The sequence below is a fragment of the Sphingobium sp. TomTYG75 genome (assembly GCF_054771635.1).
Window position 1 is genome coordinate 2642945 of record NZ_BSRE01000001.1, and the last position, 55845, is coordinate 2698789.

The window sequence follows — 55845 nt, forward strand, 5'->3', positions numbered from 1 at the left end:
ACCGGCCCCTTGCCGCCAGTGAAACGCAGCGGCGAAACATTCTTCGCCGCGATCTCCACCAGCGGGACATCCTGGAACCAGCTGCCCTTGTTGCCCGGCTTCAGCCCGATCGCCTCGAACCGCCGCACCAAATAGGAAAGCGTCTTCTCCTCACCCGCAGTCCCCGGCGCCCGCCCTTCATAGGAGTCCGATGAAATTTCTTTCACCACCTCTTTCATGGTTTCGATCGACGGACTTACGTCCGACGGCCCAGCCGCCGCGGCACTGCCAGCAACTAAGGCCATCAGCGAAATTGAAATAAACGAACGCATCGCAACAGCCTTGAAAAGGGAAGGGCGCAGCATTTCTGCCAGTAGCCCTCACACGGTACAAGGCTTGTTGAACAAACAAAAAAGGCGGCCCCGAAGGACCGCCTTTCCGTACATTGTGACCCTGGCTGATCAGCGCGAATAGAATTCGACGACCAGATTGGGTTCCATCTTCACCGGGTAGGGCACTTCGTCCAGCGACGGGACGCGGACATAGGTGACCTTGGCCGCGCCATCGGGCGACACATAGTCAGGGATGTCGCGCTCGGGCAGGCTCTGTGCTTCCAGAACCAGCGCCATTTCCTGCGCCTTCTTGCCCAGGGTGATTTCGTCGCCCGGCTTAACCAGACGGCTTGCGATGTTGCACTTCACGCCGTTCACATAGACGTGACCGTGCGAAACCAGCTGACGCGCCGACCAGATGGTGGGCGTGAACTTGGCGCGATAAACTACTGCGTCCAAGCGGCGCTCCAGCAGACCGATCAGGTTCTGGCCGGTGTCACCCTTCATGCGAGCGGCTTCGGTGTAGTTTTTCTTGAACTGCTTTTCGGTGATGTCGCCGTAATAGCCCTTCAGCTTCTGCTTCGCCTTCAGCTGGATGCCATAGTCGGACATCTTGCCCTTGCGGCGCTGACCGTGCTGGCCGGGACCATATTCACGCTTGTTGACCGGGCTCTTCGGGCGACCCCAGATGTTCTCGCCCATGCGGCGGTCGAGTTTGTACTTCGCGCTGGAACGCTTCGACATGATAATTCCTTACAATCGCTAACAACGTTTGTTCACCCTCCTGATCCGAAAACCGGTTCCCACTTTTCGGGGAGCGTGAAAGTTATTCCCGGTCCTCGCCTGCTTGCCATACAAGGGGCAGGGCCGCCGCTTCACCGGGGTGCGGGGCCAATCACGAAGGCGCGCCTATGAAGAAGGCAAAGTGGCATGTCAACCCTCGACAGCTGCCCTCGGCGCGCCTAGTCAGCGTCGCCATGGACCCCGAAAACTACACCAGCATGGCGCAAGTCCGGACCGGCGTGGATGAAATCGACCGTCAGCTCGTTGCGCTGCTCGCTCGACGCTTCGCCCACATGCGCGCGGCCGCCCGCATCAAGCCGGAAAGAAGCGCCGTACGCGACGAAGCGCGTAAGGCGGAGGTGATCGACAATGTTCGCGCTGAAGCTGATCGTCTAGGCGTTCCCGCTGACATTATAGCTGCTTTGTGGGACCAGTTGGTTGAAGCTTCGATCGCCTATGAAATGAAGGAATTCGATCGCCTCAAGGCTTAGCGTGAACGCGGATTGCTCAAGGCGGAAAGTACGCCGCGCAGCGTCCGCACTTCCAGATGGTTCCAGCCGGGCTTCGTCAGCAGGTTCCGCAACGTCCGCTTGGTCGCGGGTGCCCGATCGGGCGGGAAGAAATAGCCCGCACCTTCCAGCAAAGTTTCGAACTGGTTTATCATCCCTTCCAGTTCCACTTGTGGCGCCGGTTCGCCAAGGTCGACGACCGTCGGCTGTTCCAACTGGGCCTGTTTCGACCATTCATAGGCGCACAGTATGACCGCCTGCGCCAGGTTCAATGATCCGAACTCAGGATTAATCGGCACCGTGAGGATCTTGCGCGCGAGCGCCACATCTTCCGTTTCAAGCCCTGATCGCTCCGGCCCGAAAACATAGGCCGCCCTTCCCGTAGCCTCGTGAATTTCTCGAGCAGCTCCTTCCGGCGTCACGACTGGCTTGGTCACGCCTCGCTTGCGCACCGTCGTCGCATAAACGTGCGAGCAATCCGCGACGGCATCGGCAAGGCTTTCAAAAACCTCAGCCTTGTCGAGCACGACATCGGCTCCCGCCGCCGACGGGCCAGCATCAGGATTGGGCCACCCATCGCGCGGGCTGACCAGTCGCATCTCGGTAAGCCCGAAGTTCAGCATGGCCCGCGCGGCCTTACCAATATTCTCGCCGAGTTGCGGGCGCACGAGGACGATGACGGGGCGGGGGGCTGAAGGCTCTGACATTATCCCGTTTGCTCTGAAAAGTGGCCGAGCTTATTGCAGCTCGTTATCGAAGGTTTTTGCGAAGTGACGAATGGGCGGCTGGGGTAGCCGCCCTCACTCACTCCCAACCTCTTTCACCGAGCCCGCGAAATCCTCGAAGTCCTGAGCATCGGTGAAGTCCTTATACACGCTGGCGAAGCGAATATAGGCAACACTGTCGAGCCGTTTGAGGCCTTCCATCACCATCTCGCCGATCGCGCGCGCAGGCACTTCGCCGTCACCGCTGGTTTCCAGTTGCCGTTGGATGCCGGAGATCAGTTTTTCCAGCCTGCTCGGATCGATTTGTCGCTTGCGACAAGCGATGTCGATGGAGCGCGCCAGCTTGTCGCGGTCGAACGCTTCCTTACGTCCCTCGCTCTTCACCACCCAGATGTCGCGCAGCTGGATGCGCTCGAACGTGGTGAAGCGCGCGCCACAGGCTTCGCACTGCCGTCTGCGGCGAATGGCGGCGCCATCTTCGGTGGGGCGGCTGTCTTTTACCTGACTGTCGTCGTGAGCACAGAAGGGGCAACGCATTCAGTAATAAGCTCCGTTCGTTCGGATGAGTCGAGACACGAGATGGCACAGCCGCCGCGCCTCGACCACCCCTGACAGAACGAAGCTATCAGCCTTCGTAGATCGGGAAGCGGGCGCAGAGTGCCGAAACGCGTTCCCGGACATTGGCTTCGACCGCCGCGTCGCCATGCTCGCCATGATCCCGCAGACCTTCCAGGACATCGGCGATCATGTCGCCAATCGCCTCGAACTCAGCCACACCAAAGCCGCGTGTCGTACCGGCGGGCGAGCCCACGCGGATGCCGCTGGTCTTGGTCGGGGGCAAGGGGTCACCCGGGACGCCATTCTTGTTGCAGGTGATGAAGCTGCGCTCCAGCGCCTCGTCGGCATCCTTGCCGGAGATGCCGTAGGGACGCAGGTCGATCAGCGCCAGATGCGTGTCCGTACCGCCCGAAACGACGGCAAGGCCGCGCTGTTCCAGCTTGCCGGCCAGCGCTTTGGCATTGGTGACGATCGCCTGTGCATAGGTCTTGAACTCAGGCCGCAGTGCTTCGCCGAAAGCGACCGCCTTGGCGGCGATGACATGCATCAGCGGGCCGCCCTGAAGGCCGGGGAACACTGCCGAATTGATCTTCTTCGCAATGGCTTCGTCATTGGTCAGGATCATGCCGCCCCGTGGCCCGCGAAGGGTCTTGTGGGTGGTGGTGGTCACGACATCGGCGAAACCGAAAGGCGTCGGGTGCGCGCCACCGGCAACGAGGCCTGCAAAGTGCGCCATATCGACCATCAGCAACGCGCCCACCTTGTCCGCGATCGCACGGAACCGAGCGAAATCGAGGTGACGGGGATAAGCCGATCCGCCCGCGATGATGAGCGTCGGCTTCGCTTCGATCGCCTGCGCTTCCAGAGCGTCATAGTCGATGACGTGCGTATCCTCGCGCACGCCGTACTGCACGGCGTTATACCATTTGCCCGAAAGCGCGGGCTTTGCACCATGCGTCAGGTGGCCGCCAGCGTCGAGCGACAGGCCCATGATGGTATCGCCCGGCTTGGTCAGCGCCAGCATCACCGCGCCATTCGCCTGCGCGCCCGAATGGGGCTGCACATTGACGAAACCGCAGTTGAAGATCTGCTTCGCCCGGTCGATCGCCAGCTGCTCGACCTCATCCGAAGGCGCGCAACCCTGATAGTAACGCTTGCCCGGATAGCCCTCGGCATATTTGTTGGTGAAGACGCTGCCTTGAGCCTCCAGCACCGCTTTCGAGACGATATTCTCCGATGCGATCAGCTCGATCTGGTTCTGCTCGCGCTTCAGTTCCTTGGTGACGCCGGCGAAGACTGCCGGATCGGCATCGGCCAGGCTGCGCGTGAAATAGCCTTCCGCGCGGATATCGGAAAGGTCGGGCTGGGCGAGGGTGGCGGTGCTCATAGGGCTGGCTCCTTAAAGCGCGGGCTGAGAGAGTTTTTCGACACGGCCATAATGGCGGCCACCGCCGAATTCGGTGGAAAGAAAGGCGGTGACGCAGGCCTTGGCCATGTCTACCCCGGTCAGGCGCGCGCCTAAGGCAAGGACATTTGCGTCATTATGTTCGCGGGATAGTGCCGCCGACAATGGTTCCGACACCAGCGCACAGCGGCACGCCGGATTCCGGTTTACCGCGATGGAAATACCGATGCCAGAGCCACACAGCGCTATACCGCGCTCTGCCGCGCCGGATGCGACGGCGCTGGCGAGCTTATAGCCAAAATCGGGGTAATCGACGCGGTCGGCTGTCGCTGGGCCGAGGTCATTAACCTCATGACCTTCATCACGCAGCCAATCGGCGAGCTCGGCTTTCAGATCAACGGCGGCATGATCGGAAGCTAGGGCGATTTTCACGGCGAAATTGTCCTGTCACACAAAGGGTGATTCGTATCCCGCGCCTCTTAGGGGCAGAGGCAGCCAATTGCCACAGTCCAGCTGGCCGCTTATGGCCTGCTTCATGGCATCGACAATATTATCCATTCTCATGCTCGCGGGACTGTTTCTCACGGGCGGCGGCATCTACGCGATCGTGAAAAAGGGCGATCGCAAGCGTGGCGTCCTGATGATCATAGCCGGACTGGTCATGTTCGCCAATGTAGCGATTTCCGCTATCCCCGGCCCCGATGTACCGATGCTGGAACGCCACCGCGACTGATCCTAGGCGCGCAGCGCCATCGCCGCCAGAAGATCGGTTTGCGTCACCATTCCACGCAGCTGTCCCGCGCCATCCACGACGATGGCTTCGTGCGTCAGTCCGCTCGTCAGCGGCCTTAGCAACTGCGAGACTGGCGTATGTTCCGACACGAGCAGCGGTTCCGACGCAATGTCGCGGGCCGTCTCACCTGCCCGCGAAAGGTCGAGCGGACCGACCAGACCTTGAACGCGCCCAGCGTCATCCAGCACCGGCAGCGACAATAGACGCCGGGCATGCAGCAGTTCGGCCGCTTCGGCCACGGACTGGCTTTCACGAATGGACAGGATGTCGCGCGACATGATCTCGCCGCACGTCAGCGTGGCATGGCTGCGTTCGGCCGCGCGTACCTCCGCATCATGCAGCACGACCTGCAAATCGGCGGCGTTAACGTCCAGGACATCGCCATAGGCCTGCAACGCTTCCTCGACATCCTGTTCGGACGGCGGCGTTCGCAGCAAGGGCGCCGGATCGTTCGTCCCATGTGCGCTCGGAGATTTGGGCGCGACATGAGGATAGCTGTGCCCCGCGATCCGGTGAAAGATGATTGCCACCGCCACCAGCAGCGCAGTGTTCAGCCCCACCGGGATAAAAGCGAACATATAGCTCGGCGCACCGTTGGCAGCGCCCAGCACGGCCGAAAGTGCAACCGCGCCGCCCGGTGGATGGAGGCAGCGCAGCAGGGACATGCCCCCAATGGCGCAACCTACCGCCAGAGCAGCAGCTATCGTAGGATCAGGGATTAGTCGCGCGACGGTAATCCCGACCAGCGCCGATACGACATTGCCGCCAAAGACGGACCATGGCTGCGCAAGCGGGCTTGCAGGCACAGCGAACAACAGTACCGCCGAAGCGCCCATCGGGGCGACCAGCAACGGATGTGCTATGCCGTTCCCCAGCATCAGGCCGCAAAGCAATCCCGTGATCGCGATGCCGCCGATGGCGCCGCTCGCCGCTTTCAGCCGGTCGAAGAAACCTGGCCCGGGCGGCGCAGGTATGAAGGCGCTGTAATAGCGGCTCCATATCAGGCGAACGTCGTTGTTCTTCTCGTCACTCATGGCCCGCTGCCGCTAGTCGCGGCGACCGCGCAGGCCAAGATATATTTTCTTGATGGTTGATTTGGCCGGAAACAAAGAAGGGCCGCGTTGCGAGCGGCCCCTCTTCAGCAACTCAGCGGATCGGCGAGTCAGGCGACAGGCGCATGTCGAGATAATTGTCGACCGACTTCATCAGCTGATCCAGCTCATGTTCGAAAAAGTGGTTCGCGCCACGGATTTCGTCATGATGGATGGTGATGCCCTTCTGGGTGCGCAGCTTGTCGACCAGCTTCTGCACCGCGTTGGCCGTCACGACCTCATCCGCTGTTCCCTGCACAATGATGCCGGAAGCAGGGCAGGGAGCGAGGAAGGAGAAGTCATACATGTTTGCGGGCGGCGCGACCGAGATGAAGCCGCGTATTTCCGGACGGCGCATCAGCAGCTGCATGCCGATCCATGCGCCGAACGAGAAGCCTGCGATCCAGGTGGTCTGCGCCTCGGGGTGGAAGCTCTGTACCCAGTCCAACGCCGCGGCGGCATCGCTTAGCTCGCCGATGCCATTGTCGAAAGTGCCCTGGCTGCGGCCCACGCCCCGGAAGTTGAAACGCAACACGGCAAAGCCGCGCTTCACAAAGGTCTTGTAGAGCGCCTGCGTGATGCGGTCGTTCATCGTGCCGCCGCCTTGCGGATGGGGATGCAGGATCATCGCGACTGGCGCGCGGGGGCGAGGCGGAGGGCTGAAACGGCCTTCGAGGCGGCCTTCGGGTCCGGGGAAAATAACGTCGGGCATGGCACCTGTTATGGTTCTGGCCGCCACCCGGAGAAAGGAGGCCGGCGGTTGAATGCGGGCGCGCGAAAGCCAATGCTGGCGTTGCGCGGCAGACCGCCTATATAGAAGGCGCCGCCATTTCCGCAATCAATGAGTAACATCGCCTCGTGGCCCTTGATCGCCTTTATCTGGACCACGCCGCGACAACCCCCATGCTGCCGCAGGCGAAAGCTGCCATGCGGGAGGCAATGGACCTGTGGGCAAACCCATCCAGCCCGCATGCTGAGGGACGGGCGGCCCGTGCTGCGCTGGAGGATGCCCGATCGCGTATCGCCACTGCCTTGGGATGGAAGGGGCATGTCCTGTTCACATCAGGCGCGAGCGAGGCGATCGTCATCGGCCTGACGCGAGCGAAGGCCGCCCATATTTTCACATCTCCGGTAGAACATGATTCGGTTCTACGCGTGACGCCCGAGGCCGAACGGCTGAAAGTCACGGAAGAAGGCACTGTTTCGCTCGCTTCAACGGCGCTCGGCCTCGGTACGCTCGTCGCCATCCAGCATGTGAATAATGAAACCGGCGTCATCCAGCCGCTCGAAACATTGGATCGTCAAGGATCGATCCTCTTTGCCGACTGCGCCCAAAGCGCGGGCAAGCTCCCCCTGCCTGACGCGGACATTATCGCAATCAGCGCCCATAAATTCGGAGGGCCGCCCGGTGTAGGCGCGCTTCTCATCCGGGATTTGGGGCTACTGCAACCCAGCGGTGGTCAGGAGCAGGGCTACCGGCCCGGTACTGAAAACCTCCCCGGCGTTCTTGCCATGGCGGCTGCTCTGGAAGATCGCCCGGACTGGTTGCCGGAAGTTGCGCGACTGCGGGAGCGACTGGACCAAGCCATCGAGGAAAGGGGCGGTGAAATCGTCGCGCGTGCGGCGCTGCGAAGTCCGGCGATCGCTAGCTACCGCATGCCGGGCGTTTCGGCCCGCGCACAACTGATACAGTTCGACCTCGCCGGGATATCCGTCTCGGCGGGCAGCGCATGCTCATCCGGTTCGCTCAAGACCAGCCATGTCTTGCACGCCATGGGCTGGGACGAGGTTGCGGCGGGGGAAGTCATACGGGTCAGCTTCGGCCCTTCGACCAGCGACGCCGACATTGATCGCTTCCTGGATCAATGGACAAGGATGGCGAGCAGGCGGCCATGACCATCTATCTGGACTATCAGGCCACGACGCCGCTCGCGCCCGAGGCCTTTGACGTCATGGTCCCACTTCTGCGTGACCAGTTCGCCAACCCCCACAGCGCTCATCGTTTGGGGAGAGCCGCTGCGGCGCAAGTCGAGCTGGCGCGCGAAGAAGTCATCAGGCTCTTGCCACAAGGAGGGCGGCTGATCTTCACTTCGGGCGCGACCGAAGCGCTGAATCTAGCGATTCTCGGCGCTCCCGATGGTGACATCGTGACGCTGGCGACCGAACATGCGGCCGTTCTTGATACGGTGTCCGCGCTCGGAACCAGGGGGCGACGTGTCACGATCCTGCCAGTCGGCACCGACGGCCTTGTCGATCTGGACGCAGCGGAAGCCGCGATCAAACCCGGCGTGGGGCTCGTCGCTGCCATGCTGGTGAACAATGAAATCGGCGTCATTCAGCCGATCGACAAACTCGCAGATTTTGCTCACCGCGCAGGGGCGCTGTTCCTCTGTGATGCGGTGCAAGGCTATGGCCGCGTCCCGATCCCCGACAGCTGTGACATGATCGCCATAAGCGCCCACAAGATCTATGGGCCAAAGGGCGTGGGCGCCCTCTGGATACGGGACGAGGTGAAGTTGGAGCCCGTCATGTACGGCGGCGGGCAAGAGGCGGGCCTGCGATCAGGCACGCTATCGCCTGCCTTGTGCGCCGGTTTCGGCGTCGCAGCCCGGCTCATGCGGGAGAGGGCGGAGCAGGAGCACGCCCATGTAGAGGCGCTATGGCAACAGGCGCGCGAACTGTTTGACACATGGACCCTCAACGGCGGCGTGGACGCGCGCTACCACGGCAATCTCAATCTTCGCCGCGACGGGATCGATGGCGCCCGGCTGTTGTCGGAATGCCGTGAAGTCGCATTTTCGCTGGGAAGTGCTTGCGCGAGCGGCTCTGGGCGGCCAAGCCATGTGTTGCGCGCCATCGGATTGTCGGAGCGAGAGGCGCGCGGATCGGTGCGGATCGGCTTTGGCCGCTACACGACGCTGGCCGAATTGGAGAGCGCCGCAAAGATAATGAACGACGCGGCAGCGGTACAAGCGGCGCCGTAGCCAAGGGAGTCGCAATCATGATCAGGGTCACGTTCGTCAGCGCGGATGGCGAAAATCGTCAGGAGGTCGATGCCGCCGCAGGCTCGGTGCTTCTGGAGGTAGCTCAGGCGGCAGGCCAGCCGCTGGAGGGAACGTGCGAGGGACAGATGGCCTGTTCCACCTGCCATGTGATTGTTGAAGCAGAAGATTTTTCCAAACTGCCGCCCGCCAGCGAGACGGAGGAGGACATGCTGGACCTCGCCGCAGCAGCCACCCGGACCAGCCGCCTGTCCTGCCAGATCATATTGGAAGAGAAGCTCGACGGTCTCACCGTCCGCATCCCCGGCGAATCCTACAATATGCAGGGCATGTAGTTCATGCGCCTTTGCATCGGTGTCGCGGCGGGGATGATGTTGTCGCTCTCTGGCCCACTCATGGCGCAAGAGGATGGCGCACGCCAATCCCTCTTGCCGCCTGCGCCGCGTTACATGGTTAGCGAATCGGCGATGAAGTCCGTTCGCAACCCGCGCGAGATCGAAAAGGAGACCGGTGGCCGCCTCGGGGTCGCACTGGTCGACAACAAGGGCGGACTGCTCCTCGGCTTCAACCGGGACGAACGCTTCGCCATGTGCTCGACCTTCAAGGCGCCTCTCGCAGCGGCGGTGTTGATGGGCGCCGACGCAGGGCGGTTCGGGTTGGAAGGACAGGTGGCGTTCACTGACGAGGACATTCTCGACTATGCGCCGGTGGTGAAGGCAAACCGCAAACGCGGTCGCCTGTCCATGGCGGAACTGGCCGAGGCGGCGGTGGAGGTTAGCGACAATAGTGCCGCAAACCTGCTGCTGCCGATGATTGGCGGCACGGAAGGATTGACGGCCTTCGCCCGCGCACATGGCGATACGGTGACGAGGTTCGACAGGACCGAACCGGCGCTGAACGAAAATGTCGAAGGTGATCCCCGTGACACCACCAGTCCGGCCGCCATGGCAAACCTTATGGCTCGCTTGATTTTCCGCGACATGAAGAGCGAAAGCGCCGAGCGTCTCCGAACCTGGCTCAACGGCAGCACTACCGGCGATAAACGCATCAAGGCTGGCCTGCCAAAAGGGTGGGCCTCAGGCAGCAAGACTGGAAGCTGCGGCACGGCCTATAATGATGTGGCGTTGGTGAAGGCGCCATCGGGTGAGGAATATGTGCTGGCCGTCTATCTCGATCGGCCGACCACCGATGTCAAGGCGGCCGAGGCAGCCATCGCCGAAGCGGCCCGCGCCGCACTTGATTTCGTCGCAAAGGCGCAGCGAACCGGGCTTGAGTAACCCGGCCCTTGCCATCGCCGCAGCCTTTCGCCATATGCCGCGCCGGGAGTCGGGCGGACGTGGTCGTCGCCAACCTGGTCAGGTCCTGACGGAAGCAGCCACAACGATTTCGCCGCGGGTCGTTCCGGCTCCCACCTTTATTCGGCTTTCCGGCTTCGACAGCCGCTCCTCAAGCCGCTAGATTGTTACCATGTCCGATTCATCTCAGCCCTATCGCGTGCTTGCGCGCAAATACCGGCCGCGTAGCTTTCGCGAACTGATCGGGCAGGATGCCATGGTCCAGACGCTGGGTAACGCCATCCGTAGGGGCAGGTTGGCCCACGCATTCCTGATGACAGGGGTGCGGGGCGTCGGGAAAACATCGACCGCGCGCCTGATCGCCAAGGCATTGAACTGCGTAGGGCCGGACGGGCAGGGCGGCCCCACGATCGATCCCTGCGGCGTCTGCGAACCCTGCCAGGCAATCGCCGAGGGCCGCCATATCGATGTGGTGGAAATGGACGCTGCCAGCCACACCGGCGTCGATGACGTGCGCGAGATTATTGAGGCGGTGCGTTATGCCGCAGTCTCCGCGCGCTACAAGATCTACATCATCGACGAAGTCCATATGCTCTCGAAGAACGCGTTCAACGCGCTTCTCAAGACGCTCGAAGAGCCGCCCGCGCATGTGAAATTCCTGTTCGCCACGACCGAAGTGAACAAGGTCCCCGTCACCGTCCTTTCCCGTTGCCAGCGTTTCGACCTGCGCCGCATTCCCGCTGAACTGCTCGCGGCCCACTTTGCCCATGTGGTCGAGACGGAACAGGTTGCCGCCGAAGACGATGCTCTCGCGCTGATCGCTCAGGCGGCCGAAGGTTCTGCCCGGGACGGCCTTTCCATTCTCGACCAGGCAATCGCCCATGCGGAAATGGGGGAGGGCGCCCCGCTCGTCACCGCCGCTCAGGTCCGCGATATGCTTGGCCTGTCGGATCGTGGCGCCGTTCGCCGCCTGCTTGGCCTGCTGCTGGAGGGCGATACCGCCGCGCTGCTGGTTGCGGTGCGCGAGCAATATGCGCTCGGCGTCGAGCCCCTGTCGCTGGTTCGGGGCCTGCTCGAACTGGTGCATGCTGTGACGCTGGCGAAGGCAGGGAGGGACATCGCCAATCCCGGCCAGTCCGCGGAGGAACGGGAGGCGCTCTCAACCTGGGCCTCGCAAATCGGCTTCGCGCCGCTTCATCGGCTCTGGCAGTTGCTCCTAAAGGGCCATGACGAGGTTGCAGGCGCCACATTCCCGATCGAATCCTGCGAGATGGCGCTGCTGCGCGTCATGCACGCCGCGACCATGCCCGACCCCGGCGAAATCGCGCGCCTCCTGCGCGAAGGCTCTGTTCCGGCTGCGCAAACGCCTTCGGTTTCGGCCTCATCCGCCTCGGCTCCTACCGCATCGCTGCCCCAGGATTCTAAGGCCCTCGTCGATCTGCTTTGGGAACAAAAGAAGGGCCGGCTCGCTGACTTCCTTCATGATTGCGTGCGCATCGTCCGGTTCGATCCACCTGAATTGGAGTTACAACTAACGCAGGAGTGGGCCGACGGTGATTTCTGCCGTACGCTCTCGATGGAATTGCAGAGGGCGACGGGTTCGCCGTGGCAGATCAGGCGCAGTGAAGGCAGTGCCGTTCCGTCATTGCTGGAGCAGCAACAGGCAAGTCAGGCGCAAGAGCGCGCCGAAATATTCGATACCCCCGTGGTGAAGGCCGTGCTTGCGGCTTTCCCCGAAGCCGATCTTGATCGGACCGAAGCATGGAGCGCAGAGCGATGAAGGATCTGAACGAAATATTGGGCATGGCCAGCCGCGTGCAGGAAGAGCTGCAACGCGCACAGGACAATCTCGACAAGATCGAGGTTGAGGGAGCAGCAGGGGGCGGTCTGGTAAAGGTCCGCGCTTCGGCCAAGGGCCGGATCGTGGGCGTGTCGATCGACGACAGCCTGCTCGCGCCTAGCGAAAAGCAGATGCTGGAAGATCTCGTGGCGGCAGCTTTCAACGACGCTCGCAAAAAAGCGGACGAGGTAAGTTCTGCGGAAATGTCGAAGATGACGAGCGGCCTCCCGCTTCCGCCGGGGTTCAAGCTGCCTTTCTGATCGGCACTCGGATAACAGTCCGTTCAAAAGGACGTCACCAATTGAATGAGGCCCTGATTGTCCCCATAAAGCCATGGAACCGCATGGCAGAGCAAATAATCGTGCGGCCCGCCGGAGATTGAATGACTACGCAATATCCCCTCCTTCCGTTGCGCGACATCGTGGTTTTCCCGCAGATGATCGTCCCGCTCTTCGTCGGTCGCGACAAGAGCGTCTCTGCCCTTGAGTCGGCGATGGAAGGAAATAAGGAAATCTTCCTCGTGTCGCAGCTTGACCCTGCGGAGGATGATCCGAACCGTGACTCGCTGTACGACACCGGGGTCGTCGCGATTGTGTTGCAGCTGCTGAAGCTGCCGGACGGCACCGTCCGCGTGTTGGTCGAAGGAAAGCATCGCGCGCAATTGCAGTCGATCAGCTCGGCCGACAACCATCTGATCGCCGAAGTCGATCCGGTCGACGAGGTCGCAGCCGAAGGGCCTGAAGCCGAGGCGCTGATGCGCTCCGTTGCTGAGCAATTCGAAAACTACGCAAAGCTGAACAAGAAGCTGCCTGCCGAAACGCCGGTTCAGCTGCGTGAGATCGAGGATGCAGGCCGTCTCGCCGATGCCGTGGCTGCCAATATCAACGTGAAGGTGGCCGACAAGCAGTCGCTGCTGGTCGAGGCTGATCCCGTAAAGCGTCTGGAAATGGTCTTCGCCTTCATGGAAGGCGAGCTTGGCGTTCTTCAGGTCGAAAAGAAGATTCGCGGCCGCGTGAAGCGACAGATGGAAAAGACCCAGCGCGAATATTATCTGAACGAGCAGCTCAAGGCGATCCAGCGCGAGCTGGGTAATGGCGAAGGCGAAGAGGGCGATGAACTCGCCGAACTGGCCGAGAAGATCGCCAAGACAAAGCTCAGCAAGGAAGCGCGAGCAAAGGCGACGGCGGAGTTCAAGAAGCTCAAGGGCATGCAGCCCATGTCCGCCGAAGCCACGGTCGTGCGTAATTATCTCGACGTGCTCCTGGGCCTGCCATGGGGCAAGAAGGGCAAGGTCAAGACCGACCTGAAGCGTGCGCAAGCGATCCTGGACGAGGATCATTTCGCGCTGGAGAAGGTCAAGGACCGGATCATCGAATATCTCGCGGTGCAGGCCCGGACCAACAAGCTCAAGGGGCCGATCCTTTGCCTCGTCGGCCCTCCGGGCGTCGGCAAGACCTCGCTCGGCCGATCGATTGCCAAGGCTACGGGCCGCGAGTTCGTGCGCCAGTCGCTTGGCGGCGTGCGCGACGAAGCCGAAATCCGTGGCCATCGCCGCACCTATATCGGGTCTCTGCCGGGCAAGATCGTGACCAACCTCAAGAAGGCGGGCACGATGAATCCGCTCTTCCTGCTGGATGAGATCGACAAGCTGGGCCAGGATTTCCGGGGCGATCCGGCTTCGGCGCTGCTGGAGGTTCTGGATCCGGAGCAGAACAGCAAGTTCCAGGACCATTATCTGGAGATCGATGTCGATCTGTCGGACGTGATGTTCGTCACGACCGCCAACTCGCTGAACCTGCCGCAGCCATTGCTGGACCGCATGGAGATCATCCGGCTCGAAGGCTATACCGAGGATGAGAAGGTCGAGATTGCGCAGCGCCACTTGCTGCAGAAGCAGATCGACGCTCACGGCCTCAAGGAAGGCGAGGTGGAAGTCACCGAAGCTGCGATCCGCGATCTTATCCGCTACTATACGCGAGAGGCGGGCGTCCGCACGCTTGAACGTGAAGTGGCACGGATTGCCCGCAAGGCGCTCCGCAAGATTTTGGAAGGCGTTTTCGAGAAGGTTACGATCACGCCGGAAAATCTTGCCGAATATGCCGGGGTGCGGAAATTCCGCCACGGCGTCGGTGAGGAAGAGAACCAGATCGGTGCCGTGACTGGTCTCGCCTGGACCGAAGTGGGTGGCGAGCTGCTGACCATCGAAGCTGTCACCGTACCGGGCAAGGGCGCGATCCGGACGACCGGCAAGCTTGGCGAAGTGATGACCGAATCCGTGCAGGCGGCCTTTTCCTATGTGAAGGCGCGCTCACCGGGTTATGGTATCAAGCCCAGCCTCTTCACCCGCAAGGACATCCACATCCACCTTCCCGAAGGTGCGGTGCCAAAGGATGGACCATCCGCAGGCATCGGCATGGTGACCAGCATCGTTTCGACGCTCACCGGCATCCCTGTTCACAAGGATGTGGCTATGACGGGCGAGGTGACGCTGCGTGGCCGTGTACTTCCGATCGGCGGCCTCAAGGAAAAGCTCCTCGCAGCGTTGCGGGGCGGTATCAAGACGGTGCTGATCCCGGCGGAGAATGAAAAGGATCTGGCGGAAATTCCGGCAAATATTAGGGAAGGGCTGGAAATCGTTCCCGTTTCCCATGTGGATGAGGTGCTTGCCCGCGCGTTGATTTCGGTGCCTGAAGCGATAGCCTGGACAGAAGAAGATGACCTAGCCGCACAGCCAAGTCCGGCTGCGGGGCGGGATGGCGACGCGACGCTTCGCCACTGATTGCAAGCACAACGGTAATTAGCCGCCACTTTCAGTGAGATTTAGGCCTATGGTTGAAAATCTCATTGGAGGTGGTGGCTTTGTCGCTTTCCCTTTGACAGCCGATCAAAGCTGGGCCTTATTGCGCCGCCGACGCCGCGATTCCTTAGCTATTCACACAGTTAGAAGGGGGTTCCCAAGGTATGAACAAGCAGGATTTGATCAGTGCTGTTGCCGAAAGCAGCGGTCTTAGCAAAAGCGACGCCAGCAAGGCGGTTGAAGGCGTATTCGATTCCATTTCGTCTGCACTTAAGAAGGGCGACGAAGTCCGGCTCGTGGGCTTCGGCACCTTTTCCGTTTCGCAGCGCAAGGCGTCCACCGGCCGCAATCCGCGTACTGGCGAAACGATGACCATCAAGGCGTCGGCCCAGCCCAAGTTCAAGGCGGGCAAGGGTCTGAAGGACTCGGTCAACTAACAAGCAGGATGGCGCCTTGCAGGGCGCCTGATCCAGAACCAAGATGTTGGGCATCGCGGCCTGATTGGTTTAGGAGAGTAGCGTCGCCGAAGGTGAGAAAGCCTCGTTGCGATCATGTACTGAACAGAGGGAAGAGGGGCGCGGACCAATCGGTCGGCGCCCCGTTTCTTTTTCCATCGTGCGTACGCATTTGCCAGCTTGACGACTATCCAATCGCCGCATATGTGCCGCATCTCTCTTGGGCCGAACGGCCCTGTGGCGATCGTAGCTCAGTTGGTTAGAGCGCTGGTTTGTGGTACCAGAGGTCGGGGGTTCGGATCCCCTCGATCGCCCCATTTTCCTCCTTTTTCTGACGCGATGGGCTTCGCATGAGCCCTCCACCGGACTATAGCCCGACTATGGACGATGCGCGTGACAAGGGCCTGACCCTCAATCCAAAATATGATCGTGACGGACTGATCACAGCAGTCGTGACCGACGCTGGGAACGGCGATGTGCTGATGGTCGCCCATATGAATGCGGAAGCGCTTGCCCTGACCTTGGAAACCGGATTGGCGCATTTCTGGTCGCGCAGCCGCCAGTCGCTCTGGAAAAAGGGCGAGACGTCGGGCCACATGCTGGAAGTACGCGACATCCGGATCGATTGCGATCAGGACGCGGTTTGGGTGAAGGCGGTTCCGGCAGGTCCAACATGCCACACAGGCGCGCGATCCTGCTTCTTTCGCCACCTAGGCCCGGAAGGACTGACTGCTGTCGATACGGTGGAATAGCCTCGTCATTCTGCCGCTACTGGTCGGGTGCCAGGGGGACGGCGGGGGCTCCGCGAGTTCGGCAGGCAATACCGCCTCGACGTCCGGGCTCGAACGCGCAGCCATCGAAAGCGGCGTCATCGCGGACACCTCTAGATCGTCTCCCGTCGGACTTTTCCAGCGGCGTCATGAGGCGGGCAGTGACAGCCTGTGCATCATCCCCGGTCGATCCGGCGATTTTCGCTTCGGAGCCGAAGCCATTTTCGGCGAGGATCAACGCTGTCGAGGGCGGGGTTCCGCAAAGCGAGCCGGAGACAAGCTGATACTTAGCTTCGATCGGGCCAAGGGCTGCATCATCGTCGCCCAATATGATGGCGATCAGATCGCCTTCCCCGGTGTTCTCGACCTGAAGTGCGCTGATCTTTGCGAAGGACGGGGCTCACTCGAAGGCGTCAGCTTCCCCCGCGCATCGAGCGACGCCAGCGCTGCGCTGCGCGCCACCGGGCGCAATGGCAATCCGCTTTGTGAACAGGATTGATGCGGTTCAGCCCGCGTCTCGAACCTGACTGGTGTCCAGCATCTTACCCTGCGTGATGATCACGAGGTCCCCCACCTTCACTGCGTAAAACAGTTTGCGCGCGAAGGCGGTCGGTACGCCGATGCAACCGTGGGTGGCGCTGCCCCATTTGACGTCGCTGCCATGGATCGCCACGCCATCATTCGTCAGTCGCAGCATGTAGGGCATCGGCGCATCATAAAGGCTGGACACATGGTCCGCGTCCTTCTGCGTAATGGGGAAGGCGCCCAGGGGGCTGGGCTTATCATCGGCGCCATAAAGGATCACCGCCGCGCCGATTTCATGGCCAGCGCGAAAAGCTGACAGCGTCTGAGCTTTCAGGTCCACCGTGATGATGACCGGTCCCGTCGCAGGCGCCCGGCTGTCATCCCAGACATAGTCGCCATGGCGGAACGGCCCCTTGATCGGCAACACGCTTTTGACCACCAGCGCATGGGGACCGACGGGCAGCGGCTGTGACCGGCTTCGCTCGATCGGTGCCTTGGCAGGGGCGCTTTCAGGTGAGGCGGCCTTATGCGGCGATGCCTCAAGGTCGCGCCCGTGATCCATATAAATGTTCACCAGCAAACCGGCAGCGCCAAGCACGCCGCCTATGATCAGCTTCGGTCCCGCTGCTTTCGCTACATTCCGGATCAGTCGCGCCATGCCCGTTCTATTGCATGCAAAAGGTTAAGCTCAGCCTTCCCGATCCACCTCGGCCGCCGCGATTGCGGTCAGGTTCAGGACGCCACGAGCGGTGACACCTGGCGTCAACACATGAATGGGTTGCGCCAACCCCATCAGCATCGGCCCCACGGTCGGCGAGCTGGACGAGGCGGATAGCGCGGTGAGGGTGATATTCGCCGAATCGAGGTTCGGCATCACCAGCAGATTGGCAGGTCCCTCAAAGCGAGTATCTGGCACCAACCGTTCCCGCAGCGATTGGCTCAGTGCCACATCCGCATGCATTTCACCATCGACGAGCAGATCCGGCGCCTGTGCCTGCACCAGTTGCAACGCCGTCCGCATCTTCCGCGCGCTGGGGCTGTGCGAAGCTCCAAAGTTCGAATGCGAAAGAAGCGCCACGCGCGGCGCAAGGCCGAAGTGCCGAAGCTCGGTAGCGCCCGCTATAGCCATCTCAGCCACCTGCTCGGGTGTCGGATCGGGGACCATATGCGTATCGGTGATGAACAGCGCACCGGCGTCCAGGATCAGCCCCGACAGCGCATAGACGCGACTATGTCCCGACCGACGCTCAATGATCCGCAGGACATGTTCCACCTGACCCCAATATTCGCTGTTGCCGCCGACCAGCGCCGCATCGACGCGCCCGGTGCGCAGCAGCATCGCCGCCGTGACCGTCGGGCGCCGATATACGTGACGCAACAACTCGGCTGTAGGGACGCCTTTGCGCGCTGCGATGGCGCGATACGCATCCACCAACTGCCCGAGCAGTTCATGATCGGTTTCGGGATCGACCACTTCCACATCGCGATCCAGCTCGAACCGTAGGCCAAGGCTGGGCAGCTTATCCTTCAATATCCGCCGCCGCGCGACGATGACGGGACGAACGATCCCCTCGTCCAGACCGTCCTGAATCGCGCGCAGCACGCGCTCATCCTCGCCTTCGCCATAGGCGATGCGGCGGCAGGTGCCCCGCGCGGCCTCAAACACCGGCAGCATCAACTGCGCTGATCGCGTGTTCTGTTGGGCCAGTGACCGGCGATAGGCTTCGATATCCAGTGATCGCTTCGCCACGCCGCTGTCCATCGCAGCTTTGGCCACCGCAGGCGCAATCTCTGCGATCAGCCGGGGATCGAAGGGCGTCGGAATGATATAGTCCGGCCCGAACGCCAGCCGCCGCCCACCATAGGCCTGCGCAACGCTGTCATGCGCTGGCAACCGGGCGAGCGCGGCGATCGCTTCCGCCGCTGCGGCCTTCATGGCCTCGTTAATCTCGGTCGCGCGGGCATCCAGCGCCCCCCGGAACATATAGGGGAAGCACAGGACGTTATTGACCTGATTGGGATAGTCGGAGCGCCCGGTTGCAACGATCGCGTCGGGCCTTGCCTCGCGCGCGACCTCGGGCCGGATCTCCGGCTCCGGATTGGCCAGCGCGAAGATTAGCGGATTCGGCGCGAGCAGGGGCAGCCATTCAGGCTTCAACACCCCCGGCGCCGACAGGCCCAGGAAAATATTAGCCCCCGGCAGCACTTCGGGCAAAGTCCGCGCATTGGTCTCGCGCGCGTAACGGGCCATGTTCGGCAACATGCCCTCACGACCGGAATGGATGACGCCATCCTTGTCCGTCAGCGTCACATGCTCTTGCCGAAGGCCCATCGACACCAGCAGATCGACGCAGGCCAACGCGGCAGCCCCTGCACCAGAAGTCACAAGCCGTGCTTCGGCGAGCGTCTTGCCCTGCAAGACCAGCGCGTTTCGCACGGCGGCCGCCACGACGATCGCCGTCCCATGCTGGTCGTCGTGGAAGACCGGAATCTTCATCCGCTTCTTGAGTTCCGCCTCGATGGCGAAACATTCCGGCGCCTTGATATCTTCCAGATTAATGCCGCCGAATGTCGGCTCCAGCAGCGCCACGGCCTCGATGAACTTTTCGGGGTCGGTCGTGTCCACCTCGATATCGAACACATCGATGTCGGCGAATTTCTTGAAAAGGACAGCCTTGCCCTCCATCACCGGCTTGGAGGCAAGCGCACCGATGGCACCCAGCCCCAGCACGGCCGTGCCGTTGGAGATCACCGCGACCAGATTGCCGCGCGCCGTATAGTCCATCGCTTTGTCGGGATCTTCGGCGATTTCCAGGCAGGGGGCGGCCACGCCGGGCGAATAGGCCAGCGCCAAGTCGCGCTGGTTCACCATGCGCTTGGTAGGTTCTATCCGTAGCTTCCCCGGCTGGGGAAAGCGATGATAATCCAGGGCTGCGCGGCGGGTGTTGTCGTCCATGACGCGGCCTTATTATTGATTTGGAATAGGGGCAATGCCGACAGGCCCGTAAATGGCCGATTTGCGTGTCTTGTCGGATAAGAGACCCCACTTGACCGCTGCGATGAAAAGCCCCGCTTGTGCGCCGGGGCGCTTCCCACTAAATCGCGCGCATGACATCGACCAACGACATTCGCCGCTCCTTCCTCGACTATTTCGGGGCGAACGGCCACACCATCGTTCCTTCAGCGCCTCTGGTGCCGCATAACGACCCCACGCTGATGTTCGTCAACGCGGGCATGGTGCCGTTCAAGAATGTCTTTACGGGCCTGGAAACACGGCCCTACAAAACCGCGACCAGCAGCCAGAAGTCAGTTCGTGCAGGCGGTAAGCACAACGATCTCGACAATGTCGGCTATACCGCGCGCCACCATACCTTCTTTGAAATGCTGGGCAATTTCAGCTTCGGCGATTATTTCAAGGAACAGGCGATCACTCACGCCTGGACCCTGTTGACCAAAGAATGGGGCATCCCGGCGGAAAAGCTGACCGCGACTGTCTATCATACCGACGACGAAGCCTTCGACCTGTGGAAGAAGATCGCCGGGCTTCCTGAGCATAAGATCATCCGCATTCCGACCAAGGATAATTTCTGGGCCATGGGCGACAGTGGTCCCTGCGGTCCCTGTTCGGAAATCTTCTACGACCATGGCGATCATATATGGGGCGGCCCTCCGGGATCGCCGGAAGAGGATGGCGACCGCTTCGTCGAGATTTGGAACCTCGTCTTCATGCAATATGAGCAGGAAGCGAACGAGATCGTCGGCGAATTGCCCAAGCCCAGCATAGACACCGGCATGGGTCTGGAGCGCATCGCCGCTGTGCTGCAAGGCGTCCATAACAATTACGATACCGACACGTTCAAGGCGCTGATCGAGGAATCGGGCGCGCTGACCAAGACCGCCATCGATGGCGAGCATCAGGCCAGCCACCGCGTCATCGCGGACCATCTTCGCTCCACCAGTTTCCTGATCGCGGACGGCGTGCTGCCCGCGAACGAAGGCCGCGGCTATGTCCTTCGTCGCATCATGCGCCGCGCCATGCGCCATGCCCACATCATCGGCGCGAAGGAACCGTTGATGCACCGTCTGGTGCCTAGCCTTGTCTCCGAAATGGGAGGTGCGTATCAGGAACTGGTCCGCGCCCAACCGCTGATCGAGGAAACGCTGCTGCGTGAGGAAACCCGCTTCCGCCAGACGTTGGAAAAGGGTCTCAAGCTGCTCGACGAAGCGACGGTCGATCTTTCCGAAGGCGGCACGTTGCCGGGCGAAACCGCGTTCAAGCTCTACGACACCTTTGGCTTTCCCTATGACCTGACCGAAGACGCGCTGCGTTCACGCGGCCTGGGCGTTGATCGTGAAGGCTTCGACGCCGCGATGGCCGAGCAGAAGGCCGCCGCCCGCGCTGCGTGGAAGGGCTCGGGTGAAAAGGCGTCTGACGAAATCTGGTTCGATATTGCCGAGAAAACGGGCAATACCGAGTTCATCGGCTACAGCTCGACCGAGGGCGAGGGCGAGGTGCTGGCGATCGTCAAGGACGGTGTGAACTTCGACAGCGCATCGGCCGGTGATACGGTTACGATCGTCACAAATCAGACGCCATTCTACGGCGAAAGCGGCGGCCAGATGGGCGACGCTGGCACGATTACGTCGCTGTCCGGTCTGGTGGCTGATGTAGAAGATACCGCAAAGCCACTTGGTCGACTGCACGCGCATCGGGCGAAAATTGGGACGGGCAGCATCAAGGTTGGCGATACGGTGCATCTCACCGTCGACACCGACCGCCGCGATCGCATCCGGGCGAATCATAGCGCTACCCACCTGCTCCATGCCGCGCTCCGGAACACTCTGGGCGCTCATGTGACGCAGAAGGGGAGCCTCGTGGCGCCCGATCGTCTCCGCTTCGACTTCTCGCATCCCGAAGCGCTGACCCACGGTCAGATCGCCTCGATTGAAAGCCTGGTGAACGAACAGGTCCGCCACAATGAGAGCGTCACGACGCGCCTCATGACGCCCGATGACGCTATCGCGGCGGGCGCTATGGCTCTGTTCGGCGAAAAATATGGCGACGAGGTCCGCGTTCTTTCCATGGGTAAGGGTGACGCGAACAGCTATTCGGTTGAGTTGTGTGGTGGCACCCACGTCCGCGCGACGGGTGACATTGCGATTTTCAAGATCATTTCGGAAAGCGCGGTATCTTCGGGAGTCCGCCGCATTGAGGCACTGACTGGAGAAGCGGCCCGCCTGTGGTTGACCGACCGCGAAGATCGGTTGCGTCAGTCTGCCGCTGCGCTCAAGACGACTCCAGAGGAAGTGCCCGCGCGCATCGCCGCTCTGGTGGAACAGAGCCGTAAGCTCGAACGTGAATTGGCCGAAGCGAAGAAGGCTCTGGCCCTCGGCGGGGGCAGCAGCGCTCAGGTGGCGGGGCCTGAAAAGGTCGGCCAGATCGACTTCATCGGCCAGGTGATCGAAGGGCTTGATCCCAAGGAACTGCGCGGGATCGTTGACCAGAACAAGGCCGCGCTGGGCAGTGGGGTGTCCGCCGTGCTCGCCGTGGTGGACGGCCGCGTCAGCATCGCGGTTGGCGTGACGGATGATCTTACCGGCACGATCAGCGCCGTCGATCTTGTCCGTGCGGGCGTGGAAGCGCTAGGCGGGAAGGGCGGCGGCGGCCGTCCGGACATGGCTCAGGGCGGTGGACCGGAAGCAGAAAAGGCGGGGGCCGCGATTGACGCGGTCAAGGCGGCCCTGGCCAGCGTCCCGGCATAAAAATTCCAGGTTTCGGAGACCGCCGACAAGGAGGCGATGCTTAAGCTGCGCTTTCGCCACCTTGTTTCTGCGGTCATCACCGCTAATCTGATGAGAGACAATGATCGGGGGGATCATGCGGTTTCTTGTTGCTATCTGTTTACTGCTGGCACCGGCAACGGCGCGTGCTGAATGGCTGGAAGCTTCGAGCGACCATTTCGTTGTTTATGCCGAAGCTCGGGCAACGGACGCTCGTCTCTTCTCACAGCAGCTTGAAAGCTACCATGCGGCCATGGCGGCGGTCACGGGAACGCCGAACCTCCGTCCTAGCCCCTCCAATCGCCTCACTATCTATGTGGTGAGCAGTGAAGCCCAGGTCCGAAAGCTTTATGGGGCCAATTCGCAATATATAGGCGGATTTTACATACCCCGTGCTGGAGGATCGGTCGCGATCGTTCCCCGGGTCAGAGCGACGCGCGGTCAAATCGACACGTCGATGATCACGCTGCTCCATGAATATGCACATTATTTTCTTATCGGATCGAGCAACTTCCCGATGCCGCGCTGGATGTCGGAAGGTGCGGCGGAGTTCTTTTCGTCAGCCGCTTTTCCCAATGATGGCGGGGTCGAACTCGGGCGGCCCGCGCAGCATCGCGCCTATGAGCTTTATATGGCGATCGACGTGACCGCGAACGATCTGCTGGATCCCGCCGCCTATGAAAAGCGCCGAGGCAAGGGGTATGATGCGTTCTATGGCAAGAGCTGGCTGCTTTATCATTACCTGACTTTCAGCCCAGAGAGGAAAGGCCAGCTTTCACGCTACCTCACCCTTATGTCCCAGGGTAAGGAACCACGGTCTGCTGCAATCGAAGCGTTTGGAGATTTCGGCCAGCTCGAACACGAGTTAGACCGCTATCTCCTCAAATCCCGCATGACCATGCTTAAGCTGCCAGCCAGCATGATCAAAACCGGCCCCGTTGTCGTGCAAGGAGTAAGTGCGGGAGCAAACGCAATGATGCCGGTCATCATTCGTTCCAGGCGCGGCGTCGACGATGAAGGGGCCAAGGCCGTTCTGGCGGACGCGCGCGCCATAGCTTCGCGCTTCCCGAAAGATCCAGCGGTCCTATCCGCGTTGGCGGAGGCCGAACACGACGCTGGGAACGATAAGGAAGCGATCGCCGCAGCAGATGCTGCCCTGGCTAACGACCCGAAGCAGGTCAACGCCTATGTCCAGAAGGGGCTGTCCCTTTATCGCATGGCGCCAGATGCCCCGGATCAGGACGAGGGCTATAAGCAAGCGCGCGCCACTTTCATTGCACTCAATCGCATAGAAAATGACCATCCGCTGCCGCTCTTCTATTATTATGACAGCTTCGCCCGGCAGGGGAAAACGCCATCTTCGCTCGCGCTTCAAGGACTGGAGCGCGCGTCGGAACTGGCGCCCTTTGATCTCGGCCTGCGCATGACCCTGGCGATGCAGCAATTGCGTATCGGTGACCGCAAAGAGGCGCGACGCAATTTACTACCCGTGGCCTATAACCCCCATGGCGGCAACCTTGCTGAGACCGCAAGCACAGTATTGGAACGGATGGACAAGGAACCGAACTGGGATGGGAGCGGCATGTCGGGTACGGGGCCTGACAATGCTGTAGCTATTGGACCTTAAGCGACCTCGTCAGGGCGGAGTCGCCTCAGTTTTGGAGCGGTATCCATTTGCGCCGCATCTTTAATGCCCATGCGCAAGTCCTCACGCGTTTGATGGATCGAGGCAATAACCGGCCCCATCGCCACGCCCAGATCGATGAGCGCGGTTTCTGCGAGTTGTAGCGAGCTCTCGAGCGTCTCGGGAACCGCATCGCTTGCGCCCACCCGGTAGAGCTGTGCCGCATGATCAGTATCGCGCGCACGGGCGATGATCGGCAAATCCGGCACCCATCCACGCACCCGTTTCGTGACACGCACCGAAAGCACGGGATCGTCCATGGTAAGGATCAACGCTCGCGCATGGCCCAAACGGAGCTTGTCGAGCATTTCGACGCGCGCGACGTCCCCGAAGAGGATTGGGTAGCCGCCACGACGCCCCTCCGCCACTACGTCCGGGTCGGATTCAACAACGGTGAAACGCTGGTTGTGGAGGCGAAGCAGATCGCACACCATTCGCCCGACGCGCCCGAACCCGATTACGACAGCGGCCGCCTCGGTACTTTCCTGCTGTAGGTCTGGCGCTTCCTCGCCAAGCGCCATTTCCAGCCTGCGCGCAATGTCGTGACCGATACGCGCGAGAAGTGGCGTGATCGTCAGGCCGATGGCCGTGACGATCTGCCAAAAGGCTGCGGTGGACGGGAGAATGAGCTTGGCTGCTGCTGCTGTCGAAAGCACGATGAGGGTCGTTTCAGAAGGACTGGCCATCAGCACGCCAACTTCCAGAGCCACGCCCTTTCGCGCGCCCGAAAAATAGAGGAGCGCGGCGGTGACCAATGTTTTGACCAGGACGACTCCAACGACCGCAAGAACAAGGCTCGGCCAGTTCGCCAGGATCACCCGGACGTCCAGGCTCATGCCCACAGTGATGAGGAACACGCCAAGCGCCAGCCCCTTGAAAGGGGCTGTCATCACTTCGACCTCACCATGATATTCGGTCTCTGCGATGAGTAGGCCTGCCAGCAGTGCGCCGACGATTGGCGAAAGGCCTGCGAGCGAAGTCGCGATGCTCGAAACGATGACCACCAGCAGACTGGCTGCAAGAAAAACTTCAGGACTTTTGGTCCGCGCGGCCTGGCTGAAGATATGTGACAGAAAAATGCGGCCAAGAACGAGCATCACCGCGATCGTGATGCCGCCTTTTAGCAACGTATCGGCCAGTTCGCTCCAGGCACCGTCAGGACTGGAGGCTATTGACGGCGCGAGCGCGCCGAGCATGAATATTATTGGGACCAGCGCCAGATCCTCGAACAATAGCATCGCGAAGGCGGCCCGGCCCACGGCGCTTTGGGTGCCCACCATAGGGAGCACCACGGCCGTCGAGGAAAGGGCTAGGGCAAGACCCAATCCGACAGCCCCTGCGGTCGGCTGTCCCAGAAAGTAGAGGCCCAAAGCAATCAGCGACGCTCCCCCGATTAGTTCGGCGGCACCGACCCCGAACACTTGGGCGCGCATTGTCCAGAGGCGGCGAAAGCTGAGCTCAAGCCCGATCGAGAAGAGAAGTAATATGACACCAAGCTCAGCGAATGGTTCAATCGCTCCTCTGTTTGAGATGGTGACATGATAAAGCCACGGATATTCGGCGACCAGCGCGCCAAGGCCGGATGGGCCGACAGCTAGCCCGACCAAGATGAAGCCAATGACGGGACTGATCCTCAAGCGTGCAAAGGCGGGGATAACCAGCCCGGCGGCCCCCAAGATGACGAGGGAATCGCTGAAACTTTGTGGATTGATTGCACCGGCCATGCGCCATCATTGCGGTAAGCGCGGCAAAATATCCAGCCTTGCGGCAACTTCACGTGCGATGCGTGATACCCTTGGTGCGGACGGCGGGACTTGAACCCGCATTCCCAGGGGGAGGCGGATTTTAAGTCCGCTGCGTCTACCGATTTCGCCACGTCCGCGTGGCGCTCCCACTGACCTTTCCGAACGCGTAGGTCAAGATGTGCTGGAGTTCACTGAGTCTTGCTGTTCAGCCGTTCGCGCATTTCCTTGCCCGGCTTGAAGTAGGGCACCCGCTTGGCCGAGACAGGGACCTGTTCCCCCGTACGCGGATTGCGCCCCGTCCGCGCGTCTCGCGCACGAGTGGTAAAGGCGCCGAAACCGCGCAATTCTACCCGGCCGCCACCCGACAGGCGGTCAACAATCTCCTTGAAGAAGAGGTCTACAATCCTCTCGACCTCTTGAAGGCCAAGGTCTGGATTTTCCTCTGCCAGAGTCTGAATTAATTCCGAGCGTATCATTGGTCCTCCAGCTCCCCCTTCTGGTTCCCAGTTTAGTCATAGTGAGTCCCTACCCACATGACAATTATCCAATGTCGGTAGTTGTTTTCTCATTTTGGGATATAAAAAGCCCGCCGGAAGAAGTTCCGACGGGCCTATTACTTTAGTTATATCCGAAGGGATTAGCCTTCGTTCTTGGCCTTCAGCGCTTCGCCCAAGATGTCGCCGAGCGATGCACCGCTGTCGGACGAACCATATTGAGCGACTGCCTGCTTCTCTTCTGCAATCTGCAGAGCCTTGATCGAGAAGGTCGGCTTCTTGGCCCGATCGAAGCCGGTAACCAGCGCGTCGAACTTCTGACCGATCTGGAAGCGCTCCGAACGCTGTTCGTCGCGGTCGCGGCCGAGGTCGCTGCGCTTGATGAAGCCGGTTGCGCCGTCGTCGCCAGCCTGGACTTCCAGACCGCCGTCGCGAACTTCCAGAACCGTGACGGTGATCGTCTGGTTCTTGTTCAGGCCCGCTGCAGCGGCGGTGGTGCCGCCAGCGGCCGGGCCGCCACGCTCAAGCTGCTTCATGCCAAGGCTGATGCGCTCCTTCTCGACGTCGATGTCGAGAACGACGGCCTGAACCGACTCACCCTTGCGGTGCAGAGCCAGCGCGTCTTCGCCCGAAATGCCCCATGCGATGTCCGACATGTGAACCATGCCGTCGACGTCGCCGTCCAGGCCGATGAACAGGCCGAATTCGGTTGCATTCTTGACTTCGCCTTCGACGGTCGAACCGATCGGGTGACGTTCGGCAAAGCTGTCCCAGGGGTTGTTCTGGGCCTGCTTGAGGCCGAGCGAGATACGACGCTTTTCGGGATCGACTTCCAGAACCAGAACTTCGACTTCCTGGCTGGTCGAAACGATCTTGCCGGGGTGAACGTTCTTCTTGGTCCACGACATTTCCGAAACGTGAACCAGACCTTCGATGCCCGGCTCCAGCTCGACAAATGCACCATATTCGGTGATGTTCGTGACGCGGCCCGAAAGCTTGGCGCCGATCGGATACTTGGCAGCGGCGCCTTCCCACGGATCGCTTTCCAACTGCTTCATGCCGAGGCTGATGCGCTGGGTGTCGCGATTGATGCGGATGATCTGAACGCGGACGGTATCGCCGATGTTGATCATCTCGTTCGGGTGGTTGATGCGCTTGTAGCTGAGGTCGGTGACGTGCAGCAGGCCATCGATGCCGCCCAGGTCAACGAACGCACCATAATCGGTGATGTTCTTGACGACGCCTTCGATGATCTGACCTTCGGCCAGCGTCTGGATAAGGCCACTGCGCTGTTCGGCGCGGGTTTCTTCCAGGATGGCACGGCGTGACACGACGATGTTGCCGCGGCGGCGATCCATCTTCAGGATCTGGAAAGGCTGCGGAATGTCCATCAGCGGGGTTACATCGCGCACGGGGCGAATGTCGACCTGCGAACCGGGGAGGAACGCCACGGCGCCGTCGAGGTCGACGGTAAAGCCGCCCTTGACGCGGCCGAAGATGACGCCTTCGACGCGGGCATTTTCGGTGAATTCGGATTCCAGCTTGTCCCAGGCGGCTTCGCGGCGAGCGCGGTCGCGTGACAGCATGGCTTCGCCATGGGCGTTTTCGACGCGATCGACATAGACTTCGACTTCGTCACCGACCTTAAGATCAGCCTTCTGGCCCGGCGCAGCGAATTCGCGCAGCGGCACGCGGCCTTCCGACTTCAGGCCGACGTCGATCAGCGCCATGTCGTTTTCGATGCCGGTAACGGTGCCCTTTACGACGCGGCCTTCGAAGCCGCCGTCCTCGCCACCGAGAGAATCATTGAGAAGCGCGGCGAAATCGTCGCGCGAGGGGAATGCCGTAGAGGCCATGGTAGTTCCTTCACTCGTCATTGCTGGCCTACCGGTTGTATCCGGTGGTCTTTCAGGCCAAACCGTCCGCACGGCCGGATTGCCGCGCGAACATCCGTTCGGCCATGTCGGGTGAGACGCTCTTTGGATAAGCGAAAAGGGCGCCGGGGAATCCCAAGCGCCGTCATCGCGTCAGGCCTGTTGCCGACGTTCCAACTGGGCGTCCACCAGAGCAATCGCCTGCTGGACGGCGGCGTCTATAGTCAAATTGCTGGTGTCGAGCAAGTCTGCGCCATCAGCCATTCGCAGCGGCGCATGATCCCGGCTCATGTCGCGAGTGTCGCGTGCCTGAATATCCGCGATCAAGCTATCCATGTCCGGGTGTCCACCATGGGAAAGCGCGTCATCATAGCGTCGCTCGGCGCGCACGTGAACGCTCGCCGTGACAAAGACCTTTGCATCCGCGTCCGGTGCGATCACCGTCCCGATATCGCGGCCGTCCAGTATTGCGCCACCCGGTCGGGTCGCAAAATCGCGCTGTCGCTGGACGAGCGCCTGGCGAACGCTCGGGTGGACGGAAACGCGGGAAGCGAGTGAGCCGACGGCTTCGCTCCGCAGCGCAGGGTCGCACAGGATTGCATCGTCAAAATCGCAAGCGGAAACCGCATCGGCTTCGTGGTCCGGATCGCCTCCGGCTTTTAGCACAGCAAGCCCAACCGCACGATAGAACAGACCGGTGTCCAGCACAGGCAAGCCGTAATGGCGTCCGAGCGCCTTCGCAATCGTACCTTTGCCCGATGCTGCGGGACCGTCGACGGCGATGATCATTCTGCTTTGCCTTTCCGCAACGTCTTGGCGAGGCCAATGACGGCTATAAAGGCCCAGACGACCTCCAGCGCCATCGATGCGACATTGAAATGAACCGTCAGTGAGTAGATCAGCAGCAACGAACCGATCAGGTTGAGAAAGTTGAAGAGCGTGAAGTTCAGCACTTTCGCCATATTGCTGTAGGCGTAAGCAATAACCATGAGGCCGCTACCAACAAGGCCAACCACGTTGGGGAAATCGAAATTCACGCCATCGCGCCGAGTGTTTGCAAGAGCGCGGTAAAGCCGGGGAAGCTGGTCGCGACCGGGCGCATGTCATCGACGGTGACACCGCTTTTGGACACAAGACCGGCCACCGCAAAACTCATGGCGATACGATGATCCAGCTTGGTCGCGATGGGGCCGCCGCCGGGCAGGAGCGTACCTCCGCTTCCCTCAATGACGATGCCGTCTTCCAGTTCCTCCACTCCCACGCCGATGGCGCGAAGGCCCGCCGCCATAGTGGCGATGCGATCAGATTCCTTCACCCGCAATTCTTCAAGACCTCGGAAGGTGCTACGGCCTTCGGCAAGGGCGGCCGCGATGAAGGCGACCGGATATTCATCGATCATGGAGGGCGCGCGGGCGGGGTCTGGTTCGACGCCCGTCAGGTGGGATGCAGTGACGACGATGTCTCCCACTGGCTCCCCGCCGACTTCGCGCGGGTTCTCGATGACGATGTCGCCCCCCATCTCGCGCAGCAGATCGATCAATCCTGCCCGGGTGGCATTCAGGCCGACATTTTCGATGGTAATCTTCGAGCCGGGGACAAACAGCGCGGCGACCATGGGGAAGGCTGCCGACGAGGGGTCGCCGGGGACGGTGATGGCTTGGGGACGAAGTTCGGCCTCGCCTTTTAATGTGATGATCCGTGTTCCATCAGCATCGATTTCTACGTCCAGGTCAGCACCAAAGCCCTTGAGCATCCGCTCGCTGTGATCGCGAGTCGGAACCGGCTCGACGACGCGCGTGACCCCGGGGGTATTCAGACCCGCCAGCAAGATCGCGGACTTTACCTGCGCTGATGCGACGGGAAGGCGATAATCAAGCGCCACAGCCGGGCAGGCGCCCCGCATGGTGAGCGGCAGCCGGTGTCCGGGGCTGGTGGTGAAGCTGGCGCCCATATGGGACAGCGGCTCGGTGACGCGCTGCATCGGGCGCTTGCTCAGCGATGCATCTCCGATGAAAGTCGCAGTGATGCCATGACTTGCGACCAGGCCCATGAGGAGGCGGGTCGACGTGCCACTGTTGCCCATGTCCAAAGCTGTTTGGGGTTGCAGCAATCCGCCCACGCCCACGCCCCGAATGTGCCAGATGCCATCATCGTCTCGTTGGATATGCGCGCCCATCGCACGCATTGCTGCGGCAGTGGCCAGCACATCCTCTCCCTCCAACAGGCCTTCGACGCGGCTTTCCCCAACGGCCAGTGCGGAGAGCATGAGTGAACGATGCGAAATGCTTTTGTCACCCGGCACCCTTACACTGCCCGCAAGGGGAGGAGCACTGGAGAAGGTCATGGGAAGAGGCTGATCGGAAGAAGTGGTCACGGGTCAATCCGTTTGTCAGGAAACTGAAAAATTGCGCCCGGCTTTTGACAGCGCGGTTCCGCTATGGCAAGGCGCCCGTCGCTTCGCGGGCGACATGGTCGCGCCGCGTGATATTCGTTGAAGCACTCGTAAGAAGGACAAGGCCGGACATGGTCAAGGCTGAATGGGGCACGAAGCGTACCTGCCCGAAATGCGCCACGCGCTTCTATGACCTGGGCAAGGATGACCCGGTCTCCTGCATCAACTGCAACACCGCTTGGGAACCCGAACCGGTCCTGAAGTCGAAGCAGCCGCTGCCGTACGAGGAAGCGCCGAAGAAGGTTATCGAAACCGCCGACGGGGAGCTGGAGACGGCAGATGACGATCTGGATCTTGATCTGGATGTCGATGATGATGGCGATTCGCCGGACAATGACGTTGACCTGGGCGGTGACGACGACCTCGGCGTGGATGCCGCCGCCGACGACGGCGACGACGACAATTAAGTAATTTTGTGCTTGCCAAGGAAGTTGCTGCCTCCTAATGGCAGCGACCTCCGAAGCGCCGGACCCAAGCGGCGCTGACACTGGTAACGGGGCCTTAGCTCAGCTGGGAGAGCGCCTGCATGGCATGCAGGAGGTCAGCGGTTCGATCCCGCTAGGCTCCACCAGTTTTCCGGACGGTCCAAGCCTTACCTGTATAGCCCGGAAGCTATCAAGCGGGTGCTTGGCATCCTATATCGGCCGACGGCTCCAAGCCGGACATGGCCCAATCCATTGGGATGCGGTATTATGCCGCGCAACGATGGGGCCTTAGCTCAGCTGGGAGAGCGCCTGCATGGCATGCAGGAGGTCAGCGGTTCGATCCCGCTAGGCTCCACCAATCTTCCTTGTCGCGATAGACTGTCGCTAGTCATCAGCAAATTGCTTCTCCGGTGCCATGCCAGCTGGCATAACTCCTCGGCATCGACGTACACCACATCCAATATGCCAATCTCCGTTAGGCAGCGAGGAAGTGATGGGGGAGGAGACCCACATCATTGCCAAGGACAGAAGATCGACGACGTTTGCTCCAATCCTGCGAGCGTTTCCTCCGCTCTAACGATCATGCTATCTCGCCCTCGTCCGTCGTGCTTCGGCAGGTGGTGGAGGCGGAGGGCGCAGGGGTAGTGAAGCTACTCCAGCAAACCGACGAGATATTTTAAAAACGCCGACCAAGCGGATAGTTGACGCGTATGAGCGGCACGGAAACTGACTTGGTCAAGTTCAAGCTGGCTGCACGAAGCTATCCATCACGCGCTTACGGCCAGCCGTTTCAAAATCGATCTCGAGTTTGTTGCCCTCGATCTCCGCAATCGTGCCGTAACCAAATTTCTGGTGAAATACGCGCAGCCCCAAGTGCATATCATCTCGACCCTTGTTGCCGAGGGATACCGCCGACGCGCGAGCTTCCACGATCCGCACGGGGTCACGGGAGAACTGGCCACTTTGTTGCGCCCGCTGCCAGCCTGGGCCACGCCCGCTACCTCGTTGTACGTTGGAGAAGGGATCGGCGCGCTCAGACCAGTTGGCACGCCAAAGGGATGCACCGCCCGCCATGCTGCTTTCCTCCTCGACATGTTCAGGAGGTAGCTCTCCTACGAACCGTGACGGGATAGAACTGGTCCACTGGCCATATATTCTCCGGTTCGCGGCATGAAGGATGACGCACAGCTTCCTAGCGCGAGTAATCGCCACATAGGCGAGCCGACGTTCCTCCTCCAGACTGTTGAGACCGCCTTCGTCCAACGCTCGTTGAGAAGGAAAAATACCTTCTTCCCAGCCCGCCAGGAAGACGGTGTCGAATTCGAGCCCTTTTGCCGCATGGATGGTCATGATCGTGACCTTCCGTTCCTCGGCTTGCGCGTCATTGTCCATGACTAGCGACACATGTTCGAGGAACGCGCCCAGCGTTTCATATTCCTCCATGGCGCGGGTAAGTTCATTGAGGTTTTCGAGGCGGCCTGCGCTTTCGGCTGTGCGCTCCGCCTGAAGCATCGCCGTGTAGCCGCTTTCATCCAGTATCTGGCGCGCGAGTTCGGCATGGGGAAGCTGGGTCGCGCGGTCGCGCCAGCGGGCCAAATCACCGATAAAGGCGCCAAGGCTGCGGCGCGCTTGCGGAGTCATTTCGTCGGTATCGAGAATTCGTGCAGCAGCGAGCGCTAAGGGTATAGCCTCGGCCCGAGCAAGGCGGTGAAGTTTCTCCACGGCTTTGTCACCTAAGCCACGCTTGGGAACATTGACGATCCTTTCAAACGCCAGATCGTCGGCCGGTTGGTTGACGAGGCGAAGATAGGCAAGCGCGTCGCGGATCTCAGCCCGCTCGTAAAACCGGAAGCCGCCCACAATCCTATATGCAAGGCCGATCTGAATGAATCGATCTTCAAATTCGCGGGTCTGGTGCTGTGCCCGGACGAGGATGGCCACATCTTCCAATGATCGTCCGGAGCGCTCGATCGCCTCGATTTCGTCGCCGACGCGGCGAGCCTCTTCTGGCCCGTCCCAAACGCCGATGACGCGGACTTTCTCCCCGATGTCGATGTCGGTCCACAGCGTCTTGCCTAGCCTGTTGCCGTTTTCGGCGATCACACCGGAAGCGGCGCCCAGAATATGAGGTGTGGATCGGTAATTCTGCTCCAAGCGGACAATCTTGGCGCCCGGGAAGTCCTTTTCAAATCGCAGGATGTTAGCGACTTCCGCGCCCCGCCACGAATAGATGGATTGGTCGTCATCACCCACGCAGCAGATATTCTTGCGCTGCTGAGCGAGCAGACGGAGCCAGAGATACTGGCTGCTGTTGGTGTCCTGATACTCGTCTACCATGATATAGCGGAACCGCTGCTGATAGCTTTCGAGCACATCCCGGTGGCGCTTCAATATGGTGAGCACATGGAGCAGCAAGTCGCCGAAGTCGCAGGCATTTACATCGCGAAGGCGGGCCTGATAGGCAGCATATAATTTCTGTCCGCGCCCATTTGCGTAAGATTCGCTATCTCCGGCGCTGATTTCGTCAGGCGTCAGCCCCTTATTTTTCCACTGATCGATCAAGCCACCCAACTGCCGCGCTGGCCAGCGCTTTTCATCAATCCCTTCAGCCTGGATCAGCTGCTTCATCAGCCGAAGCTGATCGTCTGTATCAAGAATGGTGAAGTTGGATTGCAGGCCGACCAATTCGGCATGTCTGCGAAGCATTTTGGCAGCGATGGCATGAAATGTTCCGAGCCACGGCATGCCTTCCACCGCCGGACCGATCATGCGTCCGACACGCTCGCGCATTTCGCGCGCGGCCTTGTTGGTGAAGGTGACCGCCAGGATTTCCGACGGATAGGCGCGGCGCGTAGCTATGAGGTGCGCCAGTCGTGCGGTCAGCGCAGCCGTCTTGCCCGTTCCGGCACCCGCCAGAACAAGAACCGGACCCTCGGCAGTGAGGACGGCCTCCCGTTGGGGCTCATTGAGGCCCTGAAGATAGGGCGGATCATCAGGCGAGGGAGCGGGAAGGGTCATGGTCAACAACTAGGGAGCATGGATAGAGGGAGCAAGGGCTTGGCCGCGTGCGATTGATGGCAATCTATGAGAACAAAAGAGGAATCATGCAAGGGGGAAGGCCACAGTGTTCACCTTCGATATCCCCTCGGCCTCTCGTGGTGTCGTTAGGTCAAGGCCAAGCGGTTCCAACGAGGGAACATTCGCCTGGTAGCAGCAGAGCCACAGTTCGTCGCCGATATCGGAACGCGTGCGTCACCGATCTGGTTCTCTACCCGCCAAGAGGCAGAACGGGGTGATGAACAGGAAAGGATTACCCATGAAATCGATCATGCTTGCGAGTGCCGCCATGCTGGCCTTTACCACCGGCGCTACTGGCATTGCGATCGCTCAGGGTGTGCCGGACAATACGGCCCAACCCCCAGCCACTGATAGCATGCCTACAGATCCGGCTACGCCTGCGAGCCCTGCAACAGCGGCAGATCCCAATGCTGGTCAGCCGACTGGAGAGGTTCCAGCTGACACTGGCATGATGCCCGCAACGCCGGGCATGCCCAAGGACCCTGCCGCGCCTGTGGGCAGTTCGGCTAATCCGGTCACCGTTGGCGGCAACATGACCCCTCCGCCTGCAGGCGGTAAGGACTATCCGCTATGCAGTCGCACGGTACAGGATAGCTGCATCAATCCAGGCGAGGCGCCGCGTTCGAAGAAGATGGCGCGCAGGCATCGCTGACCGGAGAGACAGAAGCGGGCAGGGCGGCAATAAGCGCCGCCAGCCCGGTTCTGTCTTTGGCGGCGTCCGCCAGGCTTTGCTGGTCGAGCACTGCCAGAAAAGCTGTAGTTGCGGCCCTCAAAATGCTCGATAGGCCACAAGCGGCGCGGAGGCCGCAGCTTGCGCAGTCTGCCAGGTTCATGTCCGGTTCGGTGTGACGGACGACATCGCCCAGCCTGATTGCTTCAGGAGCCCGGGCCAGGGTGAAGCCGCCGCCTCTGCCGCGCTGGGTTAGGATGAACCCGCCTTGGCCGAGGTGGTGGACGACTTTCATCAAATGATTGCGCGAAAGAGCGTAGGCGTCGGCGACCTCAGGGATGGTTGCGCGACCTGTTGGCGTGACGGCCAGATGGATGAGGACGCGCAGGGCGTAGTCGGTGTGGCGGGTCAATTGCATGAGGGAATGCGTTAATTGAACGGGGTTTGCAGATCAAACATGTAGCTGGTTTACATGTTTAAAGATGTACCGTAAAGGCGTCTTTACCGAGTCTTTATTTCAAAGGGGTGCATATATGAGCCAGCTCAGCGCTGAAACCATCGCCATCGTCAAGGCAACCGCTCCCGCGCTGCGGAGCCATGGGGTGGAGATCACGACCGCCATGTATGCGCGCCTGTTCCAGGATGCGTCGATCAAGGACATGTTCGATCAGGCGGCGCAGGACAGCGGCGAACAGCCCAAGCGTCTGGCTGCGGCGATCCTGGGCTATGCCGAGAATATCGATAAGTTGCAGGCTTTGACTGGCGCGGTCGAGCGCATGGTGCAGCGGCACATCGAAACCGGAGTGAAGGCTGAACATTATCCCAAGGTTGCCGAAGCGCTGCTGCCCGCGATCCGCGATGTTCTGGGCGCGGAAGTTGCCACGGACGCTGTGTTGGAAGCGTGGGGCAAGGCCTATTGGTTCTTGGCCGAGATACTGATTGGCAAGGAAGCGCAGGCTTATGAGGATGCTGAAGCGGCTTGATTGATGGGTGGGGAGCTTGGGGGGTTCCCCTCTCCCTAGCCTCGTTGAGAGTCACGCGCCTCTCATCGACCCCTAAAGGGGAGAGGGAATCGCTCTTAACAGAGTAATGCGCGCCTTGCCCACGTCTCGGGTTGCGTCCACGACAAAACCCTTGACCTCCACATCTTCGCGGCGATCGGTTTCGATGCTGATCCAGGTCGCGGGGCCGGTCCAGCCCAGACGGCTCAACTTGTCGAGAGCTACGACGCCTGCACCGCTATTGTAAGGCGGGTCCATGAAAATGAGGTCCAGCGGTTTCGGCGTTGGCCCCAGTGAGAGCACGCTACTCTGCCGAATGTCGGGCCGGATGCCGAGCTTGTCGCCATTGGCGCGGATCACATTCAGAGCCGCCTGATCCTGTTCGACGAAGAGGCAGCTAGCCGCGCCACGGGACAGGGCTTCAAAGCCCAAGGCGCCCGATCCTGCGAAGAAATCGCCGACGGCCAGCCCTTCAAATGATCCGATACGGCTCACGAGCATGGAAAAGAGCGTTTCGCGCGTACGGTCGGCCGTGGGACGAGTGGCGTCGCCCTTGGGAGCTGCCAGCGGGCGGCCGCGCCATTGGCCTGCGATGATTCTCATGATTGGCGTCCGTGCAGAAGGAAAGCCCTAAGACAAGCGCAGGGCGAACGGGTTTAGCTTCAGGATTTGGGCGTCTTCAAGCTCTTGCGGAAGACGATAAGGTCGTGCTGGCGCACTTCCTCCACCGCGCCCGACGCGAGTTCGCCGAGATGGAAGGGGCCATAGCTGGTGCGGATGAGGCGGCTCACCTGTAGGCCCAGATGCTCCAGAACGCGCCGCACTTCGCGGTTCTTGCCCTCCGTCAGGGTCATTTCGATCCACTGGTTACGACCGGTGCGGCGTTCCAAATTGGCCTCGATCTGGCCATAGCGAATGCCGTCAATCTCTATGCCCATAAACAGGTCTTCAAGCTGGGCCTGGCTGATTTCGCCAAAGGCGCGGGCGCGATAGGTGCGCGGCACGCCGGTCGCGGGCAATTCCATCTGCCGTTTGAATTCGCCATCGGTCGTGAGGAGCAGAAGCCCCTCCGTGGTCATGTCCAGACGACCGATGGGCATGAGGCGGGGCAGATCGGCGGGCAAGCGGTCGTAGATGGCGGGACGGCCGCGCGGATCGCGCTCAGTCGTCAAATAGCCTGAAGGTTTGTGAAACAGGAAGAGACGGGCGGGAGCGGGTTGCGCCACCGGGTTGCCATCCACCGCCACGCCATTGAGCGAGGTCAGCAGGGTCGCCGGGGTCGAAATCAGTTGGCCATCGAGAGTGACCCGGCCTTCCTCGATCATCCGTTCCACTTCCCGGCGCGAGGCTACTCCGGCGCGGGCAAGCAGTTTGGCGATGCGTTGCGGTTCGTTCGTGCCGCTGGCGGCAGCGGCCATGCGCGCCGGATGGGGATTTGCGGGCTTGGCTGGAGCAGCGTTTCTTTTCTTGAAAGGCGGACGAGCAGGGCGCGACGAACCGGCGGGCTTGCCGTCCGTGGGACGCCGGGGACCGCCCGGCCCTGTTCTGCGCGGCGGTGCTGATTTTTTCGGCGGCTCCACGCTCGGTTCCTTTTAACGAAGCGGCGGCATTCCCATATCGGAGATGCCGGGAAAATGACGAATAGTGCCGTCCTGTCGCCGAGTGCGCAGGAACGGCCGCAACTCCCTTAAGGGGTCGCGCGTTTGATCGGGTGCATGGCGCATATGGGGCGGATCGGCAAATGTTTTTCGGGCTAGTCAAAGGGGACTCGAAGCCACGGCAGCAGGCACAGGCCATCATCAGCGTGCTGGTGGTGGAAGATGAGCCTTTGGTCGCCTTTGACAACGAGCATGTGCTGGAACAGGCTGGCTACCGCGTGGCCGCAACGGTCGAGGATTATGACCATGCGATCAGCGTCATTGAGCAGGATGAGGTCGATCTGGTGATCGCCGATATCACCTTGCATGGTGACAAGACGGGCATTGATGTGGCGCGTCATGCCTATGCGAAGGGGCTGGCGGTGCTGTTCGTCAGCGGCGCCTGTCCGATTGATGCGCATGAGATGGCGGTAGGGTGTCTGGCGAAACCTTATTTGCCGCGTGATCTGCTGGCTTCGATCGGGGTGATTGAGGCGGTGCTGCGTGGTGGGGATCTGCCGCGGGTGCCGCGTGGGTTGCATTTGTTTGATCGGGTGGGGTGAGGTGGTGTGGTTGGGGCGCTGTAAACTCACGCCGAATAGCGTAGAGCGCCGCTACTTTTCCCGCTGATTTTTGCTTACGGAGTGGCAGAAGCGCTATTGCCGCAGCTCAGTCCAACCTCTCGTTTGGCTATGTTGCTGCGCGCCCCATGGCCGGAAGCAAGATCTGAAAGGCAGGGGGTGCCGCGCACGAGCGCAGCAGGTTCACGAACCGGTGAAGGCGGTGATTCCTCCATCGACCACCAACTCGGTGCCAGTGATGTAGCGAGCCTCCTCCGAAGCGAGGAACAGGGTGGCATGGGCCACATCCCAAGCGTCGCCCATGCGCGCCATCGGTACTTGCGCGTTACGGCGGGCGACCATGCCTTCGAAGTCGCCGGCGTTGTATTTTTCCGCCAGCCTGTGAACGAGGGGCGTCATCATCAGGCCCGGAACGACGCAATTGAGCCGCACACCCTTCGCCGCATAGGACACTGCCGTCACCTTGGTGAACTGAACAAGTCCCGCCTTTGCCGTAGCATAGGCGACCTGGTCCTTGCCAACCCAGCGCTGCCCCGCGATGGATGAGATGTTGACGATCGCGCCTGCGCCCTGATCAACCATGATTGGCAACGCTGCTTTGCAGGTGAGGAACGCACTGGTCAGATTTAGATCGAGCTGACGGCGCCACATGTCCTCGTCCATCGTCTCCGGATTGCCGGGCTCGGAACGGCCGACATTGTTGATGAGGATGTCGAGCCGACCATAACGCGCGACACAGTCCCCGATCAACGCCTGCACCTGCTCACCGCTGGTGACATCGCATGCCGCCACATCGATCGGATGACCTTCACTTTTGGCGATCTCACGCGTCGCTTCGGCCGCGTCCATGTCGAGGTCAACGCCCAGGACCGTGGCACCCTGGCGGGCGAGCAGCACGGCTATGGCCTTGCCGTTGCCCCAGCCCGGCGCGAACGAGCCGCAGCCGGTGACAATAGCGACTTTACCGTCCAGCTTCAGCATCGCCTTTCTCCGTGTAGCTTGCGGATGGGCGATGGCAGTGTCATGGCCGAATGACAACACAATAGCGGAGAACGCCATGCCCTCGTCGCCGCGCATCATGCTGATCAGCGCGCTCGCCCAGTCACCCGGCCCTGCAATGGCTGCGATGCGGGAGGAGTGGCCGCAAGCCGTTTCGCACAATCTGATCGATGACTCGCTTGCGGGAGACTATGCCGCCTTGGGCGAGATCACGCCCGCGATCTACGAGCGTTTTCTGACACTGGGTCGCTACGCGGCCGCGAGCAGCGATGGCGCGACGTCTACGCAAGGCATCCTGTTCACGTGCTCCGCTTTTTGCCCGGCGATCGAACGGGTCAAGGCTGACCTGGCTATCCCGGTGATCACGCCGAACGAGGGCGCATTTGATGAGGCTCTGGCCCTTTGCCGAGGCAAGGACGCAGGTGGGCGCATCGGGCTGCTCCTTACTTTCCAGGGCTCCGTCGCTCCGCTGGAGGGCGAAATTCATGCCATGGCCGACGCAATCGGGCAGGAGCGCCCGACCATCTTGCCCGCCGTGGCCAGCGGCGCGCTCGAGGCATTGCAAGCGGGCGATGGCGATCGTCATGATGCTTTGAGCGCAGCGGCAGCAGAGACACTTCCGGCAGTCGATGTGATCATCATCGGTCAGTTTTCGATGGCCCGCGCGGCACCGATGGTGAGGGCTCGCCGAAAGGAGCCGATCCTAACCACGCCGCAGATGGCGGCACGCAAGATGCGTCGTCTGGTTGAGGGGTCGGCCCGCTAGGTTGGGGAAATTTTGGAGTCTGCGCGGTCATATGTCCGGGGCGAGTTCTGCTTGTTTCTCCGATGATTGGCCATATGGTGGCGCGATAAGCATTTTGGGGGCGCACCTTTTTCATGACTGACATTGCCGTGGGCACCCGAGGCTGGCTGGATGCGGTGAAGCCCTATGTGGAGAAGGCACCGCTGGCTGCGCTGTTCCTGGGGATTTCATCGGGCTTTCCTTTTGCCATGATCGGCGCGAACCTGGCGTCGCGGCTGGCGCAGGATGGGATCGACAAGAAGAGCGTCACGGCGTTCAGCCTGGTGTTGCTCGCCTATAATCTCAAATGGCTGTGGGCCTGGGTGATCGAGGGAGTGAAGCTGCCCCTGCTGCATCGGTTGGGTCAGCGGGTGTCGTGGATGCTGGTGGCGGGGCTGCTGGTGATGGCGGCGGTGGTCAATCTGGCGGTTGTCGATCCGGCGAACGACCTGATGGGGACGGTGCGGGCGGCGATCCTGTTGGGGATTGCGGGGGCGACGTTCGACATCATCATCGATGGCTATCGGATCGAGATATTGCGTCCCGAGCAATTGGGCGTTGGCGCGGGCATGTCGCAATATGGATGGCGGATCGGCGCGGCGGCGGCGGGCGCTCTGGCGCTGGTGGTGGCGCAATATTGGGACTGGACGCTGGCCTATCTGGTCTGTTCGCTCTTCGCGCTGCCTGCGATGCTGGCGGCGTTGATCGTTGGCGAGCCTGAACGGCATCGGGAGATTGCTTCCCGAAAGACGGGCGGGGAATTGGTGCAGGCGATCATTGGGCCGTTCGTTGATTTCTTCAAGCGCAAGGGCGCGCTGCTCGTCCTGCTGTTCATCATCGTCCACAAGATTGGCGATACGCTGGCCAACCTGACGTTCCGGCTGCTGTTCAACGATCTGGGGTACAGCAATGAGGAGATCGCGATCTACGATGTGGGCGTGGGCTTCTGGGCTTTGCTGGCCGGGATTTTCGTGGGCGGGGTGCTGTATGCGCGGTTGGGATTGAAGCGGTCGGTGCTGATCAGCCTGGTGCTGATGGCGGTATCGAACTTCAGTTTCGCGATGTTGGCCGCGGCGGGGAAAAGCAACCTCGGCATGGCGGGGGCCATCGGGTTCGAGAATTTCGCTAGCGGGATCGGTGGCGTCGCGGTGGTCGCCTATTTCTCCGCGCTGTGCGATCTGCGCTTTACCGCTGCGCAATATGCGATGATTTCGGCGGCGGCGAGCATTGTCGGACGGTTCCTGACGGGGACGTCGGCGGGCGCGTTGATCGAGCGGTTCGGCTATGTCGATTTCTATCTGCTGACGACCGTGTTGGCGCTGCCGGGCATCATCCTGTTCTGGCTGATGATGCGCAGCGGACTCGTGGATGCGAGTGTTGGCAGCGCCGCTACGGATGAAGGTGGTCAGGCTCCGGCGTAAAGGTCCAGCGGGCGGCCTAGGTCGCTATGGGCCTGAGAGACGGCTTGCAGGCAGGTCAGGGCGCCGAGGACATCGTCCGTGCCGAGCAGCGAGGCGAGTTGCTCATAGGATGCAGGTGGGTCCTGTAGCGCTGTGCTGATTGAGTGCATGAGGGACGCTTCGTCGGCGGTCATGCGGGCGCAGCAGCAAGGCGCGACGAGTATCCGGCGGGTGGCGCAGCGGGCAAGTTCCAGCATCATCGCGCGCATCAGGACGAGGGGGCGGCGGTAGCTGCGGCCGAACGCGCCGAGCATGGCGTTGGCTGCGTGGGCGTCATCGACCCCGGCGCTGGCCATGCGGCGCATCGCATAGAGGAACAGGCGGTTGCCGTAGCCGGGAGGCATTGCGCCGGGCAGGTCGAGGGGGGTGATCTCTCCATGGGGCATATGCGAGCACCTTTTTATCCGTTGCGTTACGGAGAGCAAGGTACGCTATTGCGAGTCAATCGCAAGTAGATTCAGTCAGGATATTGCTCGTTCAGGCGCAAAATTTCGCCTGCGAGGTAGAGCGACCCCGCGATGAGCAGGAGTGGGGCTTCGGTTTTGCATGACGCCGCGACCGCGTTGATGGCGTCCGTGGGATTTGCATGTGCTGTGCAGTCGATGCCCCAGCGCTCCGCGATGGTGGCGAAGCGGCTGGCGGGATGATGCTCGTGGCCGGGGACGGGCAGCGCGTGGATGTGGGCTATGCGCCCGGCGAAGGGGGCGAGATAGGCGTCCACTTCCTTGTTGGCGAGCATGCCGATGATGAGGTGCAGTTTGCGTCCGGCGAGCTTGTCGGCGGTGAAGAAGGCGCTGATGGCTTCTCCGGCTCCGGCGTTGTGGCCGCCGTCGAGCCAGGCTTCGCTTTCGGGGGGGAGGGGGGCGAGCAGGGGGCCGTGGTCCAGGTGTTGGAGCCGGGCGGGCCAGTGCGCCCAGAGGGGGGCAGCTTTGAGCGCGGCTTCGCTGACGGGCAGGGCGGTTTGATGGCGCAGCATGGCGAAGGCGAGGGCGGCATTCTGCACCTGATGCGCGCCGGGCAGGCGGGGGAGCGGGGTTTCGATGCGGCCTTGTTCGTCGCGATAATGGAGGCGGTCGCGGTAGCTGGCGGCGTCCCAGCTTTGGCCCATGGGGAGCCAGTCGGTGCGGGCGCGGGCTGCGGCTTCGCGCATCGCGGGAGCGAGTGATTCGGGATAGCGCTGGGTTACCAGGGCGGCGCCGGGTTTGGCGATGCCCGCCTTCTCCGCCGCTATGGCGCGCAGCGTGTTGCCGAGGAAGGCTTGATGGTCGATCCCGAGTTGGGCGACGCCGCAGACGGCGGGGTTTTCGATGACGTTGGTAGCGTCGAGACGGCCGCCTAGTCCTACTTCGAGGATGCAGGCGTCTGCAGGATGCTCGGCGAAGGCGAGGAAGGCGGCGGCGGTGGTGACTTCGAAGAAGCTGGCCCCGATGCCTTCGGCCACGTCCAGCACGCGGGAGAGATAGAGGGCGAGCGCTTCGTCGCTGATCAACTGGCCGTTGATGCGGATGCGTTCGTTGAAGCGGACGAGATGAGGCGAGGTGAAGACGTGGACGCTGCGGCCGTCGGCTTCGAGGGCGGCGCGCAAGAAGGCACAGGTCGATCCTTTACCATTGGTGCCTGCGACATGGAAAACGGGAGGCAGCGCGCGGTGCGGATTGCTGAGCCGGTCAAGCAGGCTGGTGATGCGTTCGAGACCCAATATGTCCGCGCCGGGCGACAGCGTGGCGAGGCGGTCCAACTGCGATTGGACCGCCGGGTCGTCCGAAATGGCGTGGTCGGGCATGGCCCTATGTTCCTCGCGCGATCGCGTCAGGCGGCTGCGCGAGGGGCTAGATAGCCGATCACTCGGGCCAGCGTGTCGCGTAATTCGCTGCGGTGGACGACCATGTCGAGCATGCCATGTTCCAGCAGATATTCGGCGCGCTGGAAGCCGTCCGGCAGCTTTTCGCGGATCGTGCTTTCGATGACGCGCTGGCCCGCGAAGCCGATCAGTGCATTGGGCTCCGCAATCTGGACGTCGCCCAGCATGGCGTAGCTCGCCGTGACGCCGCCGGTCGTCGGATCAGTGAGGACGACGATATAGGGCAGGCCCGCCGCGTGCAGCTTCTGGATCGCGACCGTGGAGCGCGGCATCTGCATGAGGGACAAGATACCCTCCTGCATGCGGGCGCCGCCTGCCGCCGTGAAGATGACATAGGGGCATTTGTGGCCGATGGCTTCATTGACCCCTTGGATGAAGGCCGCGCCGACGCCCATGCCCATGGAGCCGCCCATGAAGGCGAAATTCTGAACGCCCATGACGAGCGGCACATCGTCGATCGCGCCGCGCGCGTTGATGAGCGCGTCCTGGTCGCCGGTCTGCGCGCGGGCAGCCTTGATGCGATCAGGATAGCGCTTGGAATCGCGGAATTTGAGCGGGTCTTCCTGCACCGGTGGGGTGGGGAGCAGGATGAAGCCTGCGTCGAGGATTTGCTCGAACCGCTCGGACGGGCCGATGCGGCCGTGATGGTCGCAGCGCGGGCAGACGGAGAGATTATCCTCCCACTCCTTGATGAAGATCATCTCGGTGCAGGACGGACATTTGTGCCACAGCGTCTCGGCGGTGGTTTCCTTCTTTGCGAGGAAGGGAACGGCCTTGCGGACGCGGTTGATCCAGCTCATGCGGCGGTCTCCCGGAAATGGGGGCTGTTGGCTTTGAGAGCGCCGCTCAATGTGGCGACGAACTCCTGAACGAAGGGCGCGGCGGCATCGCCATGCGATCCGACGATATCGACAATGGCTGATCCGACAACGACGCCGTCAGAAACGCGGCCGATGGCGGCTGCCTGTTCGGCGGAGCGCACGCCGAAACCGACTGCGATGGGCAGATCAGTTGCGGCCTTCAGCTTCTCGACGGCCTGCTCTACGGCTGTTTGGGCCGCCTGCTGCTTGCCGGTCACGCCTGCGACGGCGACATGGTAGAGGAAGCCGCTAGCGCCATCGAGCACGACGGGCAGGCGAGCAGCGTCGGTGGTCGGCGTTGCAAGGCGGATCAGGTGAACGCCTGCCGCGCGTAGGGCCGGGCCGATCTCCGCGTCCTCTTCAGGCGGGACATCGACACAGATCACGCCATCCACGCCTGCTTCGCGACACTGATCTGCGAACCATTCGGAGCCGCGGATCAGCATGGGATTGGCATAGCCCATGAGGATCAGCGGTATATGCGGGTGGCGGGCGCGGAAGGTGGTGGCGAGGTGGAAGATATCCTTCGTCTTCGTGCCTGACCCGAGGCTGCGCAGGTTTGCGAGTTCGATCGCGGGGCCGTCTGCCATCGGATCGGTGAAGGGCATGCCGAGTTCGATGATGTCCGCGCCGCCCGCGACGAGCGCGTCAAGGATTGCCGGGGTGGCGGCAACGGTCGGGTCGCCTGCGGTCACGAAGGTGATGAGGGCGGCGCGGCCTGCTTCCTTGCAGGTGGCGAAGCGGGTGGCGAGGCGGTCAGTCATTTCCAAAAATACCCGTTCGGGTTGTCCGAACGAGCCACTTGTCTCGTTCGAATGTCGAAGCCCAATCCTTCTTTGAAGAAAAGTGGAGCCCCCTTCGACTGCCTGCTTGCAGCAGGCGCTCAGGACAGGCTTCGACAAGCTCAGGGCGAACGGAGGAGGAGATGGCTCGTTGGGAGAGGCTGCTCACATCTCCACTCCCAGCGCGTCGGCGACGGTGAAGATGTCCTTGTCGCCTCGGCCCGAGAGGTTGACGATGATGATCTGGTCCGCGTCCATGGTCGGCGCGATCTTTTCCGCGCTGGCGATGGCGTGGGCGGACTCCAGGGCCGGAATGATGCCTTCGAGAGCAGCGAGCTTCTGGAAGCTGGCGAGCGCTTCGTCATCGGTGATCGGCATGTACTGGACGCGGCCGATCTCGTGCAGCCAGCTATGTTCAGGGCCGATGCCGGGATAGTCGAGGCCGGCCGAAATGCTGTGCGCTTCGGTGATCTGGCCGTCTTCGTCCTGAAGCAGATAGGTGCGGTTGCCGTGCAGGATTCCGGACGCGCCGCCTGCGAGGGAGGCGGCATGTTTGCCGGTGAGGCCCTCGCCTGCGGCTTCCACGCCGATCATCTTGACCTCAACATCGTCAAGGAAGGGATGGAAAAGGCCGATCGCGTTCGAGCCGCCACCGACCGGAGCGATCAGCATGTCAGGCAGGCGGCCTTCGATCTCGAGAATCTGCTCGCGCGCTTCGCGGCCGATCACCGACTGGAAGTCGCGGACCAGTTCCGGATAGGGATGCGGGCCTGCCGCCGTGCCGATGATATAGAAGGTGTCGTGGACGTTCGAGACCCAGTGGCGCAGGGCATCGTTCATCGCGTCCTTGAGCGTCTGCGAGCCGGAAACGACGGGGATGACTTCCGCGCCCAATAGCTTCATGCGGAAGACGTTGGGCTTCTGCCGCTCCACGTCCTTGGCGCCCATGAAGATCTTGCATTCCATGCCGAACAGGGCGGCGACGGTAGCGGTGGCGACGCCATGCTGGCCCGCGCCGGTTTCGGCGATGACCTTTTTCTTGCCCATGCGGCGGGCGAGCAGCGCCTGGCCGATGCAATTGTTGATCTTGTGCGCGCCGGTGTGGTTGAGTTCTTCGCGCTTCAGATAGATTTTCGCGCCTTTACCCTCGGGCGCATCGGCGCGGAGCGCTTCGGTCAGACGGCTGGCATAGTAAAGCGGGTTGGGACGGCCGACATAGTTGCGCAGCAGTTCCTCAAACTCTTCCTCGAAAGCGGGGTCCTGCCTCGCTTCCTTATAGACCTTCTCCAACTCAAGGATGAGCGGCATCAGCGTTTCCGCGACATAGCGGCCGCCGAAGGAGCCGAAATGGCCCGAAGCATCGGGTTGCGAGCGGAGGGAGTTATTGATGGTCATGATTGCTGTGCCGCTTTGCAGAAGGCCATGATCTTGTCCACACTCTTGATGCCCGGCGCGCTTTCCACGCCGGAAGAAACGTCAATCATCGGTGCGCCGGTGATGCGGATCGCTTCGGCGACATTGTCGATGCCAAGACCTCCAGAAAGGCCCCAGGGCATGGATATGGGGACGCCGCGCAGCAGGGTCCAGTCGAAGCGTAGGCCCATGCCGCCGGGCAGCGCCGCGCCGTCCGGTGTCTTGGCATCGAAGAGCAGGAGGTCGGCCGCGCCGGTATAGGCTTTTGCAGCGTCGATGTCGGCGCGGGTTTTGACGGAAATGGCTTTCCAGACAGGGAGCTTGAAGCGCTTAGCGATGGCGGCGGTGCGCTCCGGGCTTTCCTTGCCGTGGAGTTGCAGGGCGGTGAGGGCGTTTGTTGCCGTGAGTTCGGCGAGGGTTTCGTCGGTTGGGTCGACGAGGACGGCGACGCGCTCGATATTGGCGGGGACTGTTGCGGCGAGAGCGCGCAGCTGGCCCGCTTCGACATGGCGTGGGCTTTTTGCGAAATGGACGAAGCCGAGGTGGGTCGCGCCAGCGCGGATAGCAGCGCCGACTGTGTCGGGGGTGGAAAGGCCGCAAATCTTGATGGCGAGTCGGGACATTTGGGGGCTTTAGCGGGTGAGGTCACCGAGAACCATATGCTCCGTGCTACTCAAGGCGTCGTCAAATCCATGTCATGCAGGGCGAGCCATTGGTCCGCATGGTCGACGCAGGCTTTGCCCAGGAAGGCGTCGACCTGATCCAGCAGATCGGTTTCGTCCATGATCAGAGGATCAAGCGGCGGGTGCCAATCGAGACGGAAATGAGCGCCCTGGGTTCTTGCCAAGGTGAAAGGCAGGAATCGGGCGTTGCTGCGCCGGGCGAGGCGTAGGGCGATGGAAAGATTTCCCGACGGTTCCACATCTCTGCCGAAGCGCGGGAACCAGACCTGTCGATCTCGCCGTTCGTCCACCAAGATGTAGAGCATCGCCCTGTCCTTTTCCGCAAGGTGACGCAGGATCGATCGGGCGGCGCCGCTGCCGGTGATGGCTTCCCCCATATAGCTTTCCCGTGCCCGCTTCAGCATCTTGGCCTGAGCAGGGTCGGAAGGAGGATCGTAGACGCCGAGGCCGGGACGATCCGTTGACGCTTTCAAATGGGCGGCGAGCAAATCCCAGTTGCCGATATGGGTGGTCAGAAAGATCATGGGGCGGGGCGAGGCCAGCGCTTCCCGATAGGCCGGTTCGTTTGTGATGCTGACATGGCGGTTGTTCACGAGCCGGTCGATATTGGCGAGTTCGGCCATCGTGCGACCGAGATTGAACCAGCGGCGGGTGAGCATGGCCTCGCGGGTAGTTTCGTCCAGGTCCGGGCGCAAGATGGCGAGGTTGGCGCGGGCGCGCTGGTCCCGCAGCTTCATGGTTCTGCGTGCAACGTTCGCCGACAACCAGCCGCCCAGCCATGAGGCGGCGGATGCGGGGAGCAGGCGCAGAAGGGTGAAGAGAAAAGGGTTGGAGAGCATCTTGCCAAGCGTCATACAGCAGCAGTCGAGAGGGTAAAGGGCTTGGATTTACGATGGGTTGGGCCTTTTGGGCGTGGGTGCTGTTGCAGGGGCTGACGCTGCTGGGGGTGCTGAACTATTGGCGGCATCTGCCGGTCGATCGTCAGGAGGAGGCGCCTGATGGCGTGGTCGTGCTGTTGTCGGTGCGGGATGATTGGGATGGCGGGGCGGAACTGATCGCCCGGTTGAAGGCGCAGGCGGCGCGGTTTCGGTTGCTGATTGCTTCGAGTGGCGGGTGCGCGGCGGCGGAGGCTTTGGCGGCGCGCGAGGGGGATTGGGTGCAGATCGTCCGCGCGGGTGTCGCGGTGGACGAGGGGCAGAAGGTTCATAAATTGCGGGCGGCTTTGCGGGCTTTGCGGCCGGATGATCGCTATCTGGTGTTCGTGGACGCGGATATTGAGCCGCCTGTGCGGTTGGTGGGGCGGTTGCTCTTTCCTCTGGTGCGGGGGAAGGCGGATATTGTGACTGGCTATCGGCTGCTGTTGCCCGGGCGGAGTGCGGTGGCGGCACTGGTGGGGGCGGTGGAGATGCAGTTGGCGACTTTGCCTCGGGCTGCTGGCGCGACCATGCCCTGGGGTGGAGCTATGGCCCTGACGCGGGAGGTGGCGGAGCGGCTCGATCTGGATGCGGCGCTGGCGGGGCGGTTGTCGGATGACATGGCGATCGGGCTGGCCGGGTGGCGCGCGAAGCTGCGGTTGCGGCCGGTGCGGGATTTGCTGGTGGCTTCGCCGATGGAGGTGCGGGGTGCGATTGCGTTTGGGGTGCGGCAGTATCGGCATATCTGGACGAATAGTTCGGGGATGTGGGGGATTGCTGCCGCCGTCGTGGGCGTACAGGCTTTGGGCTGGTTGTGGGTGTTGGGTTGGGGCGGATGGAGCGCTCTGGCGGTGGGTTATGCAGCGGCGGTGGGACGAGCACTGGTGCGGCGACGGATCATCGCGGGGGTGGTGGACCCGGAGCAGGCTCGGACGGCACGGCGGTCGCTTTGGTGGGATGTGCTGGCGCCGTTTGCGGTGTGCTGGGTGCATTGGGGCATGCAGTTGGCGGCGGCTTGCTCGCGGCGGATCAGGTGGGGCAGGTTTGATTATTGGGTGAAGAGTGGGAGGGTGGTGAAGATGGAGAGGAGCAAGTGCCGCTAGCGACCACCTGACGCTATTAATCAGCATAGGGTTAAACCTAAAATCGGACGCTAGCAGGAGCACCTTACTGTTGTGCATCACAGCAAACTGTTGATGATGTCGGGGAAGATTACGATGCCGGTTGACGCGAGGGGGTGACGGGAATGATTAGCCGAATGATGGTATCCTTCGGCGGAGCATTGTTTTGGGTCACTCTTGCGCTCGCTAGCTCACATTTTTTTGGAGCAGATCAGTTTTTGTTTATATCGATCGTTGCGATCCTTGGTACTCTCACTGTGGGAACGATATTTGGATCCGCTAGGAAAAGGCGATTAAATAGGGCGCTCGCTGCAATCGACAACATAGATGCGCGGCCAGTCATGTTTCGCTGCGCGCCAGCGCAAGCTCCATTGGCCCTTGAGGTGGCCAAATCAAACGGCTGGGTCGGGGAGTTCCTTTCCGAATCAACGCAAGACATACTGAGTATCCGCTTTACTCCCGGCGATGGGGCCTTCGCTGTGCAGGAGTTTTTGGAGGCTCTTTTTGAGGCCAAACTCGTTCAAGAAGTTCAGCCCTGATTTATAAGTCGGTGTCTGCTTAGCTATGTGTTGCGGTTCAAAGCCGCTATTCCGTTATCCACCCACACTTCGTCATTCCCGCGAAGGCGGGAATCTATCTCCCACAAGCAGGGTCTCGGCGACATGTCGGGAGATGGCTTCCCGCCTTCGCTGGAATGACGGGAGGGGAGAGGTGATGCGCTTCGCTGATCGTTTCTCGACTTTGCTCGAAACGAACGGAGGTTAGAACCCCGCCGGGAAAAGGTGCTTCCCGTGCTCATCCAACCGCAGCACCACCTTCCCGGCGACTGCGCTGAGCGGCAGGTTGCCATAAAGATGCGGGAACAGCGCGCCGCCGCGTGACTCATCCCATTTGAGCGCGTCGCCGAAGGGGGCGAGGTCGATCATTAGCATTACCAGATTGTCCTGGCCCGCGAAGTGCTTTGCCGCTGTTTCGGCGGCCTGTTCGCGGGTGGACATGTGGATGTAGCCGTCGGCGAGATCGACGGGCGCGCCTTTGAACACGCCGTCGGTCTTTAGCTGGTCATACTGATCCTTGGTCAGGATCTTGTAGGCGAAGAGGTCGGTCACTCTTCGGTGAGGTCCGGGTCGGATTCGGGGCTGACTTCGGGTGAGGTTTCGAGGCCTGCGGGGGTGCTGACTTCGGTTTCCTCGTCGCTTTCCTCGATCTTCGCGGCGCTGACGACATGTTCGTCATCCGACACGTTGAAGAGGCGCACGCCGGCCGAGTTGCGGCCGATGACGCGCAGGGTGTCGAGGCCCATGCGGATCAGCTTTGCCTGATCGGTGACGAGCATCAGATGATCGCCGTGGCGCGCGGGGAAGCTGGCGACAACCGGACCGTTGCGGCCGATATTGTCGATGTTCGTGATGCCCTGACCACCACGTCCGGTGCGGCGATAGTCGTAGGCCGATGACAGCTTGCCATAGCCGTTGGAGCAGACGGTGAGGATGAACTGCTCCTTCGCCTGTAGATCGGCGAAGCGTTCCTCGCTCATCTGCGGCGAGCCTTCCTTTTCGGGCTTCCAGGGGGCGAAGCGGAGATAGTCGTCGCGTTCCTCCTGATTGGCGCCGGAGCGGTGGAGGATGGAGAGCGAGATGACCTCGTCATCCTTCTTGAGCGTCATGCCGCGCACGCCGGTTGACGTGCGGCTCTGGAATTCGCGCACGTCGGTCGCCTTGAAGCGGATTGCCTTGCCCTGACGAGTGGCGAGCAGGACGTCATCCTCTTCGCTGAGCAGCGCCACGCCGATCAGGCAATCGTCGCTGCCTTCATCGAAGCGCATCGCGATCTTGCCGTTGCTCGGCACGTTCGCGAAGGCGTCCATGCTGTTGCGGCGAACCGTGCCGTTCGCGGTGGCGAACATGACGTGCAGGTCCTTCCAACTGTCCTCATCCTCGGGCAGCGGCAGGACAGTCTGGATCGTTTCGCCCGGACCGAGCGGCAGCAGGTTCACCATCGGACGGCCGCGCGTGGCGGGACCGCCCTCGGGCAGGCGCCAGACCTTCATGCGATAGACCTTGCCCGCCGTGGAGAAGAAGAGGACCGGCGTGTGCGTGGAGGTCACGAACAGTTCGGTGATCGCGTCCTCATCCTTGGTCGCCATGCCGGAGCGGCCCTTGCCGCCGCGCGCCTGGGCGCGGAAGCTTTCGAGCGGGGTGCGCTTGATATAGCCCTGCACGGTGACGGTGACGACCATCTCCTCGCGCTCGATCAGGTCTTCGTCCTCGATACCGTCAGCGGCAGCGGTGATTTCCGAGATGCGCGGGGTGGCGAAGTCGCGTTCGATCGTCTCGAACTCCTCGCGCATCACGGCATAGAGCTTCTGACGGTCGCCGAGGATGGCGAGATATTCAGCGATGGCTGCGGCCAGTTCGGCCAGTTCATTGCCGATTTCGTCGCGACCGAGCGCGGTCAGGCGATGGAGGCGGAGGTCCAGGATGGCGCGGACCTGAATGTCCGACAGGCGGTATGTTTCGCCGCCCGCTTCGGTTTCGATCGCTTCGACCAGCTTCAGGTAGGGCGCGATTTCCGCCACCGGCCAATCGCGGGCGAGCAAGGTTTCGCGCGCCTCGGCGGGGCTGGCCGATCCACGGATGATGCGGACGACTTCGTCGAGGTTGGTGACCGCTATGACGAGACCCAGCAAGATATGCGCGCGATCGCGAGCCTTGTTGAGCTCGTACTTCGTACGGCGGGTGATGACCTCTTCGCGGAAGCGGACGAACGCCTCAATAATGTCGCGGATGTTGAGCAGTTCCGGGCGCCCGCCGCGAATGGCGAGCATGTTGGCCGGGAAGCTCGACTGGGCGGGGGTGTTGCGCCACAGCTGGTTCAGCACGACTTCCGGTGTGGCGTCGCGCTTCAGGTCCATGACGATGCGAACGCCGAGGCGGTTCGATTCGTCGCGAATATCGCTGATGCCCTCGATCCGCTTGTCCTTGGCGGCTTCGGCGATCTTTTCGACCAGGCCATTCTTGCCGACCTGATAGGGAATGGCGGTCAAAACGATGGAGCGGCGGTCGCCGCGCCCTTCCTCGATCACATGGCGCGAGCGCATCATGATGGAGCCACGGCCGGTATGATAGGCGTTGCGGGCGCCGGATTGGCCCAGGATCAGCGGGGCGGTCGGGAAGTCAGGGGCGGGAACGATCTGGATCAGTTCATCGATCGTGATCGCCGGATTATCGATATAGGCGAGGCAGGCGCGGATCACTTCGCCCAGATTATGCGGCGGAATGTTGGTCGCCATGCCGACCGCGATGCCGCCCGCGCCGTTGACAAGCAGGTTGGGGAAGCGGGCGGGCAGGACCTGCGGTTCGCTTTCCGAAGCGTCATAGTTAGGCTGGAAATCGACGGTGTCCTTGTCGAGATCCTCCAAGAGCGCGGTCGTGACCTTGGCAAGGCGCGCTTCGGTGTATCGCATGGCCGCTGGCGGATCGGGGTCCATGGAACCGAAGTTTCCCTGACCATCGATCAGCGGCACGCGCATGGACCAGTCCTGCGTCATGCGCGCCAAGGCGTCATAGATCGCGCTGTCGCCATGCGGGTGATATTTACCGATCACGTCACCGACGATGCGGGCCGACTTGCGGTAGGGCTTGTTGTGCTGGAAGCCCGATTCATGGGCCGAGAAGAGAATGCGACGGTGCACCGGCTTCAACCCGTCGCGGACATCCGGCAGGGCGCGAGCGACGATGACCGACATGGCATAGTCGAGATAGCTGGCCTTCATCTCATCGACGATGGAGATGGGGCTGATGTCCGAGGGGTCGGCGAGGGCAGTCTCGTCGGTCAATGCGATTCTCTTTTTGGATGGAACTGTTTCGTTGCTCATGCACTAGCGGAGCGAAACAATTCTGTCACCCCTCGCGCGCACGCGCGCTCGCGTCAGATCAAGCTGTAAGAAAGGGCTGACAGGCGGAAAACTGCTGCATATACGATGTTCAAACGTCATTCACGCGCCGCCCCCTAATCGGCGCTTAATCAAGGGCGCCTTCCCCCAAGGCGCAGAGGAGAAGATGATCATGCGTTTTGTATCCCCCGTGGCGCTCGCGCTGACGCTCGCGCTGGCTGGAGGCGCCATTTCCGCGCCCGCGATGGCGGCGAAGAAGGACGAGAAGAAGGGCGGCGCGCCCAAGCTCAACGTCTCTCCCGATGTGATAAAGGCACTGCAGGCGGCGCAGACGGCGGCGGCGAAGAATGACTTTGCCGCAGCCAAGGCGGCGCTGGCCGATGCGGACAGCAAGGCCAAGTCGAACGATGACAAATATCAGATTGGTGCCGTCAAGCTGAATGCGTCCATCGCCGCCAAGGACAGCGCGATGCAGAGCGAAGCGCTAACGCAGATGCTGGACAGCGGCCTCACCCCGGCGGACCAGGTTGGACAATTCAACGCGGTTGCCGCCGATCAGGCGATGCAGGCGAAGAATTATGATCTGGCGATCCAGCGGGCGCAGGCGGCGGCTCAGGCGGGCTACAAGCCTGAAGCGGTCAACGCGACGCTGGCGCAGGCCTATTTCGGGAAGGCGGGGACGGCCAATCCTTCCGCTGAACCTGCTCGCGGGCTCAATCAGAAAGGCCTTGCTGCCCTGAAAGCCGCAGCCGACGCCACCAAGGCGGCGGGCGGTCAGGTGCCACCCCAATGGTATCAGATCGGCGTGAGCCGCGCGGCGGCATCGCGCCTGCCCGAAGTGACCGAATGGGCGACATTGGCTTATCAGGCGGCCCCCAACGGCGAGAATCTTCGCACGCTCATCCGCCTGTTCCAGCAATCCAACCCCAACATCACGGCACGCGAGAATCTGGATGTTCTCCGCTTGATGGCTGCATCGGGCGGCCTGGTGGTCGCGGGCGACTTCCTTGAATATGGTGAAATGGCGTCAAAGACCGGCATCTATGGCGAGGTAAAGTCGGCGATCGATCAGGGCCGCGCCAAGGGCGTGCTGAAGGGCACGGCAGGTGCGGACCTGTACCAGACCACAACGCCGAAGATTGCGGGCGACAAGGCATCGCTGGCTTCCGCGGAAGCTGATGCCCGCAAGGCTGCCACCGGCAAGATCGCGGCGGCCACGGCGGACGCCTACCTCGGCTATGGCGATTATGCCAAGGCGGCTGCGATGTTCGACCTCGCTAAGCAGAAGGGCGGCGTCGATGCGGACGAAGTGAATACGCGCATGGGCATCGCCAAGGCACTGGGCGGCGATGTCGCTTCGGCCAAGGCGGCGTTCCAGTCGGTTCAAGCCGGGACGCGCAAGAAGATCGCTGATCTCTGGCTTGCCTATCTCGCCACCAAGGCCTGATTTGAAACAGGGTGCGCCGGTCACGTGACGGGCGCACCTTCTTTCCTATCATCGACATAACAGGGACCTGCGCCAGATGGCGCATGATATAAAGGGGACGGCCGACATGATCGCGCTGCGACAATCCATGCTGAAATCAGGGCTTCTTGCGATCACCGCCGTCGCGGCTTTTGCAATGCCTGCGGCTGCGAAAAAGGCTTCGGCCAGCGGGCCGGTCATCGTCATGAGCGAAGGGTTTCGTGCAGCGGCTCAAGCAGCCGACAGCGCGATCAAGGCAGGCGACGTCAATACGGCGCAGGCGCAGATCAGCGGCTTGATGCCGACGAGCGATTATGAGGCCTATGCAGCGGCTGGGCTGCGGTTCGAGCTGGCCGTGCTCAAGCAGAATTTCCAGGCGCAACGGATCGCGTTGACGGACATGTTCAAGACTAATTCCGTGCCCAAGAAGGATGCGCCGCGATTGCGCTACGTCGCGGGCTATCTGTCCTATGTGGTTGGCAATTATGACGATGCGTTCGCGCAGCTCGATTATGCCAAGACGCTGGGTTATGACGGGATCGACGCGACGATGCTGCGCGCCGACATCTACCTCCGCAAGAACAAGGCCAAAGAAGCGCGCCCCTTCGTGCAAGATGCACTGGCCCGGCAGCGGGCGTCAGGACAGGCGATTCCTGCGGCCTGGTATGACCGGGCGATCTCGCTTGCCTATGCGGCCGGGGATTGGGCGGAGGTTGGTTCGCTCTATCGCGAGCGGCTGACCCATTATGGTTCGGCCGGGGAATGGCGGTCGGCGCTTGCCAACTATCTGACGGCGCCGGGCACCGACGCGCAGCCGCAGTTGGACCTGTATCGCTTGCAGGCGGCGAACGGCGCGATGGCGAGTGAACGGGACTATCAGGCCTATGCGCAGCTTGCTGAAAAGGCGGGCAATTATGCTGAAACGAAAGCCATCATCGAAGCGGGGCGTTCGGCGGGCAAGCTGACGCAAGCACAGGCCGCGACCGCCAGCCTGATGAAGAGCGTGACGCCAAAGGCCGCCAAAGAAATCGCGGCGCTGCCCGCTGCGGCGAAGAAGGCCGCAGGCGCGAAGGATGGGTCGGCGGCGTTGGCGGTGGCCGACAGCTATTTCTCGCTCAGCCAGTTCCCGCAGGCGGTCGAGATGTACCGGCTGGCCCTGTCGAAGGGTGGGGTTGATCAGGGGAAGGCCAATGCGCGGCTTGGCATAGCTCTCGCGCGTTCGGGCGATCTTGCGGGGGCCAAGGCGGCGCTTGCTCAGGTGACGGGTAATTGGGCCAACGTCGCTGGATTCTGGAGCGTTTGGGTTGATCAGCAGAGCCGTAAGACG

General features: G+C 61.7%; 52 protein-coding genes, 4 tRNA genes, 1 other RNA gene and 2 pseudogenes (2 of these 59 only partly in view). 28 read left to right on the plus strand and 31 right to left on the minus strand.

Features of this window, described 5'->3' with window-relative positions:
* Both ACYU81_RS13375 and rpsD read right to left on the minus strand, forming a co-directional pair.
* Positions 1–311 carry the start of a M28 family peptidase gene (locus tag ACYU81_RS13375; RefSeq protein ID WP_460988022.1) on the minus strand. Its footprint begins 1345 nt before the window's first position, so the window shows 311 of its 1656 coding nt (coding positions 1–311); it begins with the start codon at positions 309–311; the stop codon falls past the left edge of the window.
* Between the two features lie 129 nt (positions 312–440).
* Positions 441–1055 (minus strand): 30S ribosomal protein S4, encoded by a 615-nt coding sequence (gene rpsD / locus ACYU81_RS13380; protein WP_449472226.1) that lies wholly within the window; start codon positions 1053–1055, stop codon positions 441–443.
* 233 nt (positions 1056–1288) lie between these two features.
* On the opposite strand from rpsD, the gene ACYU81_RS13385 reads away from it, so the two are divergent.
* Positions 1289–1585 (plus strand): chorismate mutase, encoded by a 297-nt coding sequence (locus ACYU81_RS13385; RefSeq protein ID WP_460988195.1) that lies wholly within the window; start codon positions 1289–1291, stop codon positions 1583–1585.
* Here the strand turns inward: ACYU81_RS13385 and ACYU81_RS13390 are convergent.
* The 4 genes and pseudogenes from ACYU81_RS13390 to rpiB all read right to left on the minus strand — a co-directional run.
* Positions 1582–2340, minus strand: a pseudogene (locus tag ACYU81_RS13390) (RNA methyltransferase); the annotation flags it as partial. The gene ACYU81_RS13385 and the pseudogene ACYU81_RS13390 overlap by 4 nt on opposite strands.
* Before the next feature lie 63 nt (positions 2341–2403).
* The gene (nrdR, locus tag ACYU81_RS13395; protein ID WP_196226215.1) at positions 2404–2865 is read right to left on the minus strand and encodes a transcriptional regulator NrdR; all 462 of its coding nucleotides are present in this window, start codon (positions 2863–2865) and stop codon (positions 2404–2406) included.
* A gap of 88 nt (positions 2866–2953) precedes the next feature.
* Positions 2954–4273: a serine hydroxymethyltransferase gene (glyA, locus tag ACYU81_RS13400; RefSeq protein ID WP_460988023.1), complete on the minus strand. Its 1320-nt coding sequence runs from the start codon at positions 4271–4273 to the stop codon at positions 2954–2956.
* A 12-nt stretch (positions 4274–4285) separates the two neighbouring features.
* Positions 4286–4723, minus strand: coding sequence for a ribose 5-phosphate isomerase B (rpiB, locus tag ACYU81_RS13405; RefSeq protein ID WP_449472229.1), 438 nt, complete (start codon positions 4721–4723; stop codon positions 4286–4288).
* A 103-nt stretch (positions 4724–4826) separates the two neighbouring features.
* On the opposite strand from rpiB, the gene ACYU81_RS13410 reads away from it, so the two are divergent.
* Positions 4827–5024, plus strand: coding sequence for a hypothetical protein (locus ACYU81_RS13410; protein WP_460988024.1), 198 nt, complete (start codon positions 4827–4829; stop codon positions 5022–5024).
* A 2-nt stretch (positions 5025–5026) separates the two neighbouring features.
* Here ACYU81_RS13410 and ACYU81_RS13415 read toward each other — a convergent pair whose 3' ends face one another.
* Positions 5027–6118 (minus strand): HPP family protein, encoded by a 1092-nt coding sequence (locus tag ACYU81_RS13415; RefSeq protein ID WP_460988025.1) that lies wholly within the window; start codon positions 6116–6118, stop codon positions 5027–5029.
* Positions 6119–6230: 112 nt separating this feature from the next.
* Positions 6231–6887 carry an alpha/beta hydrolase gene (locus ACYU81_RS13420; RefSeq protein WP_196226211.1) on the minus strand — a complete coding sequence of 219 codons (657 nt, stop codon included), beginning with the start codon at positions 6885–6887 and terminating at the stop codon, positions 6231–6233.
* Between the two features lie 146 nt (positions 6888–7033).
* Between ACYU81_RS13420 and ACYU81_RS13425 the strand changes: the two genes are divergently transcribed.
* From ACYU81_RS13425 to ACYU81_RS13480, 12 genes and pseudogenes are all read left to right on the plus strand, one after another.
* Complete coding sequence (locus ACYU81_RS13425; RefSeq protein ID WP_460988026.1) at positions 7034–8071, plus strand: cysteine desulfurase family protein; 1038 nt, start codon at positions 7034–7036, stop codon at positions 8069–8071.
* On the plus strand, positions 8068–9159 hold the full coding sequence (locus tag ACYU81_RS13430) for a cysteine desulfurase family protein (RefSeq protein ID WP_460988196.1): 1092 nt from the start codon (positions 8068–8070) through the stop codon (positions 9157–9159). Before ACYU81_RS13425 ends, ACYU81_RS13430 begins: the two co-directional genes overlap by 4 nt.
* Before the next feature lie 17 nt (positions 9160–9176).
* Positions 9177–9512, plus strand: a complete 336-nt coding sequence (locus tag ACYU81_RS13435) for a 2Fe-2S iron-sulfur cluster-binding protein (protein ID WP_460988028.1) — start codon at positions 9177–9179, stop codon at positions 9510–9512.
* 75 nt (positions 9513–9587) lie between these two features.
* Positions 9588–10454, plus strand: a pseudogene (gene blaSGM / locus ACYU81_RS13440) (SGM family class A beta-lactamase); the annotation flags it as partial.
* Positions 10455–10495: 41 nt separating this feature from the next.
* An RNA gene (gene ffs / locus ACYU81_RS13445) (signal recognition particle sRNA small type) lies at positions 10496–10593 on the plus strand.
* A gap of 51 nt (positions 10594–10644) precedes the next feature.
* Positions 10645–12252, plus strand: a complete 1608-nt coding sequence (locus ACYU81_RS13450) for a DNA polymerase III subunit gamma/tau (RefSeq protein WP_460988029.1) — start codon at positions 10645–10647, stop codon at positions 12250–12252.
* Positions 12249–12572: a YbaB/EbfC family nucleoid-associated protein gene (locus ACYU81_RS13455; protein ID WP_196226206.1), complete on the plus strand. Its 324-nt coding sequence runs from the start codon at positions 12249–12251 to the stop codon at positions 12570–12572. Before ACYU81_RS13450 ends, ACYU81_RS13455 begins: the two co-directional genes overlap by 4 nt.
* A gap of 122 nt (positions 12573–12694) precedes the next feature.
* Positions 12695–15091 carry an endopeptidase La gene (lon, locus tag ACYU81_RS13460; protein ID WP_460988030.1) on the plus strand — a complete coding sequence of 799 codons (2397 nt, stop codon included), beginning with the start codon at positions 12695–12697 and terminating at the stop codon, positions 15089–15091.
* A gap of 182 nt (positions 15092–15273) precedes the next feature.
* Positions 15274–15546 carry an HU family DNA-binding protein gene (locus ACYU81_RS13465; RefSeq protein WP_196226204.1) on the plus strand — a complete coding sequence of 91 codons (273 nt, stop codon included), beginning with the start codon at positions 15274–15276 and terminating at the stop codon, positions 15544–15546.
* A gap of 258 nt (positions 15547–15804) precedes the next feature.
* Positions 15805–15881, plus strand: a tRNA-His gene (locus ACYU81_RS13470).
* Positions 15882–15944: 63 nt separating this feature from the next.
* The gene (gene hisI / locus ACYU81_RS13475; protein WP_460988197.1) at positions 15945–16316 is read left to right on the plus strand and encodes a phosphoribosyl-AMP cyclohydrolase; all 372 of its coding nucleotides are present in this window, start codon (positions 15945–15947) and stop codon (positions 16314–16316) included.
* Entirely contained in the window at positions 16303–16833 is a 531-nt protein-coding gene (locus ACYU81_RS13480; protein ID WP_460988198.1) for a hypothetical protein, read from the plus strand. The genes hisI and ACYU81_RS13480 overlap by 14 nt, the downstream gene beginning before the upstream one ends.
* 6 nt (positions 16834–16839) lie before the next feature.
* Here the strand turns inward: ACYU81_RS13480 and ACYU81_RS13485 are convergent, their stop codons facing one another.
* Positions 16840–17517 (minus strand): L,D-transpeptidase family protein, encoded by a 678-nt coding sequence (locus ACYU81_RS13485; RefSeq protein ID WP_460988031.1) that lies wholly within the window; start codon positions 17515–17517, stop codon positions 16840–16842.
* A 30-nt stretch (positions 17518–17547) separates the two neighbouring features.
* Entirely contained in the window at positions 17548–19815 is a 2268-nt protein-coding gene (locus ACYU81_RS13490) for an NADP-dependent malic enzyme (protein WP_460988032.1), read from the minus strand.
* Positions 19816–19967: 152 nt separating this feature from the next.
* Between ACYU81_RS13490 and alaS the strand changes: the two genes are divergently transcribed.
* Both alaS and ACYU81_RS13500 read left to right on the plus strand, forming a co-directional pair.
* Positions 19968–22622, plus strand: coding sequence for an alanine--tRNA ligase (alaS, locus tag ACYU81_RS13495; RefSeq protein ID WP_460988033.1), 2655 nt, complete (start codon positions 19968–19970; stop codon positions 22620–22622).
* Between the two features lie 100 nt (positions 22623–22722).
* Entirely contained in the window at positions 22723–24267 is a 1545-nt protein-coding gene (locus tag ACYU81_RS13500) for a hypothetical protein (protein WP_460988034.1), read from the plus strand.
* Here ACYU81_RS13500 and ACYU81_RS13505 read toward each other — a convergent pair.
* The 7 genes from ACYU81_RS13505 to aroA all read right to left on the minus strand — a co-directional run bounded on the left by ACYU81_RS13505 (position 24264) and on the right by aroA (position 30781).
* The gene (locus ACYU81_RS13505; RefSeq protein WP_460988035.1) at positions 24264–26048 is read right to left on the minus strand and encodes a cation:proton antiporter domain-containing protein; all 1785 of its coding nucleotides are present in this window, start codon (positions 26046–26048) and stop codon (positions 24264–24266) included. The genes ACYU81_RS13500 and ACYU81_RS13505 overlap by 4 nt on opposite strands.
* Positions 26049–26120: 72 nt before the next feature.
* Positions 26121–26206, minus strand: a tRNA-Leu gene (locus ACYU81_RS13510).
* A gap of 51 nt (positions 26207–26257) precedes the next feature.
* Entirely contained in the window at positions 26258–26545 is a 288-nt protein-coding gene (locus tag ACYU81_RS13515) for an integration host factor subunit beta (RefSeq protein WP_449472252.1), read from the minus strand.
* 161 nt (positions 26546–26706) lie between these two features.
* Positions 26707–28419 (minus strand): 30S ribosomal protein S1, encoded by a 1713-nt coding sequence (rpsA, locus tag ACYU81_RS13520; protein WP_460988199.1) that lies wholly within the window; start codon positions 28417–28419, stop codon positions 26707–26709.
* Between the two features lie 171 nt (positions 28420–28590).
* The gene (gene cmk / locus ACYU81_RS13525; protein WP_460988036.1) at positions 28591–29226 is read right to left on the minus strand and encodes a (d)CMP kinase; all 636 of its coding nucleotides are present in this window, start codon (positions 29224–29226) and stop codon (positions 28591–28593) included.
* Entirely contained in the window at positions 29223–29474 is a 252-nt protein-coding gene (locus ACYU81_RS13530) for a CBU_0592 family membrane protein (protein WP_460988037.1), read from the minus strand. Before ACYU81_RS13530 ends, cmk begins: the two co-directional genes overlap by 4 nt.
* The gene (gene aroA, locus ACYU81_RS13535) at positions 29471–30781 is read right to left on the minus strand and encodes a 3-phosphoshikimate 1-carboxyvinyltransferase (RefSeq protein ID WP_460988038.1); all 1311 of its coding nucleotides are present in this window, start codon (positions 30779–30781) and stop codon (positions 29471–29473) included. Before aroA ends, ACYU81_RS13530 begins: the two co-directional genes overlap by 4 nt.
* A 179-nt stretch (positions 30782–30960) precedes the next feature.
* Between aroA and ACYU81_RS13540 the strand changes: the two genes are divergently transcribed.
* The 3 genes from ACYU81_RS13540 (at position 30961) to ACYU81_RS13550 (ending at position 31672) form a co-directional block, all read left to right on the plus strand.
* On the plus strand, positions 30961–31296 hold the full coding sequence (locus tag ACYU81_RS13540) for a TIGR02300 family protein (RefSeq protein WP_449472261.1): 336 nt from the start codon (positions 30961–30963) through the stop codon (positions 31294–31296).
* 88 nt (positions 31297–31384) lie between these two features.
* Positions 31385–31460: transfer RNA gene (locus ACYU81_RS13545), tRNA-Ala, on the plus strand.
* Between the two features lie 136 nt (positions 31461–31596).
* Positions 31597–31672 (plus strand) — tRNA-Ala (locus ACYU81_RS13550).
* 383 nt (positions 31673–32055) lie between these two features.
* Here the strand turns inward: ACYU81_RS13550 and ACYU81_RS13555 are convergent.
* Positions 32056–34332 carry an ATP-dependent helicase gene (locus ACYU81_RS13555; RefSeq protein ID WP_460988039.1) on the minus strand — a complete coding sequence of 759 codons (2277 nt, stop codon included), beginning with the start codon at positions 34330–34332 and terminating at the stop codon, positions 32056–32058.
* Between the two features lie 298 nt (positions 34333–34630).
* Between ACYU81_RS13555 and ACYU81_RS13560 the strand changes: the two genes are divergently transcribed.
* Entirely contained in the window at positions 34631–35044 is a 414-nt protein-coding gene (locus ACYU81_RS13560; protein ID WP_460988040.1) for a Fe-S oxidoreductase, read from the plus strand.
* Here ACYU81_RS13560 and ACYU81_RS13565 read toward each other — a convergent pair.
* Positions 34992–35480 (minus strand): Rrf2 family transcriptional regulator, encoded by a 489-nt coding sequence (locus ACYU81_RS13565; protein ID WP_460988041.1) that lies wholly within the window; start codon positions 35478–35480, stop codon positions 34992–34994. The two genes, ACYU81_RS13560 and ACYU81_RS13565, sit on opposite strands and share 53 nt — an antisense overlap.
* Positions 35481–35595: 115 nt before the next feature.
* On the opposite strand from ACYU81_RS13565, the gene ACYU81_RS13570 reads away from it, so the two are divergent.
* Positions 35596–36045, plus strand: coding sequence for a globin domain-containing protein (locus ACYU81_RS13570; RefSeq protein WP_449472266.1), 450 nt, complete (start codon positions 35596–35598; stop codon positions 36043–36045).
* Between the two features lie 72 nt (positions 36046–36117).
* Here the strand turns inward: ACYU81_RS13570 and rsmD are convergent, their stop codons facing one another.
* Both rsmD and ACYU81_RS13580 read right to left on the minus strand, forming a co-directional pair.
* Positions 36118–36666 (minus strand): 16S rRNA (guanine(966)-N(2))-methyltransferase RsmD, encoded by a 549-nt coding sequence (gene rsmD, locus ACYU81_RS13575; RefSeq protein WP_460988042.1) that lies wholly within the window; start codon positions 36664–36666, stop codon positions 36118–36120.
* A 59-nt stretch (positions 36667–36725) separates the two neighbouring features.
* The gene (locus ACYU81_RS13580; RefSeq protein WP_460988043.1) at positions 36726–37643 is read right to left on the minus strand and encodes a pseudouridine synthase; all 918 of its coding nucleotides are present in this window, start codon (positions 37641–37643) and stop codon (positions 36726–36728) included.
* 161 nt (positions 37644–37804) lie between these two features.
* Between ACYU81_RS13580 and ACYU81_RS13585 the strand changes: the two genes are divergently transcribed.
* Positions 37805–38263 (plus strand): response regulator, encoded by a 459-nt coding sequence (locus ACYU81_RS13585; RefSeq protein ID WP_460988044.1) that lies wholly within the window; start codon positions 37805–37807, stop codon positions 38261–38263.
* Between the two features lie 201 nt (positions 38264–38464).
* On the opposite strand, the gene ACYU81_RS13590 is transcribed toward ACYU81_RS13585, so the two are convergent.
* The gene (locus ACYU81_RS13590) at positions 38465–39262 is read right to left on the minus strand and encodes an SDR family NAD(P)-dependent oxidoreductase (protein WP_460988045.1); all 798 of its coding nucleotides are present in this window, start codon (positions 39260–39262) and stop codon (positions 38465–38467) included.
* A gap of 76 nt (positions 39263–39338) precedes the next feature.
* Here ACYU81_RS13590 and ACYU81_RS13595 point away from each other — a divergent pair, with 76 nt between their 5' ends.
* Positions 39339–40046 carry an aspartate/glutamate racemase family protein gene (locus ACYU81_RS13595; protein ID WP_460988046.1) on the plus strand — a complete coding sequence of 236 codons (708 nt, stop codon included), beginning with the start codon at positions 39339–39341 and terminating at the stop codon, positions 40044–40046.
* Between the two features lie 113 nt (positions 40047–40159).
* Positions 40160–41485 (plus strand): AmpG family muropeptide MFS transporter, encoded by a 1326-nt coding sequence (locus ACYU81_RS13600; protein WP_460988047.1) that lies wholly within the window; start codon positions 40160–40162, stop codon positions 41483–41485.
* Here ACYU81_RS13600 and ACYU81_RS13605 read toward each other — a convergent pair.
* From ACYU81_RS13605 to ACYU81_RS13635, 7 genes are all read right to left on the minus strand, one after another.
* Positions 41470–41910: a DUF6628 family protein gene (locus tag ACYU81_RS13605; protein ID WP_460988049.1), complete on the minus strand. Its 441-nt coding sequence runs from the start codon at positions 41908–41910 to the stop codon at positions 41470–41472. The genes ACYU81_RS13600 and ACYU81_RS13605 overlap by 16 nt on opposite strands.
* Before the next feature lie 71 nt (positions 41911–41981).
* On the minus strand, positions 41982–43307 hold the full coding sequence (locus tag ACYU81_RS13610) for a bifunctional folylpolyglutamate synthase/dihydrofolate synthase (RefSeq protein WP_460988050.1): 1326 nt from the start codon (positions 43305–43307) through the stop codon (positions 41982–41984).
* 26 nt (positions 43308–43333) lie between these two features.
* The gene (accD, locus tag ACYU81_RS13615; RefSeq protein WP_449472282.1) at positions 43334–44185 is read right to left on the minus strand and encodes an acetyl-CoA carboxylase, carboxyltransferase subunit beta; all 852 of its coding nucleotides are present in this window, start codon (positions 44183–44185) and stop codon (positions 43334–43336) included.
* Entirely contained in the window at positions 44182–45009 is an 828-nt protein-coding gene (trpA, locus tag ACYU81_RS13620; protein WP_460988051.1) for a tryptophan synthase subunit alpha, read from the minus strand. The genes accD and trpA overlap by 4 nt, the downstream gene beginning before the upstream one ends.
* 183 nt (positions 45010–45192) lie before the next feature.
* Positions 45193–46422, minus strand: a complete 1230-nt coding sequence (trpB, locus tag ACYU81_RS13625; RefSeq protein WP_460988052.1) for a tryptophan synthase subunit beta — start codon at positions 46420–46422, stop codon at positions 45193–45195.
* Complete coding sequence (locus tag ACYU81_RS13630; RefSeq protein ID WP_460988053.1) at positions 46419–47063, minus strand: phosphoribosylanthranilate isomerase; 645 nt, start codon at positions 47061–47063, stop codon at positions 46419–46421. Before ACYU81_RS13630 ends, trpB begins: the two co-directional genes overlap by 4 nt.
* 50 nt (positions 47064–47113) lie before the next feature.
* The gene (locus ACYU81_RS13635) at positions 47114–47962 is read right to left on the minus strand and encodes a lysophospholipid acyltransferase family protein (RefSeq protein WP_460988200.1); all 849 of its coding nucleotides are present in this window, start codon (positions 47960–47962) and stop codon (positions 47114–47116) included.
* Between the two features lie 53 nt (positions 47963–48015).
* Between ACYU81_RS13635 and ACYU81_RS13640 the strand changes: the two genes are divergently transcribed.
* Both ACYU81_RS13640 and ACYU81_RS13645 read left to right on the plus strand, forming a co-directional pair.
* Positions 48016–49140 (plus strand): glycosyltransferase, encoded by a 1125-nt coding sequence (locus ACYU81_RS13640; protein WP_460988054.1) that lies wholly within the window; start codon positions 48016–48018, stop codon positions 49138–49140.
* 155 nt (positions 49141–49295) lie between these two features.
* Positions 49296–49697 (plus strand): hypothetical protein, encoded by a 402-nt coding sequence (locus ACYU81_RS13645; RefSeq protein WP_460988055.1) that lies wholly within the window; start codon positions 49296–49298, stop codon positions 49695–49697.
* A 222-nt stretch (positions 49698–49919) separates the two neighbouring features.
* Here ACYU81_RS13645 and ACYU81_RS13650 read toward each other — a convergent pair whose 3' ends face one another.
* Together ACYU81_RS13650 and gyrA are read right to left on the minus strand one after the other, a co-directional pair.
* The gene (locus tag ACYU81_RS13650) at positions 49920–50267 is read right to left on the minus strand and encodes a DUF952 domain-containing protein (RefSeq protein WP_460988056.1); all 348 of its coding nucleotides are present in this window, start codon (positions 50265–50267) and stop codon (positions 49920–49922) included.
* Complete coding sequence (gyrA, locus tag ACYU81_RS13655; RefSeq protein WP_460988057.1) at positions 50264–52996, minus strand: DNA gyrase subunit A; 2733 nt, start codon at positions 52994–52996, stop codon at positions 50264–50266. Before gyrA ends, ACYU81_RS13650 begins: the two co-directional genes overlap by 4 nt.
* A gap of 223 nt (positions 52997–53219) precedes the next feature.
* Here gyrA and ACYU81_RS13660 point away from each other — a divergent pair, with 223 nt between their 5' ends.
* On the plus strand, positions 53220–54500 hold the full coding sequence (locus tag ACYU81_RS13660) for a hypothetical protein (protein WP_460988058.1): 1281 nt from the start codon (positions 53220–53222) through the stop codon (positions 54498–54500).
* 127 nt (positions 54501–54627) lie between these two features.
* Positions 54628–55845, plus strand: the 5' portion of a protein-coding gene (locus ACYU81_RS13665; protein ID WP_460988201.1) for a hypothetical protein. Its footprint extends 36 nt past the window's final position; 1218 of the gene's 1254 nt are visible here — the first part of the coding sequence; it begins with the start codon at positions 54628–54630; its stop codon lies beyond the right edge, outside the window.

Bases quoted from the DNA above. Each gene is read 5' to 3' on its own strand.
- ACYU81_RS13630 (WP_460988053.1), bottom strand. From the start codon at position 47,063: ATGTCCCGACTCGCCATCAAGATTTGCGGCCTTTCCACCCCCGACACA.
- ACYU81_RS13565 (WP_460988041.1), bottom strand. From the start codon at position 35,480: ATGCAATTGACCCGCCACACCGACTACGCCCTGCGCGTCCTCATCCAT.
- ACYU81_RS13555 (WP_460988039.1), bottom strand. From the start codon at position 34,332: ATGACCCTTCCCGCTCCCTCGCCTGATGATCCGCCCTATCTTCAGGGC.
- ACYU81_RS13465 (WP_196226204.1), top strand. From the start codon at position 15,274: ATGAACAAGCAGGATTTGATCAGTGCTGTTGCCGAAAGCAGCGGTCTT.
- trpA (WP_460988051.1), bottom strand. From the start codon at position 45,009: ATGACTGACCGCCTCGCCACCCGCTTCGCCACCTGCAAGGAAGCAGGC.
- ACYU81_RS13500 (WP_460988034.1), top strand. From the start codon at position 22,723: ATGATCGGGGGGATCATGCGGTTTCTTGTTGCTATCTGTTTACTGCTG.
- ACYU81_RS13635 (WP_460988200.1), bottom strand. From the start codon at position 47,962: ATGCTCTCCAACCCTTTTCTCTTCACCCTTCTGCGCCTGCTCCCCGCA.
- ACYU81_RS13540 (WP_449472261.1), top strand. From the start codon at position 30,961: ATGGTCAAGGCTGAATGGGGCACGAAGCGTACCTGCCCGAAATGCGCC.
- hisI (WP_460988197.1), top strand. From the start codon at position 15,945: ATGGACGATGCGCGTGACAAGGGCCTGACCCTCAATCCAAAATATGAT.
- ACYU81_RS13640 (WP_460988054.1), top strand. From the start codon at position 48,016: ATGGGTTGGGCCTTTTGGGCGTGGGTGCTGTTGCAGGGGCTGACGCTG.
- ACYU81_RS13605 (WP_460988049.1), bottom strand. From the start codon at position 41,910: ATGCCCCATGGAGAGATCACCCCCCTCGACCTGCCCGGCGCAATGCCT.
- ACYU81_RS13505 (WP_460988035.1), bottom strand. From the start codon at position 26,048: ATGGCCGGTGCAATCAATCCACAAAGTTTCAGCGATTCCCTCGTCATC.
- glyA (WP_460988023.1), bottom strand. From the start codon at position 4,273: ATGAGCACCGCCACCCTCGCCCAGCCCGACCTTTCCGATATCCGCGCG.
- ACYU81_RS13600 (WP_460988047.1), top strand. From the start codon at position 40,160: ATGACTGACATTGCCGTGGGCACCCGAGGCTGGCTGGATGCGGTGAAG.
- rsmD (WP_460988042.1), bottom strand. From the start codon at position 36,666: ATGAGAATCATCGCAGGCCAATGGCGCGGCCGCCCGCTGGCAGCTCCC.
- ACYU81_RS13435 (WP_460988028.1), top strand. From the start codon at position 9,177: ATGATCAGGGTCACGTTCGTCAGCGCGGATGGCGAAAATCGTCAGGAG.
- ACYU81_RS13385 (WP_460988195.1), top strand. From the start codon at position 1,289: ATGGACCCCGAAAACTACACCAGCATGGCGCAAGTCCGGACCGGCGTG.
- ACYU81_RS13485 (WP_460988031.1), bottom strand. From the start codon at position 17,517: ATGGCGCGACTGATCCGGAATGTAGCGAAAGCAGCGGGACCGAAGCTG.
- ACYU81_RS13410 (WP_460988024.1), top strand. From the start codon at position 4,827: ATGGCATCGACAATATTATCCATTCTCATGCTCGCGGGACTGTTTCTC.
- cmk (WP_460988036.1), bottom strand. From the start codon at position 29,226: ATGATCATCGCCGTCGACGGTCCCGCAGCATCGGGCAAAGGTACGATT.
- ACYU81_RS13595 (WP_460988046.1), top strand. From the start codon at position 39,339: ATGCCCTCGTCGCCGCGCATCATGCTGATCAGCGCGCTCGCCCAGTCA.
- ACYU81_RS13610 (WP_460988050.1), bottom strand. From the start codon at position 43,307: ATGCCCGACCACGCCATTTCGGACGACCCGGCGGTCCAATCGCAGTTG.
- aroA (WP_460988038.1), bottom strand. From the start codon at position 30,781: ATGACCTTCTCCAGTGCTCCTCCCCTTGCGGGCAGTGTAAGGGTGCCG.
- ACYU81_RS13570 (WP_449472266.1), top strand. From the start codon at position 35,596: ATGAGCCAGCTCAGCGCTGAAACCATCGCCATCGTCAAGGCAACCGCT.
- ACYU81_RS13455 (WP_196226206.1), top strand. From the start codon at position 12,249: ATGAAGGATCTGAACGAAATATTGGGCATGGCCAGCCGCGTGCAGGAA.
- ACYU81_RS13490 (WP_460988032.1), bottom strand. From the start codon at position 19,815: ATGGACGACAACACCCGCCGCGCAGCCCTGGATTATCATCGCTTTCCC.
- ACYU81_RS13590 (WP_460988045.1), bottom strand. From the start codon at position 39,262: ATGCTGAAGCTGGACGGTAAAGTCGCTATTGTCACCGGCTGCGGCTCG.
- ACYU81_RS13645 (WP_460988055.1), top strand. From the start codon at position 49,296: ATGATGGTATCCTTCGGCGGAGCATTGTTTTGGGTCACTCTTGCGCTC.
- accD (WP_449472282.1), bottom strand. From the start codon at position 44,185: ATGAGCTGGATCAACCGCGTCCGCAAGGCCGTTCCCTTCCTCGCAAAG.
- alaS (WP_460988033.1), top strand. From the start codon at position 19,968: ATGACATCGACCAACGACATTCGCCGCTCCTTCCTCGACTATTTCGGG.
- ACYU81_RS13420 (WP_196226211.1), bottom strand. From the start codon at position 6,887: ATGCCCGACGTTATTTTCCCCGGACCCGAAGGCCGCCTCGAAGGCCGT.
- ACYU81_RS13660 (WP_460988058.1), top strand. From the start codon at position 53,220: ATGATCATGCGTTTTGTATCCCCCGTGGCGCTCGCGCTGACGCTCGCG.
- ACYU81_RS13415 (WP_460988025.1), bottom strand. From the start codon at position 6,118: ATGAGTGACGAGAAGAACAACGACGTTCGCCTGATATGGAGCCGCTAT.
- trpB (WP_460988052.1), bottom strand. From the start codon at position 46,422: ATGACCATCAATAACTCCCTCCGCTCGCAACCCGATGCTTCGGGCCAT.
- lon (WP_460988030.1), top strand. From the start codon at position 12,695: ATGACTACGCAATATCCCCTCCTTCCGTTGCGCGACATCGTGGTTTTC.
- ACYU81_RS13560 (WP_460988040.1), top strand. From the start codon at position 34,631: ATGAAATCGATCATGCTTGCGAGTGCCGCCATGCTGGCCTTTACCACC.
- ACYU81_RS13585 (WP_460988044.1), top strand. From the start codon at position 37,805: ATGTTTTTCGGGCTAGTCAAAGGGGACTCGAAGCCACGGCAGCAGGCA.
- ACYU81_RS13515 (WP_449472252.1), bottom strand. From the start codon at position 26,545: ATGATACGCTCGGAATTAATTCAGACTCTGGCAGAGGAAAATCCAGAC.
- ACYU81_RS13430 (WP_460988196.1), top strand. From the start codon at position 8,068: ATGACCATCTATCTGGACTATCAGGCCACGACGCCGCTCGCGCCCGAG.
- rpsD (WP_449472226.1), bottom strand. From the start codon at position 1,055: ATGTCGAAGCGTTCCAGCGCGAAGTACAAACTCGACCGCCGCATGGGC.
- nrdR (WP_196226215.1), bottom strand. From the start codon at position 2,865: ATGCGTTGCCCCTTCTGTGCTCACGACGACAGTCAGGTAAAAGACAGC.
- ACYU81_RS13450 (WP_460988029.1), top strand. From the start codon at position 10,645: ATGTCCGATTCATCTCAGCCCTATCGCGTGCTTGCGCGCAAATACCGG.
- rpsA (WP_460988199.1), bottom strand. From the start codon at position 28,419: ATGGCCTCTACGGCATTCCCCTCGCGCGACGATTTCGCCGCGCTTCTC.